We start from the raw sequence: 47,660 nt of genomic DNA on the forward strand, positions 1-47,660 counted from the left end.
CAGGCGAGCGACAGCACCGCGGTCGCCGCGCAGAACCAGGTGACGATGCTGGTCGGCACCGACGGGAAACGCCGCGACAACAACGAGTAGGCCGACCACAGGACGGCGCAGACGGCAGCCATGGCATAGCCGAAGGAATAGCGGGCGTCGAAGGCCAGCCCACCGCCCTTGGTGACGATCAGCACGGTGCCGGCAAGGCCGAGCAGCGCACCGACGACATGGTTCCAGGCCAGTTTTTCGCCCGGCATCAGCGCCGAGCCGAGCACGATCAGCAGCGGCCACAGATAGGCGATCAGGCTCGCCTCCACCGCCGGCGCATTGCGCAGCGCGGTGAAATAGAAAAAGTGATAGCCGAACAGGCCGGCAATGCCGATCAGCCACACCTGCGGCGGTATCTTCTGGCTCTTGTCGGGTGCCGGCATGAACAGCCGCGCAACCAGCCCGACGCCGGTGCCGATCGAGAAGGTGATCGCCGATAGCAAGAACGGCGGCACCTGGCCCGACGCATCGGTGAGCAGTGCGAGCAACGCCCACATGGCGACCGCCGAAAAGCCGATCAGTGTTGCGCGCCCCATTCTGTCTCCAGTGGCGCGCCAATTCCGCGCCTGGCTATTGTACGGCTTCGAAACGCCCGGCGCTGATGGTCAAGGTGCCGATCTGCGTGCCAACCGTGGCACGGATCGGCGCATATACGCCGGTTTGGCCGAGCGGTGCAAACGTCACCATCATGCGGCTTTTGTTCTTGAGATAGTTGAGCGCCTTGCGGCCCTTGCGATAACCCGCCACCGGCTCGAAGCCCATCTGGCAGGTGACGGTGTCGCCCTTGTAGCCCGGGACCGAGATCGTGCCTTTCGACGCGTAGGTCAACGTCAGGTCGGCACGCATCTCGCCGTCATAGAACTTCACCGTGCGGCCGCAGACCTGGTCGAGACTGTCGGCATGAATGACGGTGGCGGCCATAGGATCGAGCACCGATGCCAGGTCGCCGGCACCGAGCGATACCCAGTTCTTGGGGTCGCGTTTGCCTGGTGCCGGTACGACCTTCGTCGAAGTGACCCTGCCATTGGCAAAGCGGATATCGACCACCGATGCCTTCTTGCCGGAGGTGTAGTCGGCGCGGAATGCCTGCGGCACCATCTTTTTGCCCGCAATCGTGCCTTTGGACGAGATCGTGCCGCGCGTGTCGTCGAACAGCTTGGCGAGACCGGCCGCGGTGACACTGCCTTGGATCGCGTAGGCGCCGTTCTCATAGCGGCTGGAAAACGTTGATTTCGCTATCGAAAGACCAAGAAACGACACCGTGTACTCGCCCTTGAACGACTGCGGCGAGGCAGCAGACGCGGCGGACGGCAAAGCTATGGCAAGCATGGCAACAAGGGCATGTGGCGAACGAAGCATGGCGGGATCGGGTCCTTGATTTTCGGCCGGAGGCGGGCAACTCCGGTCTGGCATGTCCCTATGGAACCGCTTATAGGATGAATTCCGGCCTTAATATGAAAATGCCGGGCGCGCCGTGGGCAATGCAGGGGCTGGGCAAGCCGGAGCTTGACGCCTCGGCGAAATGCAACTATGGAACGCCAACTTTTTCCATAAGGCCGCCTGACCAGAACCGCGCGCCACCCGGCGTGGACTTGAGTGTTTGGCAGACCCCGAGAACTGAAGGTTAGAACCATGTCCCGCACCTGCGAACTCACTGCCAAGGCAGTCATGTCCGGCAACAATGTGAGCCACGCCAACAACAAGACCAAGCGTCGCTTCCTGCCGAACCTCGTCAATGTGACGCTGATTTCGGAAGCGCTGAACCAGAACGTGCGCCTGCGCATTTCGGCCAACGCGCTGCGTTCGGTCGAACATCGCGGCGGCCTCGACGCCTTCCTGGCCAAGGCAGACGTCAAGGAATTGTCGCAGCGCGCCCGTTTGCTGAAAAAGCAGATCGCCAAGAAGACCGCCGAACAGGCTGCCGCTTAAAACAGTTCAAAGGCGGGGGACGACCGCCCTGGCCAACCTCTTGTTGGCCTCTGGCCAACACTTGTTGGCCTGAGCATCGGATCGAAGCCGCAAGGTTTTGGCAATCCGGTGCCCACATACGAAGGCAAGCATCGCCCGCATGGGCATGGTGCTTGGCTGGTTCCATTACCCAGGATAAAAAAATGACTTCCTTCTCACGGTATTTGCCATTCGTGGCCGCCATGGCGCTCGTCGTCGTGGCATCGAACATTCTCGTGCAATTCCCGATGCAGGGCCAGATCGGCGGCCTCTCGCTGGCCGACGTGCTGACCTGGGGCGCCTTCACCTATCCTTTCTCGTTCCTGGTCACCGACCTCGCCAACCGCCGCTACGGACCCACTGTGGCGCGCCGGATCGTCTTTGTCGGCTTCATGACGGCGGTGATCTGCTCGATCCTTGTACCGCCCTTCCTGTTCCGCCATGGCCTGATCGAATTCGAGACCGCCGCCGACCGGCTGGTGCGTATCGCGGCCGCGTCCGGAGCGGCGTTCCTCAGCGCGCAACTGCTCGATGTCACCGTGTTCAACCGGCTGCGCCAGCAGAGCTGGTGGCGCGCGCCGATCATCGGCACGCTGGTCGGGTCGGTGTTCGACACCGCCGTGTTCTTCACCGTCGCGTTCTCGGCTGCCTTTGCCTTCGCCGGACCAAACGACGGCTTTGCGTTGGAAAGCGCACCTTTGATGGGCGTCTTCCATGTCGAGGCGATGCGCTGGATTTCCTGGGCGCTTGGTGATCTCTCGGTGAAACTGATCATCGCCGTCGTGGCGTTGATCCCCTACCGTCTGCTCGCCGCCCGCTGGAGCCAGCCGGCGGTTGCGGCTTAAGCCATGATCCCGAAAAGTGGGACCCGGTTTTCGGAAAAGATCATGGTCGGACAAAGATCATGATCCCGTGGGTCCAGCTCGATTCGGCGAAGACTCCCGACGGCGGACAAGAACTGCGCCTCAAGCGGCGCGGCACCGAATTCTCGATCATGCTGGGCACCAACGAACTGATGAATAGCCGCCTCAGCGGTTCCGAGGAAGCGCTGGCAAAACTGTCCTGCGAGCGGATTGCCGGCCAGAGCCGGCCCACAATCCTGATCGGTGGGCTTGGCATGGGTTTTACCTTGCGCGCCGCACTCACAGAATTGGCCAATGATGCCGGAATCGTCGTCGCCGAACTGGTGCCGGCCGTCGTCGCCTGGGCGCGCGGTCCGATGGCCGAAATCTTTGGCGGCTGTCTCGACGATCCTCGCGTCACAATCCAGGAAGCCGATGTCGGGCAGCTGATCCGGTTGCGGCCGGCGGCCTGGGACGCCATCCTGCTCGATGTCGACAACGGCCCGGAAGGCATCGTCCGCAAATCCAACGATGCGCTTTACAGCCTGCAGGGCCTGGGCGCTGCGCGCAGCGCCCTCAAGCCGGGCGGCGTGCTGGCGGTGTGGTCGCAAGGCCCGGACGGCGGCTTCACGCGGCGCCTGAAGCAGGCAGGCTTCGGGGTCGAAGAGGTCAGTACGCGCGCCAACGGTAAGCGCGGCGCGCGCCATGTCATCTGGATCGCCACCAGGACGTAAAGCCGGCGGGCTCAATCCTGGTGGAGAATGAATTCCAGATAGAGGTTGCGCTGCAGGATCGAGTGGTTGTCGTCGGAGATCAGCGACACCATCAGCGCGCCGTCGCCGCGGGTCCAGACGTCGAGCCCTTCCATATTGTCAATCTGGTAGCCCATATCGGCCTCCAGCAGCACCGGCCCGTCGGCGACCGCGCCCTTCTCGACGCTTTCGCCATAGATGCGCCGCAGCCGCATCTTGACGCCGCTGGCCATCGAGAAACTGCGCTCCAGAAGCAACAGATCGCCATCCAGCAGGAAGGCCCCGTCGGTGATGTCGAAATCGCCATTGCGTTTGACGGTGAAGATGCCCTTGTGCGGTCCTTCGATGATGGCGGCATAGATGTTGCCGGCCTTGTCCAGGCTCTTCTCGGAGACCACGACAAGGCCGCCCTCATGCTGGCCGTTGGCATTGGCGTGGGTGACGGTCTCGAAGCCGCGATTCTGACGCAGCTCGCGGGCCGGAACGGCGAAATCCAGCGGCTTGAAGGGTGCCTTCATGTCGTTGGAGTCGATCTTGAACTGGGCGACGCGGTGGCTGCGCTCGAAGCCGACGGTGGCGATGCCGTCCTTGACCGCGAGACCTTCCGCATCGACCTCCCATTTCCTGTCGATCGGCTGGCCGGTCTGGTCGACCATCTGCTGCATGCGGAAATTCTGGATGCCGGAGGGTCGCTTTTCCGCGTCGCGGACCACCGTGCCGAAGAACCAGAAGCCGGTGTCGGCAACGCCGATGAAGTCACCGCCGGCTTTCAGGAAGCGGAAGGCCGACAGCGCGCCGAAATCGCGTGTCGGCGAGGTCATCTCCAGCCCGCCGACGAATTCGAACGGGCCGAACTGCTTGCCGGCACGGCCAATGTGGAATTCGGTGATCGGGCGGGCCGAGATTTCGACCGGTTCGACAGAACTAGAGTCGGCCGAACCGGCTGCCGCCGAAGCCACGCCGGAAAGCAGGGCGACGGCGGCGAAAAGCGTCTGCTGAAAGCCGCCGCGCCTGGAAATCATCCGGCGCGCCGCATACCACCGCCGCGTCGCGTATCCTTCGCGCTTTCCTCGGCGAACAGCGAAGCCAACTGCTCGGTCATGGCGCCGGCCAGTTCCTCGGCATCGACGATGGTGACAGCCCGGCGGTAGTAGCGCGTGACGTCGTGGCCGATGCCGATGGCCAGCAGTTCCACCGGCGAACGCGTCTCGATCAGCTCGATGACGGCGCGCAGATGGCGCTCGAGATAATTGCCCGGATTGACCGACAGCGTCGAATCGTCGACCGGCGCCCCGTCCGAGATCATCATCAGGATCTTGCGCTGCTCGGGCCGGGCGATCAGCCGGTTGTGCGCCCACAGCAGCGCCTCGCCGTCGATATTTTCCTTGAGCAGGCCTTCGCGCATCATCAGGCCGAGATTGCGCCGTGCCCGCCGCCACGGATGGTCGGCGGACTTGTAGATGATGTGGCGCAGATCGTTGAGCCGGCCAGGATTCGGCGGCTTGCCGTCCTTCAGCCATTTCTCGCGCGCCTGCCCGCCCTTCCAGGCCCGCGTGGTGAAACCGAGGATCTCGACCGAGACGCCGCAACGCTCCAGCGTGCGGGCCAATATGTCGGCGCAGGTTGCCGCGACCGTGATCGGCCGGCCGCGCATCGAGCCGGAATTGTCGAGCACCAGCGTCACCACCGTGTCGCGAAATTTGGTGTCGCGCTCCTGCTTGAACGACAGCGGCTGCATCGGGTCGATGACGACCCGCACCAGCCTTGCCGGGTCGAGGTAACCCTCTTCAAGGTCGAAATCCCAGGAGCGGTTCTGTTGTGCCATCAGGCGACGCTGCAGCCGGTTGGCCAACCGCCCGACGACGCCGGACAGATTGGCCAGCTGCTTGTCGAGGAAGGCGCGCAGCCGGTCGAGCTCTTCTTCTTCGCACAGCTCCTCGGCCCCGACCGTCTCGTCGAAAGCCGTGGTGAAGACTTTGTAGTCGATTTCCTTCGGCAGATTGGTGAAGGGATTGTCGTTGCGGCGCGCCTCGCCGGGCGTTTCGGCATCGGCGTCGTCATCGTCGGACAGGTCGTCCGCGGTGGCGTCGGAGGCTTCGGTCTCGGCCGACTGTTCGTCATCGGCCGAAGCTTCGGCATCCTCGGACTGCGACTGCTCGGAGCCAGAATCCTCTTCGCCGCCCTCCTCGCTCTGCTCCTCGCCTTGCGGCTGGTTGTCGTCATTGTCCTCGGAATCTTCCGTCTCCTGGTCGTCGCCGAGTTCCTCGGCCATCTCCATGGAGGCGAGCATCTCGCGCACGACCCGGGCGAACGCCTGCTGGTCGCCGAGCTTGGCCGACAATCCGTCGAGGTCGGCCTTGGCCTTCTCCTCGACCCAGGGGCGCCAGAGTTCGACCAGCCGCTCGCCGCTTTTCGGGACCGGGCGGCCGGTCAGCTTCTCGCGCACCATCAGGGCAAGAGCTTCCTCGATCGGCGCGTCGGCCTTGTCCTTGATGTCGACGAGGTTGGCCTTGGCGTATTTGTCCTCCAGCATCGAGCCGATATTGTCGGCGACGCCCTGCATGGCGCGTGAGCCTATCGCCTCGACGCGGGCCTGTTCGACCGCGTCATAGATGGCGCGGGCCGCCTTGCCTTCCGGCGCCAGCTTGGTGTGGATGCGCACATCGTGGCAGGCGCGCTTCAGCGCCATGGAATCGCCGAGGCCGCGGGTGATCGCGATATCGGTCTTCGACGCCTTCTTCGGCAATTCCGGCAGACGCGCACGGCTGCCGGCGAGCGCCGGCCGGTCCTTGGCGAAGCCGACCTCCAGCTCCTTGTCGCCGGCGATGGCGCGCATGCAGACGGTGACGGCGCGCTTGAAGCTGTCGGCTTCAGAACCCGTCTTCGACTTGTTGCGCGTGTTGTCGCCCGGACCCGCCATCGAGACTCTGCTTAGCCCAGCACCACGTTGGCGGCGCTCTCGGGCAGATCCTCGCCAAAGGCGCGCTGGTAGAACTCGGCCACCACCGAGCGTTCCAGTTCATCGCACTTGTTGAGGAAGGTCAGCCGGAACGCCATGCCGATATTGCCGAATATCTCGGCATTCTCGGCCCAGGTGATCACGGTGCGCGGGCTCATCACGGTCGACAGATCGCCGTTGATGAAGGCCGAACGCGTCATGTCGGCGACGCGCACCATCTTGTTGACGATGTCCTTGCCCTTGCTGTCGCGATAGTGCTTGGCCTTGGCCAGCACGATGGCGACTTCATTGTCGTGCGGCAAATAGTTCAGCGTGGTGACGATCGACCAGCGGTCCATCTGCGCCTGGTTGATCTGCTGGGTGCCGTGATAGAGGCCAGTGGTGTCGCCGAGGCCGACCGTGTTGGCGGTCGAGAACAACCGGAAGGCCGGATGCGGGCGGATGACCCGGCTCTGGTCGAGCAGCGTCAGCCGGCCCGACGATTCCAGCACGCGCTGGATGACGAACATCACATCCGGACGGCCGGCATCGTACTCGTCGAAGCACAGAGCGACATTGTGCTGGTAGGCCCAGGGCAGGATGCCGTCGCGGAATTCGGTGATCTGCAGGCCATCCTTGACGACGATCGCGTCCTTGCCGACGAGATCGATACGGCTGACATGACTGTCGAGGTTGACGCGCACACAAGGCCAGTTAAGCCGGGCGGCAACCTGTTCGATATGGGTCGACTTGCCGGTGCCGTGATAGCCCGACACCATGACGCGGCGGTTGTAGGCAAAGCCCGCAAGGATCGCCATCGTCGTGTTCTTGTCGAAGAGATAGTCCGGGTCGATGTCGGGCACATGCTCCGATGTCACCGAATAGGCCGGTACCACCATCTTGGACTCGAAGCCGAATTTCTCCTTCACCGACACCGTCGTGTCGGGCAGGTTGGCGATGTCACGATCGACCTTGTTCATATCTCTCAACGTCTCCACGGGCGAAACGTCTGATTTCGCCGGCAATCGATTTTGTCCGGGGGCGGTCTTAGAGCCTTTTCCAACCTTATGAAAGTTGGAAAACGACACGAACCGTATGGCCGCTCAGCACAGGCCCGCCTGTTTGAGCACGCGATAGGCCTGCAGCACATCGCGGAACCGGTCTTCCGAACCTCTGTCGCCACCATTCGCATCCGGATGGTGCTGTTTCACCAGTTCCTTATAGCGCGCCTTGATCTCCTTGCCAGTCGCCTTTGTATCAAGGCAAAGCGTTTCCAGCGCCTTGGCCTCAAGCGGCTTGGCCTTGCGCTCGCGCGCCTCGCGCGGATCCTTCGGTCCCTTGAACAGGTCGAACGGGTCGCGCATGCGGTTATAGTAGCCGGCCCGGCCGGAACGCATCTGGGCCATATCGGGCGACGACCGCGTCGAGGCCCCGTTGGCGCCCATCTTCCAGGTCGGCCGGTGCCCGGTCATGGCTTCCTTCTGGAAGCGCGCGACCTCGGTGTCCGGCACGCCGGAAAAGTAGTTGAAGCCCTTGTTGTACTCGCGCACATGATCGAAGCAGAAATGGAAATACTCGCCCTCCTTCATGCGCCCGACCGGCGCACGATGGGTGCCCGCTTCCTTGCAGCCGTCCCACTGGCAGATCGGCGAGTGCGACTTCAGCTCCGCGTCCTTGTCGGGGCGGACGCGAATCTTCTCGAAATATTTGGGGTACGGCTTCATCTTACCCATTTATGGGGCGTTCGCAGATGCGAAACAAGAATTGACATTTTCGCGATCATCGCCCTAACCGCTGAATCGCGGCATAAAGCAGGCGAATGGCGGATTTTGTTGCACGGCGGCGGCCCCTCGCGAAACCGATTTTCGGTTTCCAGGCCGAGACGCCAGCGATATTTGGTGAAGGGAGATGGCGATGTCCATAGAGGCGACCATGGAAGACAAGCTCAATAAGGCATTTTCGCCGGACAGGCTGGTTATCATCAACGAGAGCCATCTCCATGCCGGTCACCACCATCACGGCTCCGACCACCACGGCACTTACGACGGCACCGGCGAGACGCATTTTCGCGTCCGCGTCGTCGCTTCCGCCTTTGCCGGCATGAGCCGCATCGACCGTCACCGCGCCGTCAATGAATTGCTTGCCGATGAATTGAAGGCCGGCGTGCACGCGCTGGCGATCGAACCGGCGGCTCCCGGCGAAAAGACCCGCTGGTAGCTCGGTTCCGCCTATCGTTTTTCGCCGCGCTCAGAGCACCGCTTCGATGAGGAACGGCCCGCGCCGTGACAGCGCGCTGTCCAGCAGCGCCTCGAAGCGCTCGCACGTATCGGCGCGGGCCGCCTCCACGCCCATGCCTTTGGCCAGCGACACCCAGTCGAGCGAGGGATAGTCGAGGTCGAGCATGCGCCTGGCGTTCTCGCCGATGGCGCCGACGCCGACATTCTTCATCTCGCCATGCAGGATCGCATAGGTTCGGTTGGAAAACACGATCGTCACCACGTCGAGCTTTTCCCGCGCCTGCGTCCACAATCCCTGCACCGTGTACATCCCGCTGCCATCGGCCTCTAGATTGATCACCTTGCGGTCCGGACAGGCGATTGCCGCCCCGGTCGCCATCGGGATGCCGCCGCCGATCGATCCGCCCGTGCCCATCATGTAGTCGTGCGGCGCTGCAAAGGCCGACAGCGCGAAGAAACGCCTGGCCGAGGTGACCGCTTCATCGCAAATGATCGCATCGGCCGGCAGTTTGCGCGCCACCGACAGCGCGATCGCATCTTCCGTCAGCTTGCCGCTCGGCGTTGCCTCGTCGGGAAAAGCGGCCGCGACGACCTGTCGTTTCGGCGGCTTGATGCCAAGTTCGTCGCGAAGCGCCTCCAGCGCCGCATGCAGATCTTCGCCATGGGCGGCCAGTGTCAGCACCTCGCAGCCTTCCCGAACGAGCCGTCCCGGTTTTCCCGGATAGGCGAAGAAGGCAACCGGCTCCTTCGCGCCGACCAGGATCAGAACATCGACATCCCTGAGCACAGCCATCGCCGCGTCGACCGGATAGGGGATGCGGGCCGGCGCGACACGCCCGCGCCCGCGTTGCATCCGTGCGATCAGAACCTCGCCGAACAGCCGGACGTCGCTGCCCGTCGAGATTTGCCCGGCGATGGCGAGCGCATCGGCGCGTGCGGCCTTTCCGCGAACGATCATGCCTGCCCGGCCCGGAGCGGCACGGATCGCCGCGGCGACCTTGCGCACGGCGTCCATATCGACGGCCGGCGCTGGCACCAGCTTCACCTTGCCGACCGAAACCGCGTCGACTTCGCCCCAGGCGGCATCCGCCGGCAGGATCATCGTCGCGACGCCGGGTGGTGTCAGCGAGGCGCGAAAGGCTGCTTCAGCTGCCGGCGCGATATCGGCCGGGCCCTTGACGCGGCCGACCCAGTTGGACATCGGCGCCGCAAGGCTTTCGATATCGCTGGTGAGCGGGGCATCGAGCGGCAGATGGTAAGAGGCGTGGTCGCCGACGATGTTGATCATCGGGCTGAAGGCACGCCGGGCATTGTGCATGTTGGCGAGTCCGTTGGCCAGGCCGGGACCGGTATGCAGCAGCGTCGCGGCCGGCCGATCGGTCATCCGCGCATAGCCATCGGCGGCCCCGGTCACCACGCCTTCGAACAGCCCGAGCACGCAACGCATTTTCGGCTTGCGGTCAAGTGCTGCAACGAAGTGCATTTCGGAGGTGCCGGGATTGGCGAAGCAGACCGTCACATCGTTGGCCAGAAGCACGTCACACAGGACATCGGCACCGTTCATGCAATTCCCTCCCGCTCACGATCGAAGAGCACTTGCACCCTGGCGCGCCCGCACAGCAATATCCCGCCGCCACTTTTGATCTGATCCAGTGCCGTAAAGATCAGCCAACCGTCGATTTCAGGAATGCCAGAGCGGCCGCGGTCAGCGCGTCGCCATCCTCGCCGAAATCCCGATTGATCGACATATGCGTGTAGGCGCTGCCGTCGAACAGCGTGACCTTGGTGCCCGTCGCGCGCAGGCGCTCGGCAAAGGCCTTGGAGTCCTCGCCGCGGCCAGGGGCGCGCGAATAGGCAATGAAAGTCGGCGGGTGCCTGCGGCCGTCGACATGGCTGGCCGGCGACAGTGCCGCCCATTGCGCGGGATCGGAAAAGACGCGGGCATAGGCCCGCACCATGCCGCCCTTCTTGGCAAGTGCTGCAAGATCATAGGCCCTGGTATCGTCGAGAATGAGCGCAGCTATGCCGGGCAACCCGCCGCGCATGCCGGTCAGCGCAATCAGATGGCAGCCGGCCGAATGGCCCATGCCGACGATGCGGTTGGGATCGCCGCCATGCCGGGCGATGTTGGCTCTGATGTAGGCGTAGGCCTTTTCGACGTCACCGGCCTGGGTGGCGACATCGGCCTGCGGCAACATGCGGTAATCGATGGAGACGAAGCAGAAGCCGTTGGCGAGCAGGAAGGCCGGTTTGGCGTCGACCTGACTGCGTTTGCCAAACTGCCAGGTGCCGCCATGAACGAAAAACACGACCGGCAGGCCCATTGCACCATCGGGCGCATAGATGTCGAGCTTGGCCGGCCCGTAGTCTAAGGTTTTTGGCGTGGGTCGGCGTGTTTCCGACGCGGCCGATGCTTCCAACGGCAGCATCGCCGCCACCGAGGCCATGATCAGGCTTCGTCGATCGATCATCACTGTCTCCTGACGAGGCAAGACTGCACGCGGCGGCCCCAGCCGTCCAGTCAGGGATTCGCCACACACCCGCTACCCGCGCTGAATACCGCTCCGCACCGAGCGCCTTGATCCCAGAGTGGCCTCAAAACCTCATGATCGTAGCCACCTCTTCACATGAAGGGAACAAACGGTACCCCCCGACAGTTGAATGCGAGGTGAGCCGAATGGAAGCCACAGCGGCTCCGAGGGCAAAAGCATCATGCGAGAGAACCAGTCTGACGTCTTCGATCTGTTTTCGGAAATTTACACCAACGCGGCACAGGAAGAGATCAGCATCCAGCAATATCTCCTTGCCTGCCGCGAGGACAAGTCGATGTATGCCTCAGCGCCTGAACGGATGGTCGAGGCGATCGGCGAGCCGAACCTGGTCGACACCAGCAAGGATGAGCGGCTCGGCCGCATATTCTCCAATCGAACCCTGAAAGTGTACCCCTCCTTTGCCGATTTCTATGGCATGGAGGACACAATCGAGCGCATCGCCGGCTATTTTCGCTATGCGTCGCAGGGGCTCGAGGAACGCAAGCAAATCCTCTATTTGCTCGGCCCGGTCGGCGGCGGCAAATCGTCCCTTGCCGAGCGGCTGAAGAAGTTGATGGAGCAGCGCCCGATCTACACGCTGAAGGTCGGCAACCAGGTCAGCCCGGTTTTCGAATCGCCGCTGGGCCTTTTCCATCCCGATCGCATGGGCGACCTGCTGGAGGATAAATACGGCATTGCCCGACGCCGGTTGAATGGGCTCATTTCGCCATGGGCGGCCAAGCGCCTCGATGAACTCTCCGGCGACATTTCCAAGTTCAGCGTCGTCAAGCTGATGCCTTCGCGACTGCGCCAGATCGGCATCGCCAAGACCGAGCCCGGCGACGAGAACAATCAGGACGTTTCGGCCCTGGTTGGCAAGGTAGATATCCGGCAATTGGAAAATTTCAGCCAATCCGATCCGGACGCCTATTCCTATAGTGGCGGACTGAACCGGACCACCCAGGGCCTGCTTGAATTCGTCGAAATGTTCAAAGCGCCTATCAAGGTCCTGCATCCGCTGCTGACCGCCACCCAGGAAGGCAGCTACAACGGCACCGAAAATTTCGGCGCCTTTCCCTATCAGGGGATCATCGTGGCTCATTCCAACGAGTCGGAATGGCTGCAGTTCAAGAACAACAAGAACAATGAGGCTTTTCTCGATCGCATCCTCGTGGTCAAGGTGCCGTATTGCCTGCGGATAACCGAAGAGCGGCAGATCTACGAGAAACTGCTGCGGGAGAGCGAATTGGCCGCCAGTCCCTGCGCTCCAGAGGTGCTGGACATCCTCAGCCGGTTTACCGTCTCGACCCGGTTGGCCGAGCACGACAATTCGCCGCTCTACACCAAGATGCGCGCCTATGATGGCGAGAACCTCAAGGAAGTCGACCCCAAGGCCAAGTCGGTTCAGGAATATCGGGACGCCGCGGGCGTCGACGAGGGCATGGCCGGCGTCAGCACGCGCTTTGCCTTCAAGATCCTGTCGCAGACCTTCAACTATGACACCGAAGAGGTGGCCGCCGACCCCGTGCATCTCATGTACATCCTGGAGGAGGCAATCAAGCGCGAACAGTTTCCGAAGGAGACGGAAGCCGCCTATCTGGAGTTCATCAAGTCCGAGCTGGCCGCGCGGTATGCCGAATTCATCGGCCATGAGATCCAGAAAGCCTATCTGGAATCGTACAGCGAGTACGGCCAGAACCTTTTCGACCGCTACATCGCCTACGCCGACGCCTGGATCGAAGACCAGGACTACAAGGATCCCGACACAGGCCAGATCCTCAACCGCGAGGTTTTGGACAACGAGCTTTCGCAGGTCGAGAAACCGGCCGGCATCGCCAATCCCAAGGACTTCCGCAACGAGGTGGTGAAATTCACGCTGCGCGCCCGTGCAAGAAACCATGGCCGCAACCCGGCGTGGACAAGTTACGAAAAGCTGCGGGAAGTCATCGAGAAACGCATGTTCGGCCAGGTCGAGGACCTCCTGCCGGTGATCAGTTTCGGCTCCAAGCAGGACAGCGTCACGGAAAAGCGGCACAATGAATTCGTGCAGCGGATGGTCGAGCGCGGCTACACCGAGCGGCAGGTTCGTCGCCTTGTGGACTGGTACATGCGGGTGAACAGGGCGGGTTAGAGAACCCGGATGGTTCCATGCCGATCTTCATCGACCGCCGCCTGAACCCGAAAGACAAGAGTCTCGGCAATCGCCAGCGCTTCCTCCGACGCGCGCGCGAGGAATTGAAGCGGAGCATACGCGACCAGATCCGCACCGGCAGGATTGCCGACGCGGATTCCGAGCACGCCGTGCGCATGCCCGAAAGAGGCACAAGCGAGCCGAGCTTCAACAACGCCCGCGACAGCGGCAAGCGCCAGCACATCTTGCCGGGCAACAGGCATTTCTCCGCTGGAGACCTGATCCCCAAGCCCGGCGGAGGCGGCGGGGGAGCATCGTCCCCGGGAAACAAGGCATCCGAGGACGACTTTCGTTTCGTACTGTCGCGCGAGGAAGTGCTCGATCTGTTCTTCGAGGATCTCGAGCTCCCGGACATGGTCAAGCTCAACCTCAAGGAGATCCTTGCCTTCAAGCCGCGCAGGGCCGGCTTCGCCGCCACCGGTTCGCCGACCAACATCAATGTTGGCCGGACGATGCGCAACAGCCACGGCCGCCGCATTGCGCTGAGGCGCCCCAAGCAGGTCGAACTGGATGCGATCCTCGAGGAAATCGCCTCGCTCGAGTCGGCGCCATCCAGCGTCGACGCGCGCCAGCGTATCGCGGCACTGCGCGAAGAGCTTGACCGGCTGGAACGACGCCGCCGCCGGATTGCCTATGTCGATCCGGTCGACATCCGCTTCAACCGCTTCGATTCCCGGCCGGTGCCGAACGCCAATGCCGTCATGTTCTGTCTGATGGACGTGTCCGGGTCCATGGGCGAGCGCGAGAAGGATCTGGCCAAGCGCTTCTTCGTGCTGCTGCACCTGTTCTTGAAACGACGCTACGACCGCATCGAGATTGTCTTCATCCGCCACACGCACCTGGCTCAGGAGGTCGACGAGGAGACATTTTTCTACAACACCCAAAGCGGCGGCACCGTCGTTTCCACCGCGCTGGAGGAAATGCACCGTATTATCGCCAGCCGTTACCCGGCCCACGACTGGAACATCTATGCCGCCCAGGCCTCGGACGGCGACAATTTCGCCGGCGATTCAGAGCGATGCATTTCGCTCCTCAACGGCGAGCTCATGCGGCTGTGCCAATATTTTGCCTATGTCGAGATCATCGACGAGCGTGAAGCCCATATTTTCGGCTCGACCGAAAACGGGACGTCGCTGTGGCGTGCCTATAACGCCATCGACCAGAAATGGCCGAACTTCCAGATGAGCCGCATCGCCACACCCGCCGATATCTACCCGGTCTTTCGCCAGCTCTTCGGCAGGCAGCCGGCCTCCCTCAAGAGAGCGTGAGGGTTCCCGATGGCCAGACAAGCGAGCAAATCCAGCCTGCTTTTCTCAGGGGCAGACTGGGATTTCAAAACATTGTCACGGGCCTTTGACGCGATCGAGGCACTTGCGGTCGAAGAGCTTCATCTGGACACCTATCCCGTTCAGATGGAGATCATCTCGTCGCAACAGATGCTCGACGCCTATTCGTCCATCGGCATGCCATTGATGTACCGTCACTGGTCCTTCGGCAAACATTTCCTCCACCAGGATCTGCTCTATCGCAAAGGCGGGCGAGGGCTTGCCTATGAACTGGTCATCAATTCCAATCCCTGCATCGTCTATCTGATGGAGGAAAACACCATGGCCCTGCAGGCCTTGGTGACGGCCCATGCAGCGCTCGGGCACAATCATTTCTTCAAGAACAATCAGCTGTTCAAACAGTGGACGGATGCGGGTGCGATCCTCGGCTACCTGGACTTCGCCAAGGGCTACATAGTCCGTTGCGAGGAGCGGCACGGCCTCGCCGCCGTCGAGGCTGTTCTCGATTCCGCTCACGCGCTGATGGATCAGGGCGTGTTTCGCTATCACCGGCCGCCGAGGCTGTCGTCGGAACGGCAACGCGAAGGAATTCGCGAGCGTCTCGAATACGAAGAGCGATCCTACAACGACTTGTGGCGTACGCTGCCGCCTTCGCAGCAGGAGACCAACGACAAGAGCAAGGACCCGGAGCGGAAGAAATCGCTCAACCTGCCTGAGGAAAACCTGCTCTATTTCCTGGAAAAGAACAGCCCGGTCCTGGAGCCCTGGCAGCGTGAGATCATCAGGATCGTCCGCGTCATCGCGCAATATTTTTACCCGCAACGGCAAACACAGGTGATGAACGAGGGCTGTGCCACTTTCGTGCACTATACGCTGATGAACATGCTGTTCGACCGCGGCCAGATCAGCGAAGGCGCCATGCTCGAAATCCTGCGCAATCATTCCAACGTGATCTTCCAGCCGGCCTTCGACGATCCGCGCTTTTCAGGCATCAACCCCTATGCTCTCGGCCTCGACATGATGCAGGACATTCAGCGCATCTCGACCAAACCCACGGCCGAGGACCGCGATTGGTTTCCCGACATCGCCGGCCAGGGCAACTGGCGCGAGGTCCTGCTTGACGCATGGGCCGATCATCGCGACGAATCCTTCATCCGCCAGTACCTCAGTCCGGCCTTGATCCGGAAATGGCGGTTTTTTGTGCTCGGCGACGCTGCCGACCAACCGCATTGTCAGGTCACCTCGATCCACGACGAGCGCGGCTACCGCAAGATACGCGACGCGCTCGCCAACAGTTACGATCTCGGCGCGAACCGGCCGGACATTCAGGTGGTGGATGTCGATCTGCTCGGCGACCGCCATTTGCGGCTGCAGCACAAGGTCAATGACGGCATCCTTCTCGAGGATGCCAGCCGCGACGCCACGCTTCGTCACATTCGCAGGCTTTGGGGCTATGAAGTCAGCCTGGCCGCCATAGATGCCGAGACCGGCGCGACGATCCACGAACGCTCGACCAGCCAGATCGCCGGATGACGTGCCCCGGCCTCCTGCGCGTATCAGGTGTCGCCAGCTGGCCTGATCCTCAGCCTTGCGATCCGGTTCTTGTCGCGTTTCATGACGACGAAGCGCTTGCCGTGGAACGTAAAAGCCTGCTTCTCCTCGGGGATCGATTGCGTCTCGTGGATGACGAGGCCGGCAATGGTGGTGGCCTCCTCATCCGGCAGGTTCCAGTCGAGAGCCCGGTTGAGGTCACGGATGGGCACCGTACCGTCGACGACGACGGAGCCGTCGGCCTCCTGCTTGACGCCCTGTATGTCGACATCATGCTCGTCGGCGATCTCGCCGACGATCTCCTCGATAATGTCCTCCAGCGTCACCAGCCCTTCGACCTCGCCATATTCGTCGACCACGACGGCGAAATGCGCCTTGCGGCGAAGGAAGGCGTTGAGCTGTTCCTGCAAGGTCGTGGTGTCGGGCACGAACCAGGGTTTCGAGGCGATCTTCATCACGTCGATCCGGGAGAAATCGTTGCCGACTTCGTTCAAGGCGCGCAGCAGATCCTTTGCATGCAGCACGCCGACGATGTTGTCGAGCGAGCCTTTCCACAGCGGCATGCGGGTGTGCGGGCTTTGCAAAATCTCGCGCACCACCGCTTCCGGCGCATTGTCCGCGTTGACCGAACGCATGTTGGTGCGGTGGACCATGACGTCGGAGACTTCCAGCTCGGCGAGATCGAACAGCCCGCCGACGCGGTCGCGATCCTCGCGCACCACCTGGCCGTCGCGGCGGAAATCGTCGACCGCACCGCGCAATTCGTCCTGGCTGGAACGCTGCGGCTCGATGCGCGAAAGCTCGTATCCGAACATGGCAAGCAGGCGCGTGCGCACGGCAACGAGCAGCACGATGAGGATGGCGAGGACGGCGACGACGATCCAGCCGGGCTCGTTGGTCATCTCGGCCGCATCTTCTGCTGGTCAGAATGGTTTTCTGTCAGAAACGACAGCACTTCCGATGCCGGAACATCTTTGGCAATGAAAGCCTGGCCGATGCCGCGCGTCAGGATGAAGGTCAGCGCGCCGCGTGACACCTTCTTGTCCTGGGTGATGAAGGCAAGCAGAGCCTCGGCGTCAGGCAATTCGCCCGGGATGTCGGCTATCCGCCAAGGCAGGCCGACGGCGCGCAGATGCGACTCGACGCGCGCGGCATCGTCGGGGCTGGCCAGATTGAGCCGTGACGAGAACCGGTAGGCCAGCGCCATGCCGATTGCGACGCCTTCGCCGTGGACGAGGCGGCTTCCGTCATATTGGGTGGCGGCTTCCAGCGCGTGGCCGAATGTGTGGCCGAGATTGAGCAACGCGCGGTCGCCGGTCTCGAATTCGTCGCGCGCAACCACATCGGCCTTGGCGCGGCAGGCTTCGGCAATAGCCTGCGCCCTCTCCGGCCCGCCGGCAAAAACCTGGACCCAATTCTTTTCCAGCCAGGCGAAAAATTCCGGCCGGTCAATGAGCCCGTATTTGGCGAGTTCGGCATAGCCGGCGCGGAATTCGCGGATCGGCAGCGTGTCGAGCACGCCGGTGTCGGCCAGCACCAGTTTCGGCTGATGGAAGACGCCGACAAGGTTCTTGCCGCGTGGGCTGTTGATGCCGGTCTTGCCGCCGACCGAGGAATCGACCTGAGCCAGCAGCGAGGTCGGGATCTGCACGAAATTCATGCCGCGCCGCACGATGCCGGCGGCAAAGCCGGCAAGGTCGCCAATAACGCCGCCGCCGAAGGCGATGACGATGTCGCCGCGCTCCAGTTTCGCAGCCAGCACACCGTCGACCACCTCTTCGAGACGGGCAAAACTCTTGGTCTTCTCGCCGGGCGGCAACGTGATCACGGCGGTCTGGATGCCGCCCGTTTCGAGGCTGGCCTGAAGGGCAGCGAGATGCGCTGCCGCGACATTGGCGTCGGTGACGACCGCGGCGCGCGTGCCCGGCAGCCGGCGCGCAATCTCCGCGCCCGCGCGGGCCAACAACCCCGAGCCGATCAGAATGTCATAGGTCCGATCGCCAAGGCCTACTTCGACGACAACGGGTGCATCGATGCTCACGATTCCACCTCGCCCGCCGCAGCCGCCTCATCGATGCCGAAATGCCGGCACAGCGCGTCCACCACCTCGGTCGCGATGACTTCCTTGCGGTCGTCGCGGGTCGGCACGGTGACGTCCGATGTCGCGTAGACCGGATAGCGCTCGCCCATCAGCCGCTTCAGCACGGCGCGCGGATCGGCACTTTTCAACAATGGCCGGTTCTGCTTCTTGGAGACGCGGTCCATCAGAAGATCGAGCTCGGCCTTCAGCCATACCGACACGCCCTGCGCTGCAATCGCCTCGCGCGTCTGCGCATTCATGAAGGCGCCGCCGCCGGTCGACAGCACCTGCGGGCCGTTTTCCAGCACGCGCAGGATGACGCGCTGCTCCAGCGCCCGGAATTCGGTCTCGCCATAGCGCTCGAACAGCTCCGGAACGGTCATGCGCGAGACGCTTTCGATCTCCTGGTCGCTGTCGATGAAGGGCAGCGCCAGCATCGTCGCCACCTTACGGCCGATCGCCGTCTTGCCGGCGCCCATCAGTCCGACGAAGACGACGGAACGGCTGCCCAGCCGGCCAAGCAACGCGGCGTGGGTCTCGTCTGGAGGATTTGCTGGCAGCGCGTTCATTGGATTGTTCGAAGGCCCTCTTTGCCGGCGTATCGACATGAAAAGCCCGTTTGCGTCAAGCGTGGCAAGTGCCTTGAACCCGATATGGACCGGCAGGGTCTGCATCAGAAGTTGCTAACAGGCCCCAGCTTCTTCCTTGAATTGGCCGGATTGGCGTCCCATAAGGGGACAGGGTTTGGAAACGCAGAACAAGAAGACGGGCGAAAATTGATGCCGACACTGTTTCGCTTTGTCGTGGTAACAGCGATTCTGGCTGGCATTGCCTATGGTACGATGTTCGCCCTGGTGATGTTCGTCGAGCCAAAGAAGGGGGAAATGAGCGTGCGCATCCCTCCGGAAAAGCTGAACCCCAAGAAAAGCTGAACCCGAAGAAAATTGAATGAACAGCGCCGCCCGCATCGAAGCCTTTCTGGAAATGATGAGCGCCGAGCGGGGCGCGGCCGAAAACACGCTTTCCTCCTACCGCCGCGACCTCGAGGACGCTTCTGGCGCGATCGATGGCGGGCTGGCCACTGCCGCCGCCGCCGATATCCGCGCCTATCTCGACGACATTGCCGCCCGCGGCTTTGCAGCCACCTCGCAGGCGCGCAAACTGTCGGCGATCCGCCAGTTCTTCAAATTCCTCTACGCCGAAGGCCTGCGCGGCGATGACCCGACCGGCACGCTGGACAGTCCGAAAAAGGGCCGCCCGCTGCCCAAGACGATGAGCGAGGCCGACACCGGCCGGCTGATCGACCGTGCGGCGCTTGAGGCCGGCGGTGTCTCGTCGGGCGATGGGGACAGTCTGGCGTCACTGCGCCTGCATGCGCTGGTCGAGGTGCTTTACGCCACCGGCCTGCGCGTTTCGGAGCTGGTCGGCCTGCCGGTGACGGTGGCGCAGCGCGACGACCGTTTCTTCATGGTGCGCGGCAAGGGCGACAAGGAGCGCATGGTGCCGCTCTCCGCCAAGGCGCGCACGGCGATGAAGACCTGGCTTGCCGCCCGCGCCAGGGTGCCCGCCTTTGCCGACAGTCCGTTCCTGTTTCCGGCCGCCTCCGACAGCGGCTATCTCTCGCGCCAGGTCTTCGCGCGTGACCTGAAGGGGCTGGCGGCAAGGGCCGGCATCGCCTCGGCGAAGATCTCGCCGCATGTACTGCGTCATGCTTTCGCCAGCCATCTCCTGCAGAACGGCGCCGATCTCAGGGTCGTGCAGCAATTGCTTGGCCATGCCGACATATCGACGACACAGATTTACACCCATGTGCTGGAAGAGCGGCTGGTGCGGCTGGTCAACGATCATCATCCGCTTGCCGACTAGGCCTCATATCGCTATGTGAGGACGACATTTCACCGCCCGGAGCCTTGGATTCAAGGGTCCGTCAGCCATTGCCTTCCGACGTATCGGTCCGCTCACGCATGTACAACTACCTCGATTTCGAAAAGCCGGTGCAGGACCTCGAGGGCAAGATCCTCGAGCTGAAGAAGCTTGCCGAGAACGGCGAGGCGGTCGATGTCGGCGACGAGATCAGCCGTCTCGAGAAGCGCTCCCGCGACGCGCTGCGCGACGCCTACAAGGCGCTGACGCCGTGGCAGAAGGTGCAGGTGGCGCGCCATCCCGACAGGCCGCATTGCGTCGACTATATCAAGGGCCTGTTCACCGATTTCACGCCGCTGGCCGGCGACCGCAATTTCGGTGAGGACCAGGCGATCGTCGGCGGTTTCGCCCGTTTCCGCGGCGAACCCATTGCCATCATCGGCCAGGAAAAAGGTTCCGACACAGCCAGCCGCCTGAAGCACAATTTCGGATCGGTTCGCCCGGAGGGCTACCGCAAGGCGGTACGGCTGATGGAACTGGCCGACCGCTTCAAGATCCCGCTGCTGACGCTGGTCGACACGGCTGGCGCCTATCCCGGTGTCAACGCTGAAGAGCGCGGCCAGGCGGAGGCTATCGCCCGTTCAACCTCGACCTGCCTCGGCCTGAAAGTACCGTCGATCTCGGTGGTTATCGGCGAAGGTGGTTCGGGCGGAGCCATTGCCATCGCCACCGCCAACCGCGTCTACATGCTCGAACACGCCATCTATTCGGTGATTTCGCCGGAAGGCGCCGCCTCTATCCTGTGGCGCGACACGACGCGATCGAAGGATGCGGCAACCAACATGAAGATCACCGCGCAGGACCTTCTGGAGCTGAAGATCATCGACGCCATTATCCCCGAGCCGCTCGGCGGCGCGCATCGCGGCGCCGAAACCGTGATCGGCGCGACCGGAGACCTCATCGCCAGGACGATGAAGGACTTTGCCGGCGCCAACACAGATTTCCGCGAGCAGCGCCGCGAAAAATACCTGGCCATGGGCCGCAGTCTCTGACCGCATGCAGCCTTGGCGGCCACAATGTGGCGGAGCGGAGCATTTTTGCCACAAAAATGCCGCTGCATTCGGCTCAATGAGACTGCCGCAGGAGGATGCGTCGGCACTTGCGGTAAGGAATTTGTTAGGGTTAACGGGCTTAGGGTCCGTCGATGCGCAGTGCAGCAGCCGGGGCAGGAAACGTCCTGGCGCCAGAGAAAAGACGATATCCGCAGCCATGTTTATCAAGCTTGCCCGCACCGGAATCCTGATCGCCGCCCTCGGCGTTGCCGGCTGCAACAATTCGTCGATGAAGGATTTCGCGCCGGAGGCCAACAAGCCGCTGCCCGACAAGATCCTCGCCGACATGAGAGCCAAGGGCATGGTCCGCACCTCGTCGGTGATGGCTCGTATCTTCAAGGAAGAAGGCAAGCTCGAGATCTGGAAGGCCAAGACCAACGGCCGCTACGACATGGTCGCCAGCTACGACATCTGCAAATGGTCGGGCAAGCTCGGGCCGAAATACACAGAAGGCGACCGCCAGGCGCCGGAAGGCTTCTACACGGTGCGCCCGGCGCAGATGAATCCGCGCTCGAACTACCATTTGTCCTTCAACATCGGCTATCCCAACGCCTATGACCGCGCCAATGGCCGTACCGGCTCCAATTTGATGGTGCACGGCGCCTGTTCGTCGTCGGGCTGCTATTCGATGACCGATGCGCAGATCGAGCAGATCTATGCCTTCGGCCGCGATGCTTTCCAGGGCGGCCAGACCGAGTTCCAGATCCAGGCGTTCCCGTTCCGCATGACTGCCGCCAACATGGCGCGCTACCGCAACGACCCCAATTACGACTTCTGGAAGATGCTGAAGGTCGGCTACGACAATTTCGAGATCACCAAGGTGCCGCCGAAGGTCGATGTCTGCGAGAAGCGCTACGTCTTCAACCAGGTTGCCGCCGACGGTCAGACATTCGACCCGACCGGCGCTTGCCCGGCGACCACGCAGCCTGATTCGCTGAAGAGCGCCTACAACTCCTACATGAGCACCTACGACGCGGCATTCAGCGGCGCGGTCAAGGCCAGCGTGCCGGCGCCCAAGCCGACCATCGCCGGTATCAAGGAAGCCAGCATCGTCTCCGACTGGTCCAAGCGCCGCGCACGCGGCGAACGCGTGCCGATCGATCCGCCGTCGCTCAACAATGACGGCTCGGTCACCGAGACGGCACGCATGGGCCGCATCGATTCGCCTGCCGGCCGCAAGATGGCCGCTCTTGACGCCGAAAAAGCTGCCAAGCAGAAGGCCGAGGAGCAGAGGCTGGCTGCCATAGAGGCGGCCAAGCAAGCCAAGGAAGCCGCCAAGGCTCAGGCCCTGGCTGAAAAGGAGGCCGAAAAGGCCGCCAAGGAAGCCCCTGTCGCCACCGCGACCATCGCGGCCCCTTCGGAAGCGGCACCGATGGCTGAGACGCAAGCGGCGAGTGCCGACGAGAGCCGCGTGACGAAGCTGAAGAACAAGCTGCTCGGCATGTTCGGCGGTTGATTTCGCCCGTGGATGATCGCGCCGCTATTTATGACCTCAAGGGGCTGAACTGCCCCTTGCCGGTGCTCAAGGCCAAGAAGCGCTTGGCCGGGATGCAACCGGGCAGCCGGCTGTGGCTCGAAACCACGGACCCGCTCGCCGTCATCGACATTCCGGCATTCTGTTCGGAGAGCGGCCACCAGTTGATTGAAACGGCGGCGGTCTCCGGCGGCCATCGCTTTCTGATCGAGCGCGGCGAACAGCAATCGTAGAGTTCAACGCCCGGCAATCGCCAGCGGGTTGTTTTCCAGCGCGGCGCGGTCGGGCGTGTCGATCGACGGCCGGTTGGTGAAGGCGGCGAACAGCCTGCGGATATAATCTTCGGGCATATCGAGCGTGATCAGCACCAGCCGCGTGCCGCGCTGGCCATCGGGCCAGGACGGCAATTGCACCGGCGGATGCAGGATCTTCTGCACGCCATGGATCACCAGCGGCCGCGACGGGTCTTCCCTGAGCTCGATAATTCCCTTCATGCGCAGCAGGCGCTCGCCATGCGTCGAGCGCAGCAGGTCGAGGAACATCTCGATCGCCGAAAACGGCACCGGGCCGTCATGCACCAGCGAATAGGAACGCACGCGCGAATCGTGGCGATGACCGTAGTCATGGCCATGTGCATGATCATGCCCATCATGATGGTGGTGGTCGTGATCGCGCGCCGCTTCCTCGCCCAGCCAGCGCCGCACATCGGCGGATTTGGTTGCCGGGTTGTAAAGGCCGCAGTCGAACAGCGCCGCCACGCCTGTCTCCGTGTCGCCGGCATCGAGCAGTTCGGCGCCCGGATTGATCTGCCGCAGGCGCGCCCGAAGCATTTCCAACTCATTGGGATCGGCGACCAGATCGGCTTTGCTGAGCACGATGCGATCGGCGACGGCAGCCTGCTTCACCGCCTCGACATGGGCGTCGAGCGTGGCGTTGCCGTTGACGGCATCGACCAGAGTGATGACGCCGTCGAGCCGGAAGGCCTGGATCAGCGCCGGATGCGCCATGATCGACTGCAGCACCGGCGCCGGGTCGGCAAGGCCGGTGGTCTCGACGATGACGCGGGCAAGCCGGGCAATGCGGCCGGTCTGCAGCCGGTCGACCAGATCGGCCAGCGTATCGACCAGTTCGCCGCGCACCGTGCAGCACAGGCAGCCGTCCGACAGCTGGATAATGCCGTCGGAAGACTGCTCGACCAGCAGATGGTCGATCGCCACCTCGCCGAACTCGTTGATGATCACCGCCGTGTCGGCCAGCGCCGGATCCTTGAGCAGCCGGTTGAGCAGCGTCGTCTTGCCGGCGCCGAGGAAGCCGGTCAGCACCGAGACGGGGATCGGGAAGCCGCTGCCCATTGGCTAGTTCGCAACCTTGACCGGCTGGTCGCCCTGCGCGGCGGAGCCGGCAATCTTCGGGCCGGTGCCGGCCGGTGCCGGCCTGTCGGGCCGCCAGCTCGGGATCGGCACATCGGCGTATTCCTGGGCGCCCTGGTCGAGGATGGCCTTCGGCGCTGGACCGGTGGCGCCGCCAAGGCCGACGGCAACCAGCGTCGGCACATGGTCGAGCTTTTTCTGATAGGGCGATTTCGGCGCATCCTTGGCGACGACCGGCGGTGCCTCCGACTGCTCCTGCGGCGTCTTCTTCTTGCAGACCTCGTCCTTCATGTCGTTGGGCGAGACCGTGTCGCCATAGGGCGCCAGCGTGGTGACGGTGGCCGAGCCGGCGGCAGGCGTGTCAAAACCTTGATCGAGCAGTTTTGCCGCGGTCTCGGCCCGTGTGACCGCCGATTTCTCGCCAAGCACCACCGCGACCAGCGTGCGCCCGTTGCGGGTCGCCGAACCGATCATGTTGAAGCCGGAGGGGCAGACAAAGCCGGTCTTCATGCCATCGGCGCCGGGATAACGGCCGATCAAGAGATTGTAGTTGGGGATCGCCTTCTTGCCGACGGCAAGGCCTTCGATCGAGAACCACGGGACATATTGCGGAAATTCGCGGCGGATCGCCATCACCAGCACGGCGAGGTCGCGCGCCGTCGTGTACTGATCCGGCGAATAGAGCCCGTTCGGATTGACGAAATGCGTGCCGTTCATGCCGAGCCGGGTCGCCTCGGCGTTCATCCGGTCGGCAAAGGCCGCCTGCGAACCGCCGACATTTTCGCCCACCGCCATGGCGATGTCGTTGGCCGATTTGACCAGCATCATCTTCAGCGCGTTGTCGAGCCGCATCACCGAGCCCGGCTTGAAGCCCATCTTGCTTGGTGGCTCGGCGGCGGAGTGCTTGGTCACCTTGATCGGCGAATCAAGCTGGACTTCGCCGGCGGCGATCGCCCGAAAGGTGACATAAGCGGTCATCAGCTTGCTCAGCGATGCCGGATACCAGCGCTTGAACGCATCCTGATGCTGCAGGATCTTGCCGCTGTTCAAGTCGAACACGACCACCGGATTGGCCAGCGCCGGCCCGGCCACGACCGACAGCGCGATTGTGCCAGCCGAGAATAGTTTGAGGAAATGCCTGTACCGCATGATCAAATCCGAAATCGCCTCTTGCCGTAGTCGCCCCTGGCTCCGTAAGATTTCGTTACGCGATCGCCAGCATATGGTCCGACCCTCAAAACCGGACCCCATTGTTGCGGTGCTATTTACTCTATGTGACGCCAAGATGGCAAAGTGCCTGGCGATCACAATTGCAAGGCAGCGGCCAATACCGCCTGTCCCAACAGCGAGATGGAACCATCATGCCAATCCTGAACCGTGCCGCCGAAATGCAGGACGAAGTTGCCGGCTGGCGCCAGCATCTGCACCAGACGCCAGAACTGAACTTCGACGTCTTCAAGACCGCCGCCTTCGTCACCGAGAAGCTGAAGGCCTTCGGTTGTGACGATGTGGTCACCGGCCTCGGCAAGACCGGCGTCGTCGGCGTCATCCGCGGCCGGCAGGGCGAAGGCCCGACCATCGGCCTGCGCGCCGACATGGACGCGCTGCCGCTCAACGAGATATCAGGCAAGCCCTACGCCTCGACCATTCCCGGCAAGATGCACGCCTGCGGCCATGACGGCCACACGGCGATGCTGCTTGGTGCCGCCAAATACCTCGCCGAGACGCGCAATTTCACCGGCTCGGTGGCGGTGATCTTCCAGCCGGCCGAAGAGGGCGGCGGCGGCGGCAACGAGATGGTCAAGGACGGCATGATGGAGCGTTTCGACATCTCCAGGGTGTTCGGCATGCACAACATGCCGGGCCTGCCTGTCGGGCAGTTCGCCATTCGCCCGGGCCCGATCATGGCGGCGACCGCCGAGTTCACCATCACCGTGCGCGGCAAGGGCGGCCACGCGGCGATGCCGCACGGCACGATCGACCCGATCGTCATCACCAGCCAGCTGGTCGGCGCCTTGCAGACCATCGCCTCGCGCAGCACCGACCCGGTCGAGGCCGTGGTGGTGTCGGTGACCAAGTTCCACGCCGGTGACGCCTACAACATCATCCCCGAAACCGCCGAAATCGCCGGCACCGTGCGCACCTTGCGCAAGGAAATCGCCAAGAAGTCCGAAGAGCGCATCCGCAGCATATGCGACGGCCTGGCGACCGCGTTCGGCGCCAGGATCGAGGTCGACTACCAGGCGAATTACCCCGTGACCTTCAACCACGCGGAAGAGACGGTGTTTGCCGGTGATGTCGCGATGAGTGTCGCCGGCGACGCCCATGTCCACCGCGGCATCCAGCCCGTGATGGGCGGCGAGGATTTTTCCTACATGCTCGAAGCCCGCCCCGGCGCCTTCATCTTCATCGGCAATGGCGACACCGCCGGTCTCCACAACCCGGCCTACGACTTCAACGACGAGGTCATCCCGCACGGCATGAGCTACTGGGTGAAACTGGCGGAAACCGCGCTGGCCGCCTGACGGCGGCAGCGCAAAGCCGGCCGAATTGCCATCGGCCGGCCTCTTGGCGAAACGATCCGAAGCGGCTATGTGTCTGGCCGCGTGGTCCCGTAGCTCAGTAGGATAGAGCGGCAGATTCCTAATCTGTAGGTCACAGGTTCGATTCCTGTCGGGATCACCACGCTTTTCAAAGACTTGGTGAGCCGCCATACTTCTTCGCGAAATTGGCCCGCTGGAGCGGATGAAACCATCACGCCCTCTTGCATTTGACAACAGTCGAGCTTCGGATGTGAAGGAGAACCCTCGCCTGCGCTGGCATTTCGGCATTCGTCTGTTGCATTGGCTGACCGTGATCGCGCTCGCGGCGCAAATCGCCATTGCCTTCGGGCCGATGGACGGGCCGGGTATGGCGACGATGAACTGGCTTCCGCTTCACATGTCGATCGGCGTGACGATCCTTGCCATCATCGTCCTCAGACTTTGCTGGCGCATCTTTACCCGCGCTCCTGTCAGGCAAGCCTCACGGCCCATGCGGTTTGCGACGGCTTTCTTCCATATGTTTCTCTACGTTGCGATTCTCGCCGTCCTGATAACGGGATGGCTGGGCTACCGGCCAATGCCTTTCATGCCTCCCGCGCGGCTTTTCGGAAACTTGCCTGTGCCGTTGGCGCCGTCCGTCAGCGCGCTTTCGGCAAGGGGATTCGCACTCATCCATGCAAAGCTGGTCTGGGTATTGCTTGGACTTGCCGGTGTTCACATCCTGGCTGCCCTGGTGCATTTCGTGCTGCTGCGCGATGGCGTCATGCGAAGCATGTTCTTCAGCCGGTCGAACACCGCATCGCGGGAATAGAAAATGCCGCTTGCGGATGAGGACGGCTGCTCATGCCGCCTAGCCTACGCGACAAGAGCGACGAACACGCCAAGGTTCAGGCGTGCCGCGCCTGCTCCGGGATGCGGCAGTGATACGGTCCTGCCGTGACAGCAACCGCACCGTTTTCCGCACGCGGGGTCGCCGATCCGCCTCAGCCAACCCTGACGACAAAATGCTTCGTCACCGGCTCGATGATCTTCCAGGTTCCCTTGAAATCCGCTTCCACCACGAAGGCATCGCCGGGGCCGACCTCGACCGGCGTGCCGCCGTCCGGCGTAATGATGATGCGGCCGGCGATCATGTGCACGAACTCATAGTCGGTATAGGTGGCGTGATAGGTGCCGGGCGTCGCGCGCCAGGTGCCCGACAACACCTTGCCGTCCTCGGTCGTGTGCTGGACGGCGGTTTGCATGGTCGGCTTGCCCTCGACGACGATCCAGCCAGCCAGATCGCCGGCGTCCGCGTGTTCGACGGTGCCGAATTTGAGGATTGTCTCGCGTGTCATGTGCTGGGCTCCGTTTGGTGGATTGCGTGGCGTTGTTTGCCTGGCCGGTCAGATAACCGATGCACCTGCCGCGAGCAATGCCGGCGCCATACGGCCGGCACCTTGGCTTACGGAGCATCAAACGAAAAACCCGCCTGTGCGGCGGGTCGCTGGCGCAAATCAGCACCATGGGCAAAAATGTACCATAGCTGAGGTCACCGAGTCAAGAAAAAATTCCTATCTCAGAAAAACTGGCGGCGCAAGCTGTCAGCACTGGCTGCCACGAGGCCTCTGTTAATCCGGGTTCGGAACCCTGCCCTCCGGCGCACGCCGCGTCCTTCGGCTCTCGACGGGCGGGTCAGGGTTTGTGCCGTGCCGAGACGAGTTCCGCCTTGCGCCTTGCCGTCTCCATTCCCAGACCGATGAAAGCACGCGCGTGCTTGGCCAGCGCCATGTTGTCCGTCCAGAGATTGCGCCAGATCGCGGTCTTCTTCGACAGGTTCTCATCGACGATTTCAGACGAGAAGGATTCGAAGCTGAGGTCGTCGCTGTAGCCGATAGCCGTCAGCGCATCGAAGATCGCGGCGAAATCGATATTGCCGGTGCCGAGGAAGCCGCGATGGCTCTCGCCGATATGGACATAGCCGATCTTGTCCGCGGCATGACGGATGGCCAGCCCGACATCGGCCTCCTCGATGTTCATGTGGAAGGTGTCGAGATGCAGGAAGATGTTGTCCGAGCCGGTGTCCTCGATGAAGGCCAGCCCTTGCGCGGCGGTGTTGAGCAGATTGCTTTCGAAGCGGTTGACGATCTCGAGGTTGAGCGTGACGCCGGCCGCCTTGGCTGTCTCGGCAACCTTGGCCAGCGTGCCGGCACTGCGCTGCCATTGATCGCGCGTCGGCGCCTCGACCTGCAATCCATGGCTGGTCGAGAGAATGCCGGCGACCTTCCGGCCGCCGAGATCGCGCGTCAGCGCTATGGTGTCGTTGAGGATTTCGACGCCGCGCGCGGCAATCGCCTTGTCGGCGCTCGAAATGTCGCCATCAACAGGCAATCCGATGCTGATCGCCACGCCGAGGCCAAGATCGGCGATGCGCCTGGCGAGCCCGCCGATGTCGACATTGGCGGGGTCGAGATAGGAGAATTCGATGAGGTCGAAGCCGGCCTCCCTGGTGTTGGCCAGCGTGCGCTCGAGATCAGCCTGTGCCGAGCTCGCCGACCAGACGAAAGAATGGATTCCAATGCGCGACATCATCGTCTCCGGTGCTGACAAGAGGTGCGGCCGGGTCATCCCGGCCGCACCGGCCTTGGGAGGATTTAGCGGGCTGCGGTCCAGCCCTTGTAGTCCTTCAGGTTCTCGGCCGTGATGAGCTTCGGGTCGAGCAGGACGGTCGGCTCCGCCGGCTTCTTGCCGGCCAGAAGTTCGGCCGCCATCGTCAGCGACTGGCCGGCCATCACATAGGGATCCTGCGAGGCCGAGGCCTTGATCATCGAGGTGCCGGAGGAGAGCTCCTTCTCGATATCGGGCGCGCCGTCGACGGCGGTGAAGATGAATTCCGAACGGTTGAGCTGCTTGGCCGCAAGCTGGGCGCCGATCGCCGTCGGGTCATTGATGGCAAACACCGCATCGATCTTGTCGAAGCGGGTGAGCAGCGACTGGAACACCTTCAGGCCGCCGTCGCGCGAGCCTTCGGCATTCTGGTCGTCAGAGAGGATCTTGATGTCGGGATGCTGCGCCAGCACGTTCTTGCAGCCCTTCACCCGCTCCAGGATCGAGGACGATGCCGGTCCGTTGAGGATGACGTAGTCGCCCTTGCCGCCGGTGTGGTCGACCAGGTATTGGCAGGCCTCTTCGCCGGCCTTGACGTTGTTGGTCATCACGGTCACGTCGGCGCCCGGCGCCGAAACGTCGAAGGCGGCAACGACGATACCCGCAGCCTGTGCCTTCTTCACCGCCGGCGCGATCGCCTTGGCGTCGACGGCATTGAGCATGATCACGTCGACACCGGCGGCGATGAACGAATCGACCTGCGAGACCTGCTTGTTGAGGTCATAGTCGGCCGACACCGAGGTCACCTCGACCTTTGGGTTGATCTTCTTGGCCGCGTCCTCGATGCCCTTGATGGTGGCGACGAAGAAGGGATTGCCGAGCAGGCCGACCGAGATGCCGACCTTATTGAGGTCCTTGGCCGAAGCAGGCGCGATGGCGAGCGACGCGAGTGCGACGCCGCAGAGCAGTTTGGCGATGGTCTTCATTGCTTTCCTCCGATTGCCCCGCGCCTCTCACGGTGCGTTACATGAAACCGGTCGTTGACGCCGGCGACTAAGGTCAATCACGTTCTTGCTCCTGCCTGGAGCCTGTAGCGGTCGAGGGCGACCGCCACGATGATGACCAATCCCTTGATGATGTACTGCCAGATGTCGGAGACACCGGCCAAGATGAGCCCATTGGAGAGCACCGCGATGATCAGGCCGCCGATCAGCGTACCCCAGATCGAGCCAACACCACCGACGAAGCTGGTGCCGCCGAGGATGACCGCGGCAATGGCGTCGAGTTCGTAGGACTGGCCCAACTGCAAGCCGTTGGCGGCGTAGAGCCGGGCCGCCGACATGGCGCCGCCAAGACCGGCCAGCAGGCCGGAAACGCCATAGACGAAGAGCAGCACCAGCGGCACCTTGATGCCGGTCAGCCGCGCCGCTTCGGCATTGCCGCCGACGGCATAGATCCAGGTGCCGAGCACGGTGCGCTTGTGCACCAGCCAGGACAGCACCACCACCGACAGCGCGATGATGACCAGCCAGGGAATGCCGAACAGCGAACCGTTGCCGATAAAATCGAACGGCAGGTCCGAGTTGAACACCGTGGTGTCCTGGCCGAGCAGGCGGGCAACACCGCGCACCGCGGTCAGCGAACCCAGCGTGACGATGAAGGGCGGCAGCTTGATGTAGGCGATGAGCAGCCCGTTGATGAGGCCGAAGCCGAGCCCGACCAGAATGGCCGCCGGCACGCCGAGCAAACCCCAATCCGGCACCAGCGACACCATCACCGCCACCATCGCCGATGCGGCGAGGATGGCGCCGACGGACAGGTCGATGCCGCCGGTCAGGATGACGAAGGTCATGCCGGCCGCCAGCACGATGTTGATCGACGACTGCTGGGTGACAATCAACAGGTTGGTCTCGGTCAGGAAGCGCGGGTTCAGGAACTGGAAGCCGGCCGCCAGCAGGATCAGCACCGGCAGCATGCCAAGGGCAGCGAAAGCCGTGCGCAACCGTCGGCTCGTGCCGGTGGCCTGGCCGCCTGCGCTGATCTCGGTCGCCTTGTCGGTCATTGCTGAGCCGCTCCCGTTGCAAGTTCCATGATTTTCTCCTGGCTTAGCGGTTCGCCTTGCGATGCCGTCACCTCGCCCGATATCGTGCCGTCGCGCATCACCAGCACGCGGTCCGCGACGCCGATCACCTCCGGCAGTTCGCTGGAGATCATCAGGATGGCGATGCCCTGCTTGGCGAGATTGTCGATCAGCCGGTAGATTTCCGATTTCGCCCCGACATCGACGCCGCGGGTCGGCTCGTCGAGGATGACGACCTTCGGCTCGGTTTCGAGCAGGCGGGCGAGCAGCACCTTCTGCTGGTTGCCGCCCGACAGCGAGCCGGCATTGGCCTGCACCGAACTGGTGCGGATGGAGAGACCGGCAACGGCCTTGGAAGCGCGCCTTTCGGCGGCCGCGAAGTCGCGCAAGCCGCCGGCGCGCGAATCCCGCGCCAGCACGCCCATGCTGATGTTGTCGGAAATCGACATGTCGAGGAACAGGCCGAGTTCCTTGCGGTCCTCGGTCAGATAGGCGATGCCGGCATCGAGCGCCTCGCCCGGCGAGCCGATGGTTACAGGTTTGCCGTCGAGTTCCAGCGTGCCTGACACGCGCCTGTCGGCGCCGAAGATCAGCCGCGCAAGCTCGGTACGGCCGGAACCGACCAGACCCGCCAGCGCCAGCACCTCGCCCTTGTGCAGGTCGAACGAACAGTCTTTCAGGAGACGGCCGTCGGACATGCCGCGCACCGAGAGCGCCACCGCGCGCTTTTCGTCCGGCGGCCGATGATCCTTCTTGTAGAAAGCCGACAGATCGCGGCCGACCATCATCGACACCAGGCGCGAGGCGCTGAGGTCGGCACGCTCGAGCGTGCCGACATAACCGCTGTCGCGCAGCACGCTGACGCGATCGGCAAGCTGGTAGACCTCTTCCATGCGGTGACTGATGTAGATGATGGCGATGCCTTGCGATTTCAGCGTCGCGATGACCTCGAACAGCCGGTCGGTCTCGCGCGAGGTCAGCGACGTCGTCGGCTCGTCCATGACGATGATGCGCGCATTGGTCGACAGCGCGCGGGCGATCTCGACCAATTGGCGCTCGCCGAGCGACAGGCTGGAGACCATGTCGCGGGCCGAAAAGGAGACGCCCAGACGCGCGATGATCTCCCTGGCGCGCCGGGTGCACTGGTCACGATCGACGATGCCGAAGCGTCGCGGCTCGTTGCCGAGGAAGATGTTCTGCGCCACCGTCAGATTGGGCGCCAGCGACAGCTCCTGATAGATCACCGCGACGCCGCTGGCGCGCGCCTTGATCGGATCGCCGGTCGCGGCCGGCATGCCGTCGATCAGGATCTCGCCACCGGCATCCGGCCGATAGGCGCCTGAAAGCACTTTCATCAATGTCGACTTGCCGGCGCCGTTCTCGCCCATCAAGGCGTGCAGCTCGCCGGCATGGACGCTCAGCGAGACATCGTGCAAGGCACGGATGGTGCCGAACGTCTTGGAGATGTGGCGCATCTCCAGCACCGGCTGGCGCACCGTCTCGGCCTTGGCAATCGCACTCATCGCGCGCCTCCCGCCACCGCACCAGCGACGCCCCGGTCCATGGTGGCGGCACGCCAATTGCCGCGATAGCCTGCCAACCCGGTGAAACGCGACGCGCGCACCGGCTCCGGAACTTCGGCGGCGAATTCGCGCCCAACGCTCTCGAAGGCGAGCGCCGCTGCACCGGTGGCACTGCCCTCCAGCGTGGCGCCCTGCAGGAAAGCCTGGTCGGGACGCAATTGCGCCAGCAGTCCGGCGAGCAGACCGCCCGTATTCAGCCCGCCATCGACGATCACCGTGTTGTTCGAATGGATGAGGTCGAGGCAGAGATCGACCATCAGCGCGACGTAGAGCAGCGCCGTAGCCGCGCGTTCCTCGACATTGGGCGCGCGCCCCGCCAGTCGGCCGGAATGCCCCGCCATCGGCCCGCCCGGCGCGAAGCTCGGCAGCGCCATGATGCCGGCATCGATCACCCGCTGCACCGCCGGGCCGGCGATCTCGCCTTGCCAGCCGGCGCTGATGGTTGCGAATTCACGCCCGCCCATGAAGCGGATGGTCGGCACTGGGCCGCCGCCGACATCGACATTGACCAGCATGTCGCGATCCCGGTCGAGCGCGTCGAGGGGACAGGACGGATTGAGCACGACGACCCAGGTGCCGGTAGAAACGACGGTGACCGGGCCAAGCTCCTGCCGGCGATAGGCATGCAGCGCCGCATTCGAGTCATGGACGCCGTTGTGGATGGCGATCGGGCTTGCCGCAGCGCCGAGGCGCTGCTCGCCGATAACGGTGCCGGCGCGCTCGAAGGCAGGCATCCGGTCACGCCAGCCCTGCGCGTCGACCAGCGAGGAAAAATCTTGGCGGCGCGGCGCCCACAAATGCGAATGGCAGCCGAGATAGGATACTTCCGAGACCGCCCGTCCGCCAAGGCGCCAGCTCCAATATTGCGGATAGCCGAGGATCGATTTCGACGCGGCGAACGCGTCGGGCTCGACCTCCTGCAGCCACAGCATGTGGCGGCCGTAGTTGAAGCCCAGCGGCAACCGCGGCGAGAAGGTCTCGGCAAAGCCCGGAATGCGGCGATCGATCCGCGCGGCAATCTCGGCCGGCGGCTCTTGCTCGTAATCGAGGATCGGATGCGTCAGCGCCGCCTCGTCGACCAAGGCAAAGGTGCAGCCATGGCCCGAGACCATGACCCCTTCCACTCCATGACCATCGACCGCATCGGCAACGGCGCTGAGCGCCCAATGGTGGAGCGCCGCCTCGTCGAGCACGCTGAAGCCGCCTTGGCGCACCCATTTCGGCTGGGTCCGGCGCTCGTCGACAATGCGCCCGTCCTGGCCGAAGACGAACAGCTTCGAATTGGTCTTGCCGAAATCGAGGACAGCCACCTTCACTGGATGGCTCCCGAGGCTATCCGCACCATGACGCCGGCGTCTTCCAGCATGCGCGCATCGGCATCGGAAAGACCGTCGTCGGTGACCAGCGTGCCGATGCGGGAAAGCGGGAGCGCGACATTGCGCGCGTGGATCGACAGTTTGCGGCTGTCGGCCAGCACCACGATCTGGTCGGCGCAGAGGCTGAGATCGACGATCGAGCGCACCAGCAGCGGGTGCGATTCCATCACGCCTTCCTGGCCAAGGCCTTGCGCGCCGAGAAAGAATTTGGAGGCGTAGAAGGGCACGGCCTGGGTGAGCGAATGAATGATGCCGGGTTCGCGATGCAGATCACCGCCCGCAACCGTCAGGCTGCAATGGCCGTGGTCGCTGAGATAGGCCGCCAGCGGCATCGAGTTGGTGTAGAGGCGGATGTTGCGCTCGGCGAGCTTGACCCCGAGATGGAAGCAGGTCGAGCCGCCATGCACGATGACGGCGTCGCCGTCACGCACCATGGTCGCCGCGAGAGCGGCGATCTGCCGCTTGGCCTCGACCGCAAGGTCGCGGTTCTCGTCATAGGGCCGGGCGTAGGCAACACCGGCCTGGGAAGCGCCGTCGAGCGCCGAGATGCCGCCATAGACCTTCCGCGCTTCGCCGGCTTCGTCGATCCTGTCGATATCGCGCCTGACCGTCGCGGCCGAAACGCCAAGCCGTTCCTGTAGCTCGCGCACCGAAGCGAACGGACGATCCCGCAGCAGTTCGACGATCTGACGCTGGCGGCCGGAGTCGCTCAATTCTTTCCTCCCGGATGCCATTTTCCATGGCAGTTGGCGCAACTTACTCAACATTAGCCGGATTGCAAGCGGGTTTTGATGATAGTAGATCACTATTGACGTAGATCACTCGTATCTGCGATATCAGCGCCAATTCGACCCCGGCAACGGGATTTCGCGCAGGACACGGCCGAGCCGTTGGAGGAAAAGCGCCATGGCGACCCAAGCTGACGCGCAGGAACTGGCGGCCTTGCGGGCGCTCTCGGCCAGCATCGGGCAGAGCCCGCATCTGACCCAGGCGGCAGGCGGCAACACCTCGCTGAAAGCCGGCGACACGCTGTGGATCAAGGCCTCCGGCACCTGGCTGAAGGACGCGCTGGTCGATGACATCATGGTGCCGGTGGCGATGGCGCCGTTGCTGAGAGCCGTCGAACAGCGCGATCGCGCCGCCGACCAGCCGCAAGGTTTCACCATTGCAGCGCTCAACCCGCGCGGCCTGCGGCCGTCGATCGAGACCACGGTGCACGCCCTGATGCCGCAGCGCGTGGTTCTTCACGTCCATTGCGTCGACACCATCTCGCTTGCCGTGCAGGCCGATGGCGAGGCCGAGGTCGCCAGGCGGCTCGATGGCATCGAATGGGCCTATGTGCCTTATTTCCGGCCAGGCCTGCCGCTTGCACGCGGCATTGCCGAAAAACTGCGGCCTGGCGTCGACGTGCTGATCCTTGGCAATCACGGGCTGGTCGTCGCCGCCGAAACTGTCGCCGGGGCGGAGCTTCTGCTGCGCCGTATCAGGTCTTTGCTGGCCCGGCCGGCGCGCGCGACCGCCGCACCCGACCTCAATGCCTTGGCGGCTCTTGCCGGCGACAGTGGCTACAGATTGCCGGCCGATGTCGAAGCGCATGCGGTTGCGCTCGACCCTGAGAGCCGCCGCATGGCGCAGGCCGGCAGCCTCTATCCGGACCACGTCATCTTCCTCGGCCAGGGCTCCATCGTGGCGAAACCGGGCGAGGCGGTGGCCGATGTCATTGCACGACTGGACACGTCGCCTGCGGCGATCCTGTTTCCCGGCGCAGGCGTGCTGATGCGCGGCGACGCCAGTGCCGGCGCCGATGCCATGCAACGCTGCCTCGCCGACGTGACGGCGCGCATCGACGTCGCCGCACGGCTGAACTATCTCACCGCTTCCGAGAATGACGAGCTGGTCAACTGGGACGCCGAGCAATATCGCCAGAAGCTCAACGCGGCTGGCGGCTAGCATGGACATGATGCCACTTGTCATCGGCATCGACCTAGGCACATCAGGTGCGCGCGCCGTCGCCATGCGCCCGGATTTTTCCATAGCCGGGCATTCGGCCGTTCCACTCGACAGGTTTGGCCGCGATGACCGAGCCCCCACGGCATGGTGGCAAGCGGTCAAGGCGGTGCTGACGGACCTGCTTTCCGGCATCGACCGCACGGCGGTCCGCGCCATCGCCATCGACGGCACCTCCGGCACGCTGCTGCCGGTCGACGCCGCCGGGCGGCCGCTGGCCGAACCGCTGATGTACAACGACAAGGTCGATGACGACGACATTCTGGCCGCGATCGACCGCACCGCGCCGGCTGCAAGTGCAGCGCACGGAGCGACATCCGGCCTCGCCAAGGCCCTGCGCTTCCAGCATCTGCCGGGCATTGGGGCGGTGCTGCATCAGGCCGACTGGATTGCCGGAAACTTCTCCGGCCGCTTCGACGTCAGCGACGAGAACAATGCCCTGAAGACAGGCTATGATGTCGAGGCCCGCCGCTGGCCGGAATGGATCGCCGCGACCGGAATGCGCGTGGAGTTGCTGCCGCGCGTGGTCGAGCCGGGCGAAGTCACCGGCGCCCTCACCGCGGAAGCCGGGGAACTGTTCGGCTTGCCGCGCGATGTGGCCGTCGTCGCCGGAACCACGGATGGCTGCGCCTCGTTCCTGGCGACCGGTGCTGCCGCGATCGGCGACGGCGTCACCGCGCTGGGATCCTCGCTGACCATCAAGATCCTGTCCGACCGGCCGATTTCGGCGCCGCGCTTCGGCATCTACAGCCACCGGCTCGGCAACGCCTGGCTGGCAGGCGGTGCGTCGAATTCCGGCGGCAAGGTGCTGGCTCAGCATTTTCCGCTCGCCCGTATCATCGAACTCAGCGCAAAAATCGACCCGGAGACCGACACCGGCCTCGATTACTATCCGCTTCCCGCCACGGGCGAACGATTTCCGATCGCCGATCCGGCGCTGCCGCCTCGCCTTGCACCCCGGCCGGCGGACGACGCCGATTATCTGAAAGCGATGTTCGAAGGCATCGCCGCGATCGAAGCGCTCGGCTATGACAGGCTTGCCGAACTCGGCGCGCCCGCGCTGATATCGGTCAGGAGCGTCGGAGGCGGGGCGGCGAACCCAGCCTGGACGGCAATCCGGCGGCGCAGGCTCGGCGTCGATTTCCTGCCCGCGCTTTCCGACGAGGCCGCCGCCGGCACGGCGCGGCTGGCGCTGATGGGTGCAAGCCGGGCAGGACTCCTATGAGCGCGAAAACGATCGAACGTCTCGACGGCATCGGGCCGCTGGCGGAGCGCTACGACGTGTTCCTGCTCGACCAGTTCGGCGTGCTGCATGACGGCACACGGCCCTATCCGGGCGCGGTGGCAGCGCTGTCGGCGCTGAAGCGCGCCGGCAAGACCGTGGTGCTGGTTTCGAACTCCGGCAGGCGGGCACGACCCAATGAAAGCCGGCTCATAAAACTCGGCTTCGAAGCGGGAAGCTGGGATCATTTCGTTTCTTCCGGCGAGGTGGCGTGGCGATCCTTCAGGGAGATGGCGACGTCGGGGAAGCTGCGCCCAGGGACAAAATGCCTGCTGATCAGCCGTGAAGCTGACCGCTCCGCGATCGAGGGCCTGCCTTTTGTGCTGACCGGGTCCGGCGATGAGGCCGAACTGGTGCTGATCGCGGCCAGCGAGGGTGACCGCTTTGACCTCGAGCATTATCGCAGGCTGTTCGCGCCGGCTGCAGAGCGGCGGGTGCCGTGTTTCTGCACCAATCCCGACATCATCATGCTGACGGCCGTTGGCCCTCGCTTCGGCGCCGGCCGTCTGGCCGATCTCTATGAAAGCCTGGGCGGCAGCGTTACCCGAATCGGCAAGCCCGACAAGGCGATTTTCGACGCCGCGCTGGCGCTGGCCGGCGAGCCGGACCGTGGCACCGTGGTCTGTGTCGGCGACAGCGTCGAACACGATATATCGGGGGGAAACAGCACCGGCATCGCCACCGCGCTGGTGCTGAGCGGAATACTGGCGGACACACCGGATCTCGCCGCTGTTTTCGACGAACAGCAGGCCTGGCCGGACTACATCACGGAGAGCTTCAGCTTCCGCTGACCGCTTCCAGCATGCGCCGCGCGCTCTCCTCGTCGGTGATCAGGATGGTTGGGGCGATGAGGGTCATGGCGCCGAGCAGCGCTTCGGTTTTCTCCTCGCCACCGGAGGTGAGGATACGGATCGGCGCCTTGCGCAGACGATCGACATCCACCGACATCACGTGGCTGTTGACGGGATGGTCGACCAGATCGCCGTTGCGGTCGAAGAAATGGAACAGGAGGTCACCCACGGCGCCACGCGCAAGCAGGGCCTCCCGATCCGCCTCCTTGAGGAAGCCGCCACGAGAGAAGGTGGTGGCCGAGGCGATCCCGCCGACGCTCAGCAGAACGGCATCGAGCACGTCGGCCATCTCGAAAATCTCCTGCAGGCCGCAGCGCTCGATCAGTGCGATCTTGGTCTCGACGCTGTCGACGACGGCTGGTGTCGGCATCAGATAGCCGTCGCCCTGGAATATCTGAGCGAAGCGCCAGGCGAACTCGGCTGGGTTGACCCGGCGCACGACGCCGACACCGCCAAGCAGCGAAATCACCTTGAAATCGGTGAGCGACTTGGCGCTGATGAAGGGCAGGCTCGAGAACAGCGTCTGCCCCCAGCCGACGCCGACCCGCATCCCGGACTTCATCGTGTCCGACAGGAAACTGCCGGTCTTGGCGCTGATCGCTGGTATCGGATCGGCATCGGGTGCCGAAAGCGGCGCCACCAGCGCCTGCTGCAGCCCGAACGTCTTCTCCAGCGCGCGCTCAAGCCGCACAATTTCCGACAATTCGCTCTCGATGGTGATCTTCACTTCGTTCCGCGCCCGGGCATCCGCCAGCATGCGCACGATGGTGACGCGACCGACGCCGAGCACGTCGGCGATCTCGTTCTGCGTCATCTGTTCGACGAAATACATCCAGGCGGCGCGAATCCTGAGGCGATCCGTCCGGCTTTCGCTGGCGACCTGCTCGGTTGCCTCGCCTCGACCGTCTTCGCTTTCGCCCTGTCGTCGTCTGCCCAAGTCTGTCTCTCCCCCTGCGGCGACGGACGAGCGCGCCGCCGCCGATTCTGCATGCTGGTCTAGTATCGCCTATTGATCTACCAATCGATAGGAGCAATGTAGAGAGTGGCGGCTGCCCCGGTTGGCGGCTATCCGCAGCAAATTTCAAGGCGATCCGCGATGCTCCGACAAATCTCCGAGGATGTCCGCGTCAATCTGAAGGACCGGCTGCGGGAAGTCCGCGAAATCATCCGCCAGAGCCGCCATGACGGCAGCGGCAATACCAGCATCCTGCGCGAAGCAACCAGCCATCTGCCGCCGTTTCCAGGCAAGGGCATCGAAGGCCTGCTCAGCCATGCCGCGAGTGCCGTCGACGAAGCGCTGTCGATCGCTGAAGCTTTCGTCCCGCATGAGCGCCCGATCAAGGTGGACGGCACCACGGTGAAGGGCCTCGGCACCTATTTCCCGGTCGGCAACGAGGATCGCCAACTGGGCGCCGAGCGCCTGTTTCGGCGCGATATGTATTATCTGACCAAGGCGGTGCTTGCCGGTCTGAACATCGACAGTGCCCGCATCCACGAAGCCGATTTCGCGGCCGTCCATGCCACGATGCGCAAGCGGCATGGCGATCTGCTGGCCGCGTTGGCCGCGCCAGGTGCCGGACTGCAGGCAATCGCGGCCACCTGTTCGGCGCTGCTGGTCGAGTGCCTCGGCCAGCGTCCGGTCCGCTTTGCCGAAACGGTGTCCGAAACGCCGGCGGTGGTGGGCAGCAGCGCACTTGACGTAAGCTGCCTGGCACCGCTCGCTTTGGCCTGCGGCCTGGCGACCGCCGGCAGGGACGGCGCGCCGGAGCCGGATATGCTGGAGATCGCGATCCTGGCGGCGGATATCCGCCACGACCGCATCGTTCAGGCCTGCGCCAAGGCAAACCCGATCGCTGAACTGACACCGGTGTTCGCCACCTTGCTTGCCCATCTGCCGTAGTTGGCCGGCCTGGGCTAGCCTTCAGCGGCCATGGCCATGATCGCTTTCTTGGCGCGCTGGATGGAAGCCGGGCTCATCGAGAGTTCGGTCAGCCCCATCTTCACGAAGGTCGCAATGAGATCGGGACGGCCGGCCGCCTCACCGCACATGCCGACCATGATACCGGCGGCGACGCCGGCTTTTGCCGTCATTTCGATCGCCGACATGACGGCCGGATTGGTGACATCGTTGAGCTTGGCGACCGTCGGATTGAGCCGGTCGGCGGCCATGATGTACTGGGTCAGATCGTTGGTGCCGATCGAGAAGAAAGCAACCTCCTTGGCCAGCGCCGGGGCGATGAGCACGGCGGCCGGGGTTTCGATCATGACGCCGAGATCGAATGACGCGTGCGGCACGCCTTCGGCTTTCAGCTCGACCGTGCATTCGTCAATCAGCACGCGCGTCTGCCTGACCTCCGAGATGTCGGACACCATCGGCAGCATCACCTTGATGTTGCCGTGCACGGCGGCCCGCAGCAGCGCCCGCAGTTGGCGCTTGAAGATGTCGGGCCGGTCGAGACACATGCGGATGCCGCGCCAGCCGAGAAAGGGGTTTTCCTCGTCGGGAAATTCGATGCCGGCAATCGGCTTGTCACCGCCGATGTCGAGCGTGCGCACAATGACCGGATACGGCGCAAAAGCCTTGGCCAGCGCCGCATAGGTCTCGGCCTGCATGTCTTCCGAGGGCAGATGCATGTGGCGCATGAACAAAAGCTCGGTGCGGAACAGGCCGATGCCCATGGCACCAGCCTCTTGCGCCGCTTCGATTTCCTCAAGTGAGCCGATATTGGCCGCGACCTCGATGATCCTGCCGTCGGCAAGCTTCGGCGTCACCGTCTTGAAGATGGTCAGTCCGGCGCGCTCCTTTGCCGCCGCTTCGACGCGGCCGGCGAAATCGGCACGGGTCGCCTCGTCGGGGTCGATGATCACATGGCCGGCATTGCCGTCGAGCGCGACGTCTCGCGCGGTGCGCAAGGCATTGACCTGGCCGCCGAGGCCGAGCACTGCCGGAATGCCGTGCGAGCGCGCGATGATGGCGATGTGCGAGGTGGCGCCGCCATGGCCGCACACCACGCCGCCGATACGCTTCAGCGGCGCGCGTGCCAGATCCCAGGCGCCGATGTCATCGGCAATCAGGATAGCCCCTTCGGGTATGTTTTCGAGGCTGACATCGTCTTGGCCCAGCAACACGAGGCAGATCTGCCGCCCGACCGCATGAACGTCATCCGCCCGCGCGTTGAGATAGTGATCGTCGACCGCGCTGAATTCGGCGGCAATGGTGGAGGCGGCGGTGATGACGGCGGAGACCGCGTCATTGCCGCCCTTGATCAGGCCCTCGGCCTCACCAGTCAGGCTATCGTCGGCGGCGATATCCCTGAGCGCGGCGACGATGCCGCGGTCTCCAGCCGACAAGCTGTCCTGCGCCAACGCATTATCCATACGGGCCTGGACCGCGCCGACGGCCGTGCGGAACCTGTCGATCTCGCCTTCTATCTCCTCGGCCCGCAACACGCGGCCCTGTCCGGCGATATCGGGTGGAAAATGCGCAAAGGCCGGGCCGATGGCGAAACCTTCGCTGGCGGCCACGCCACGCAGGCGGTTTGCCCCGTCAGGTGCCGCCGGCACGGATCCGGGCGCGGGTGCCGCTTCCTGCCCGGCATCGTTCGCCGGGCTCTGCGCCTCCGCTTCATCATCGAGGCCGGCCCGCGGATTCTCGAGATAGCCGATCAGCGCCTCGAGTGCCTCGATGGCATCGGCGCCATTCGCCCGCACCGTGACTTCCTGGTTCTCCTTGACCGCCAGCAGCATCAGCTTGACCGAACTCTTGGCGCTGACCGCCTTGCCGTCCTTGACCAGTTCGACGTCGGATTCGAAGCCCTTGGCGAGCTTCACGAACCGCGTCGCGGGACGGGCGTGCAAACCTTCATGCACTCTGACGATGGTCGAGCGTTCCATGGCAATTACTCTGGTTTTGGGCGCCGCTCCCAACATAGGCGTCGGCGCGAATGCTGTCAGGCGGCGATGGTGATGATCGCGCCGGTCTTCAGGGCGGCCACGAGCGCTTGTGGGTCGACTTGCGACGCACAGATCTCGCCCGGCCTCTCGGCCTCGGTAGCGCCGTTGAACGAAATGACGACATGACCCATTTCCAGCACCTTGCTCCACGCGCTGGAGCCGACCGCTGTGATAACAGCGGCAACCGGGCCGAGGGTGATCGAAGCGCCCTTGGCGGGCGCTCCGTCACTTGGTCCCTGCTCCGCCTTGTGGAGCACCGAAACCTCGGCAAGCTCCGGCGGCGAGCCATCCGCAAACAGGATGACCACGCCCCCTTCGGCAAGGTCCGCCACTTCGGGGCCGATGGCAGTGACCCGTGTTCTCAGCAGAACCGTCATATGGCGAACCTCATTTTCTCAACTTTCCCTAGAGCGGTGAACCGCTCTATCTCTTTGTTTTGACGCAATTTCCAAGGGAAAGCATTGTGCGCTTTTCCCGGAATTGCCTTAGAACACGATCAGGCTGACGACCCAGGCGATCAGCACCGAGACCGGACCCATGATCTGGCGGCTGATGAGCACCGCCGGAACGCCGATTTCGATCGTCTTCGGCTTGGCCTCACCGAGCGCCAGGCCGACGGGGACGAAGTCGCAGCCCACCTGGGTATTGTAGGCAAACAGCGCCGGCAGTGCCATTGCCGGCGAAATCGTGCCGTTGGCAATCTGCGGGCCGATAATGGCAACGCCGATGACCTGCGCGATAACAGCGCCCGGCCCGAGAATGGGCGACAGGAACGGCAGGCCGCAGATCGCCGAGATGATCAGCAGGCCGACGATGTTGTTGGCCAGCGGACCCATCGGCTGCGCCAGCACATCGCCGATGCCGGTATACAGGATCAGACCGATGAGCATGGTCACGAAGGCCATGAACGGCAGCACGTTGCGGATGACCTGGTCGATGGTGCGGCGGCCGGCATTGAAGAAGATGCCGACGATACGTCCCATGACCCGGCCGATCGTGCTGATGAGGCCGATCAGCCCACCCTCGCTTGGCAGCGGCTGTGGTGCCGCGGCCGCATTGTTGCTTGAACTCATCGCTGCTGCTCCCCCTGCAGTCGTGACCGTTTCGGATCCGTCCGCCATTGTGATGTTGGCCGGCTTCACGCCCGAAACGTAGATGTCCTCGGTGATGAACTGGGCCAGCGGCCCCGATTGACCGACCGGCGTCAGATTGACGGTCGGGATGCGCTTGCGCGGATAGACGCCGCATCGTGCGGTGCCGCCGCAATCGACGACCACCACCGCCATCTCGCTTTCGATCGGCGGCGCCCTGAAGCCGTCGACGGCTTCGCCACCGGTCATGTCGGCAATAAGCTGCGCCACCGGGTGAATGCCACCACCGGTGACGGAAACCACCTTGCTGCGCTGTTCGGTCGGCTCGATCACGAGCGGGCCACCCCAACCGGTCTTGCCCCGGGAGATGCGTACGGCTTTGTATGTCTTGGCCATGATGTCCTCCCCGCCCTTACAGCTCGACGCCCTGGCGGCGTGCCATGATAGCGGTGATGCGTTCGGTCAGCATGCCCTTGAGCAGGATGACGACGAGACCGACGATGGCGTACCAGATCGCCACCTTGACGTGGTAGCCGGCGACGACGACGCCCTTCTTTTCCAGCTCCAGCAGCGCGACGAGAATGCCGCCCCAGACGAAATACTCGCCGGGATTGATGTGCGGGAACAGGCCGAGCGGCGGGTGCACATAGGACACGGCCGCGTCATAGAAGGCCGGCTTGTGCTTTTCTTCCAGGAACGATCCGAACGTATAGGCCATCGGATTGGTGAGGAAGAACACGGCCAGCAGCGGCAACAGCGTGTAGCGCGTCAGCGCGATCCGGCCGGCGCCGCGCGCCAGGCCATGCACGCGCTCTTCGCCGACCAGTTCGGTGACGGCGTAGAAGGCCGTCATCAGCACCACCAGCGTCGGGATGATGCCGGTGACGAAGCCGGCGAAGACCTCGCCGCCCTTCTGGAAGATGCCGATGAAGTACTTGCCGATGGCGGTCAGCCAGCCGAGCTGCTCTTCCTGCTGGACGTCCTTCAGCTTTTCCTTGAACTGATCGACGGTGATCGGTCCGCTGTCCGCTTGTGCGAGGACAACGAGATGGTCGGAGGCATGCTCGACTGCGAGCTTGCCATGCAATGCGGCATCCGAGACCATGGCACCTGCGACATGCAGATTGTGCACGGCCATGTCGGCATGCTGCGCCAACAACGAAAATACAGACATTTCTCCTCCTTATGCCACCCGCCGGTTGATCCCAGTCGGTGCGCGGCGTCCTCTATCCCTTTGATTTAGAGCCAGAAATCCTCCGGCCCTAAGCCCTTGCTATGTTCAAGCCGGACAGGCCCGGCTTCTTCCCCGGCTCCGACCGTGTCTTGTCGATCTGCTCGATCGCCCGTTTCACGGCCTCGGCCACACCGGGTTCCCCCTCCCCCATGATTGCAGGGTTGGACCGGAGTTTATCGAGGGGAACACCCTCGAATTCTTCATGTCTTTTGAATTTGGTGAAGACGGAACGGCCGCTCATCACCATCAGGCGGCGCACGACCAGATCAGGCGTCACCACGACGAGCGCGATGGTGCCCTTGGCCAACCGGCCGCGAAAATTGCCGGCTCCGACGAAGCCATCCTTGTACTGGTCGGTGACGCCCCTGAAGACATCCGAATAGTGCCGCATCTGCAGCCAGACGCCGAGCGACTGCAGCGCCCACACGATAACCAGCAGAAGCAGTCCCCACTGCCAAATCGCCATTCGGTTCTCCTCCCGAAGCCTCAGTTGAACCGCACCTTGGACCGGCGCGTGACAACAGCAAAGTGAGAACATTTGTTTCCGAGAATGTCAATATGTATGATATTGGCCTCGGCTGCGGTCATCTACAAGGGCGCTGACCGATTTCGGCCGTGGCGCTGTTGTGCTAGGCTGACCGGGAAACAGGATACGAGGAACATGGAGCTGCCCTTCAGGGACGAGCTGGCCTTGATGCCGGATCTTCGCCATCGGCTGCGGCAGCTGCGCTGGTTCCGCGCCACCTTTCGCGGCAGCGCCAAGGTGGTCTCGGACACGTTCGGCGTGCGCTTCGAGATCGACGAGGCCAAGCTCACCAGAGCCTTTCTCGACTGGGTCGAGATCATGGAAGCGCAGAAGCGCTTCGCCGCGATCGACCGCGCCGACTTCATCGTCTTTGCCGCCGGCCTCGTGCTGCGCGAGTTGATAAAACAGGCGCCGGCAAAAGAAATATCCGGCCTCACCCAACTGATCGAGACGGAAACGAACGCCGGCACGCTGGAAATCGTCCGCTTCTGGCCGGAGGGTTTCCTCTACACCAACTACTGCGTCTCGGTGATTTCGGCGATCCACGAGCAGGAATTCGGCACGGCACCCGGCATCGACAAATGCGCCGACGATTTGCGCACATGGTGGTCCTATCGCGAGAATGTGACCGAGATGCCGGCCTATGCGGTGGCTTTCCTCGACCGCTTTCTCGGCGCCGAACCGAACTGGATCACCCCAGATCGCGCGCAGTCCCGGCAAGCCATGCAACGGGCGCTCGGGTCTTCCCGCGCGAGCGATGCGTTGCGCCAGCTTTGAGCCCACTCTTCGCGCCCTCAAAAACGCACCCGCTATTGAACATTTGACTTTTTGCCGATAGCGATGTGCGAAAACTGACTCGAGAGGGAAACGCGTGGCGCAACCAAGGCCTATTATTTTCGATTGCGACGGCGTTCTTGTCGATAGCGAGCCTCTGGCCGCCCGCGCCTACGAGCGCGTCTACGAAAAGCACGGCATGCCCGGCGTCAACACCAGCATCATCGCCCAATGCATCGGCATGAAGCAGTCCGATATCATCGCCAGGATCAAGGATTTGACCGGGCACCAGTTTCCGGCGGCGGCGGACGGCGACATCTGGGCCGAGACCAAGGTGCTGTTCTCGCAGGAATTGAAGCCGACACCGGGAATCGCTGCGTTCCTCGAGACGCTTGCGGGCGACCGCTGCGTTGCCTCGTCCTCCTCCGTCGAGCGCATAAACCACAGCCTTGCTGTGACCGGGCTGGCGCGTTTCTTCGGCGATGCGATCTACAGCTCCTCGATGGTCAAGAACGGCAAGCCCGCGCCGGACATCTTCCTCTTCGCGGCGGACAAAATCGGCGCCAATCCCATTGACTGCATCGTCATCGAGGACTCGCCCTTCGGCATTCAGGGCGCGGTCGCCGCCGGCATGACCGCGATCGGCTACACCGGTGGCGGCCATACCTATGCCGAGCACGCTGCGCGGCTGACGGCTGCCGGTGCCGATTTCGTCTGCGCCGACTGGCAAGAAGTTAGCCGGCAATTGTCCGGGCTTGGCGTGCCGGCCTAATTCAGCGGATACTTGGCGAATCCACGACTGGCCCATTCGCCAGGCGGGACCAATGACCCCACACGGAAATTGAAGGATAGGACCCTCGTCGCATCGGGGTCGACTTCACACCGGAAGTTTAGATTGTACCAGGTATTTCTGGTGCTGAAGGCCGCCTGAGCAGGATTGAGGACATTGCCTTTGTCCAGCGTAATGGTTGGCACCCATTTGACCGTATAGTCCGCACTTTGCAGTTCCCGGCTGAGGACATTGCCGCAAAGGGTGGCCACGCGCTGACCGCGCGGCACATTCTCCATGGAGCTTGTAGCGAACGCATTACCGGTGGCCCCTTGCGAGTAAAGCTTTCTGACGCCCGGAAGGCCGGAATAGATCGGTGATCCTGCAACGTCGTTGTTGGTGGGATTTGACCTTCCAGCATTCCCGATCGGCGCTTTGAAAGCTCTTGCGGGTTTGAACGTCATTGTCTTGGCAGGCTTGGTTTTGGGCTTTGCCTTTCCAGTCGAGGCTGGAGGCGCCGGCTTGTCACCGGTCTCAGCCGCCAATGGCTTTGGCGTCACGACGGCGTGCTTTTCGGCGGGTTGCGGTGCGAGTTCTTGTTTGTCCGGCTGCTGTTTGTCAGTGTCCTCGGTCGCCTGCTTCTCCTCGCTTTGCGCGGGCTTTTCGTCCGGCGCAACGGTGGCTGGCTTCTCGTCAGACTTGCTGGGCTCTGCCTTCTGCTGTGGCGTTGCAGCCGGGGCGGGCTGGGTCGGCGCGGGTGTCGGTGCTACAGGCGGCTTCGGCGCCTCATC

The 47,660-nt window shown here is 63.5% G+C and carries 47 protein-coding genes and 1 tRNA gene (1 of these 48 only partly in view); 21 read left to right on the plus strand and 27 right to left on the minus strand.

Annotated features, from left to right (window positions below):
- Positions 1-575, minus strand: partial view of an EamA family transporter gene (locus EOA19_RS20790; RefSeq protein WP_128304674.1) — the 5' portion only. It extends 424 nt beyond the left edge of the window; the window shows 575 of its 999 coding nt (coding positions 1-575); the start codon lies at positions 573-575; the stop codon falls past the left edge of the window.
- Between the two features lie 34 nt (positions 576-609).
- Positions 610-1,398 carry a DUF3108 domain-containing protein gene (locus EOA19_RS20795; protein WP_128304675.1) on the minus strand — a complete coding sequence of 263 codons (789 nt, stop codon included), beginning with the start codon at positions 1,396-1,398 and terminating at the stop codon, positions 610-612.
- A 273-nt stretch (positions 1,399-1,671) separates the two neighbouring features.
- Here EOA19_RS20795 and rpmB point away from each other — a divergent pair, with 273 nt between their 5' ends.
- From rpmB to EOA19_RS20810, 3 genes are all read left to right on the plus strand, one after another.
- On the plus strand, positions 1,672-1,968 hold the full coding sequence (rpmB, locus tag EOA19_RS20800) for a 50S ribosomal protein L28 (RefSeq protein ID WP_013529373.1): 297 nt from the start codon (positions 1,672-1,674) through the stop codon (positions 1,966-1,968).
- Between the two features lie 182 nt (positions 1,969-2,150).
- Entirely contained in the window at positions 2,151-2,831 is a 681-nt protein-coding gene (locus EOA19_RS20805; RefSeq protein WP_023811077.1) for a queuosine precursor transporter, read from the plus strand.
- A 59-nt stretch (positions 2,832-2,890) separates the two neighbouring features.
- Entirely contained in the window at positions 2,891-3,562 is a 672-nt protein-coding gene (locus EOA19_RS20810) for a hypothetical protein (RefSeq protein WP_023811076.1), read from the plus strand.
- Between the two features lie 11 nt (positions 3,563-3,573).
- On the opposite strand, the gene EOA19_RS20815 is transcribed toward EOA19_RS20810, so the two are convergent.
- The 4 genes from EOA19_RS20815 to EOA19_RS20830 all read right to left on the minus strand — a co-directional run bounded on the left by EOA19_RS20815 (position 3,574) and on the right by EOA19_RS20830 (position 8,251).
- A complete protein-coding gene (locus EOA19_RS20815) occupies positions 3,574-4,602 on the minus strand; it encodes an esterase-like activity of phytase family protein (RefSeq protein ID WP_128304676.1) in 1,029 nt (342 codons plus the stop codon).
- Positions 4,599-6,500: a cobaltochelatase subunit CobT gene (gene cobT / locus EOA19_RS20820; RefSeq protein WP_013529369.1), complete on the minus strand. Its 1,902-nt coding sequence runs from the start codon at positions 6,498-6,500 to the stop codon at positions 4,599-4,601. Before cobT ends, EOA19_RS20815 begins: the two co-directional genes overlap by 4 nt.
- A gap of 11 nt (positions 6,501-6,511) precedes the next feature.
- The gene (cobS, locus tag EOA19_RS20825; RefSeq protein ID WP_023811073.1) at positions 6,512-7,498 is read right to left on the minus strand and encodes a cobaltochelatase subunit CobS; all 987 of its coding nucleotides are present in this window, start codon (positions 7,496-7,498) and stop codon (positions 6,512-6,514) included.
- A gap of 123 nt (positions 7,499-7,621) precedes the next feature.
- A complete protein-coding gene (locus tag EOA19_RS20830; protein WP_128304677.1) occupies positions 7,622-8,251 on the minus strand; it encodes a J domain-containing protein in 630 nt (209 codons plus the stop codon).
- Between the two features lie 181 nt (positions 8,252-8,432).
- Here EOA19_RS20830 and EOA19_RS20835 point away from each other — a divergent pair, with 181 nt between their 5' ends.
- Positions 8,433-8,735, plus strand: a complete 303-nt coding sequence (locus EOA19_RS20835) for a BolA family transcriptional regulator (protein WP_128304678.1) — start codon at positions 8,433-8,435, stop codon at positions 8,733-8,735.
- A 30-nt stretch (positions 8,736-8,765) separates the two neighbouring features.
- On the opposite strand, the gene EOA19_RS20840 is transcribed toward EOA19_RS20835, so the two are convergent.
- Positions 8,766-10,319, minus strand: a complete 1,554-nt coding sequence (locus EOA19_RS20840) for an acetolactate synthase large subunit (RefSeq protein WP_128304679.1) — start codon at positions 10,317-10,319, stop codon at positions 8,766-8,768.
- A gap of 100 nt (positions 10,320-10,419) precedes the next feature.
- A complete protein-coding gene (locus tag EOA19_RS20845; RefSeq protein WP_128304680.1) occupies positions 10,420-11,226 on the minus strand; it encodes an alpha/beta hydrolase in 807 nt (268 codons plus the stop codon).
- Between the two features lie 241 nt (positions 11,227-11,467).
- Between EOA19_RS20845 and EOA19_RS20850 the strand changes: the two genes are divergently transcribed.
- From EOA19_RS20850 to EOA19_RS20860, 3 genes are read left to right on the plus strand one after another with little or no spacing between them, the layout of a single operon-like run.
- On the plus strand, positions 11,468-13,417 hold the full coding sequence (locus EOA19_RS20850; protein ID WP_013529362.1) for a PrkA family serine protein kinase: 1,950 nt from the start codon (positions 11,468-11,470) through the stop codon (positions 13,415-13,417).
- A 17-nt stretch (positions 13,418-13,434) separates the two neighbouring features.
- On the plus strand, positions 13,435-14,745 hold the full coding sequence (locus EOA19_RS20855) for a YeaH/YhbH family protein (RefSeq protein WP_127295998.1): 1,311 nt from the start codon (positions 13,435-13,437) through the stop codon (positions 14,743-14,745).
- Between the two features lie 9 nt (positions 14,746-14,754).
- Complete coding sequence (locus tag EOA19_RS20860; protein WP_128304681.1) at positions 14,755-16,296, plus strand: SpoVR family protein; 1,542 nt, start codon at positions 14,755-14,757, stop codon at positions 16,294-16,296.
- A 23-nt stretch (positions 16,297-16,319) separates the two neighbouring features.
- Here the strand turns inward: EOA19_RS20860 and EOA19_RS20865 are convergent, their stop codons facing one another.
- From EOA19_RS20865 to EOA19_RS20875, 3 genes are read right to left on the minus strand one after another with little or no spacing between them, the layout of a single operon-like run.
- The gene (locus EOA19_RS20865; RefSeq protein WP_128304682.1) at positions 16,320-17,216 is read right to left on the minus strand and encodes an HlyC/CorC family transporter; all 897 of its coding nucleotides are present in this window, start codon (positions 17,214-17,216) and stop codon (positions 16,320-16,322) included.
- Positions 17,213-18,355 (minus strand): 3-dehydroquinate synthase, encoded by a 1,143-nt coding sequence (aroB, locus tag EOA19_RS20870; RefSeq protein WP_128304683.1) that lies wholly within the window; start codon positions 18,353-18,355, stop codon positions 17,213-17,215. Before aroB ends, EOA19_RS20865 begins: the two co-directional genes overlap by 4 nt.
- Complete coding sequence (locus EOA19_RS20875; protein ID WP_128304684.1) at positions 18,352-18,963, minus strand: shikimate kinase; 612 nt, start codon at positions 18,961-18,963, stop codon at positions 18,352-18,354. The genes aroB and EOA19_RS20875 overlap by 4 nt, the downstream gene beginning before the upstream one ends.
- A gap of 210 nt (positions 18,964-19,173) precedes the next feature.
- Here EOA19_RS20875 and EOA19_RS20880 point away from each other — a divergent pair, with 210 nt between their 5' ends.
- The 5 genes from EOA19_RS20880 (at position 19,174) to EOA19_RS20900 (ending at position 23,076) form a co-directional block, all read left to right on the plus strand.
- On the plus strand, positions 19,174-19,326 hold the full coding sequence (locus EOA19_RS20880) for a hypothetical protein (protein WP_013529356.1): 153 nt from the start codon (positions 19,174-19,176) through the stop codon (positions 19,324-19,326).
- Positions 19,327-19,342: 16 nt separating this feature from the next.
- Entirely contained in the window at positions 19,343-20,260 is a 918-nt protein-coding gene (locus EOA19_RS20885) for a site-specific tyrosine recombinase XerD (protein ID WP_128304685.1), read from the plus strand.
- Positions 20,261-20,358: 98 nt separating this feature from the next.
- Entirely contained in the window at positions 20,359-21,309 is a 951-nt protein-coding gene (locus tag EOA19_RS20890) for an acetyl-CoA carboxylase carboxyltransferase subunit alpha (RefSeq protein WP_023811063.1), read from the plus strand.
- A gap of 217 nt (positions 21,310-21,526) precedes the next feature.
- Complete coding sequence (locus EOA19_RS20895) at positions 21,527-22,825, plus strand: murein L,D-transpeptidase family protein (RefSeq protein ID WP_127295953.1); 1,299 nt, start codon at positions 21,527-21,529, stop codon at positions 22,823-22,825.
- Between the two features lie 8 nt (positions 22,826-22,833).
- Positions 22,834-23,076: a sulfurtransferase TusA family protein gene (locus EOA19_RS20900; RefSeq protein ID WP_023811061.1), complete on the plus strand. Its 243-nt coding sequence runs from the start codon at positions 22,834-22,836 to the stop codon at positions 23,074-23,076.
- 3 nt (positions 23,077-23,079) lie between these two features.
- Here EOA19_RS20900 and EOA19_RS20905 read toward each other — a convergent pair whose 3' ends face one another.
- Positions 23,080-24,195, minus strand: a complete 1,116-nt coding sequence (locus EOA19_RS20905; RefSeq protein WP_128304686.1) for a GTP-binding protein — start codon at positions 24,193-24,195, stop codon at positions 23,080-23,082.
- Between the two features lie 3 nt (positions 24,196-24,198).
- Complete coding sequence (locus EOA19_RS20910) at positions 24,199-25,362, minus strand: D-alanyl-D-alanine carboxypeptidase family protein (RefSeq protein WP_128304687.1); 1,164 nt, start codon at positions 25,360-25,362, stop codon at positions 24,199-24,201.
- A gap of 212 nt (positions 25,363-25,574) precedes the next feature.
- On the opposite strand from EOA19_RS20910, the gene EOA19_RS20915 reads away from it, so the two are divergent.
- The 3 genes from EOA19_RS20915 (at position 25,575) to EOA19_RS20925 (ending at position 27,567) form a co-directional block, all read left to right on the plus strand.
- The gene (locus tag EOA19_RS20915) at positions 25,575-26,738 is read left to right on the plus strand and encodes a M20 aminoacylase family protein (RefSeq protein ID WP_128304688.1); all 1,164 of its coding nucleotides are present in this window, start codon (positions 25,575-25,577) and stop codon (positions 26,736-26,738) included.
- Positions 26,739-26,821: 83 nt separating this feature from the next.
- Positions 26,822-26,898 (plus strand) — tRNA-Arg (locus EOA19_RS20920).
- Between the two features lie 108 nt (positions 26,899-27,006).
- On the plus strand, positions 27,007-27,567 hold the full coding sequence (locus tag EOA19_RS20925) for a cytochrome b (protein WP_245486236.1): 561 nt from the start codon (positions 27,007-27,009) through the stop codon (positions 27,565-27,567).
- A 172-nt stretch (positions 27,568-27,739) separates the two neighbouring features.
- On the opposite strand, the gene EOA19_RS20930 is transcribed toward EOA19_RS20925, so the two are convergent.
- The 7 genes from EOA19_RS20930 to EOA19_RS20960 form a co-directional block, all read right to left on the minus strand.
- Positions 27,740-28,093, minus strand: coding sequence for a cupin domain-containing protein (locus tag EOA19_RS20930; protein WP_127266678.1), 354 nt, complete (start codon positions 28,091-28,093; stop codon positions 27,740-27,742).
- A 337-nt stretch (positions 28,094-28,430) separates the two neighbouring features.
- The gene (locus EOA19_RS20935) at positions 28,431-29,324 is read right to left on the minus strand and encodes a sugar phosphate isomerase/epimerase (RefSeq protein ID WP_128304689.1); all 894 of its coding nucleotides are present in this window, start codon (positions 29,322-29,324) and stop codon (positions 28,431-28,433) included.
- Positions 29,325-29,389: 65 nt separating this feature from the next.
- Positions 29,390-30,328, minus strand: coding sequence for an ABC transporter substrate-binding protein (locus EOA19_RS20940; protein WP_027038073.1), 939 nt, complete (start codon positions 30,326-30,328; stop codon positions 29,390-29,392).
- A 77-nt stretch (positions 30,329-30,405) separates the two neighbouring features.
- Entirely contained in the window at positions 30,406-31,404 is a 999-nt protein-coding gene (locus EOA19_RS20945; protein ID WP_128304690.1) for a ribose ABC transporter permease, read from the minus strand.
- Positions 31,401-32,945, minus strand: a complete 1,545-nt coding sequence (locus EOA19_RS20950; protein ID WP_128304691.1) for a sugar ABC transporter ATP-binding protein — start codon at positions 32,943-32,945, stop codon at positions 31,401-31,403. The genes EOA19_RS20945 and EOA19_RS20950 overlap by 4 nt, the downstream gene beginning before the upstream one ends.
- Positions 32,942-34,321, minus strand: a complete 1,380-nt coding sequence (locus EOA19_RS20955; protein WP_128304692.1) for a carbohydrate kinase — start codon at positions 34,319-34,321, stop codon at positions 32,942-32,944. Before EOA19_RS20955 ends, EOA19_RS20950 begins: the two co-directional genes overlap by 4 nt.
- Positions 34,318-35,094, minus strand: coding sequence for a DeoR/GlpR family DNA-binding transcription regulator (locus EOA19_RS20960; protein ID WP_127266683.1), 777 nt, complete (start codon positions 35,092-35,094; stop codon positions 34,318-34,320). Before EOA19_RS20960 ends, EOA19_RS20955 begins: the two co-directional genes overlap by 4 nt.
- 193 nt (positions 35,095-35,287) lie before the next feature.
- Here EOA19_RS20960 and EOA19_RS20965 point away from each other — a divergent pair, with 193 nt between their 5' ends.
- From EOA19_RS20965 to EOA19_RS20975, 3 genes are read left to right on the plus strand one after another with little or no spacing between them, the layout of a single operon-like run.
- Complete coding sequence (locus EOA19_RS20965) at positions 35,288-36,331, plus strand: class II aldolase/adducin family protein (RefSeq protein WP_128304693.1); 1,044 nt, start codon at positions 35,288-35,290, stop codon at positions 36,329-36,331.
- A gap of 7 nt (positions 36,332-36,338) precedes the next feature.
- Entirely contained in the window at positions 36,339-37,613 is a 1,275-nt protein-coding gene (locus EOA19_RS20970; RefSeq protein ID WP_164892983.1) for an FGGY-family carbohydrate kinase, read from the plus strand.
- Positions 37,610-38,461 (plus strand): TIGR01459 family HAD-type hydrolase, encoded by an 852-nt coding sequence (locus tag EOA19_RS20975; protein WP_128304695.1) that lies wholly within the window; start codon positions 37,610-37,612, stop codon positions 38,459-38,461. Before EOA19_RS20970 ends, EOA19_RS20975 begins: the two co-directional genes overlap by 4 nt.
- On the opposite strand, the gene EOA19_RS20980 is transcribed toward EOA19_RS20975, so the two are convergent.
- Entirely contained in the window at positions 38,448-39,458 is a 1,011-nt protein-coding gene (locus tag EOA19_RS20980) for a sugar-binding transcriptional regulator (protein ID WP_023811047.1), read from the minus strand. The two genes, EOA19_RS20975 and EOA19_RS20980, sit on opposite strands and share 14 nt — an antisense overlap.
- 159 nt (positions 39,459-39,617) lie before the next feature.
- Here EOA19_RS20980 and EOA19_RS20985 point away from each other — a divergent pair, with 159 nt between their 5' ends.
- Positions 39,618-40,421 carry a hypothetical protein gene (locus EOA19_RS20985; protein ID WP_128304696.1) on the plus strand — a complete coding sequence of 268 codons (804 nt, stop codon included), beginning with the start codon at positions 39,618-39,620 and terminating at the stop codon, positions 40,419-40,421.
- 14 nt (positions 40,422-40,435) lie between these two features.
- On the opposite strand, the gene ptsP is transcribed toward EOA19_RS20985, so the two are convergent.
- The 5 genes from ptsP to EOA19_RS21010 form a co-directional block, all read right to left on the minus strand.
- Entirely contained in the window at positions 40,436-42,415 is a 1,980-nt protein-coding gene (gene ptsP, locus EOA19_RS20990) for a phosphoenolpyruvate--protein phosphotransferase (RefSeq protein ID WP_128304697.1), read from the minus strand.
- Between the two features lie 56 nt (positions 42,416-42,471).
- Positions 42,472-42,852: a PTS glucitol/sorbitol transporter subunit IIA gene (locus EOA19_RS20995; protein ID WP_013529330.1), complete on the minus strand. Its 381-nt coding sequence runs from the start codon at positions 42,850-42,852 to the stop codon at positions 42,472-42,474.
- Positions 42,853-42,960: 108 nt separating this feature from the next.
- Positions 42,961-43,962, minus strand: coding sequence for a PTS glucitol/sorbitol transporter subunit IIB (locus EOA19_RS21000; protein WP_023811043.1), 1,002 nt, complete (start codon positions 43,960-43,962; stop codon positions 42,961-42,963).
- A gap of 16 nt (positions 43,963-43,978) precedes the next feature.
- On the minus strand, positions 43,979-44,740 hold the full coding sequence (locus EOA19_RS21005) for a PTS glucitol/sorbitol transporter subunit IIC (RefSeq protein WP_013529328.1): 762 nt from the start codon (positions 44,738-44,740) through the stop codon (positions 43,979-43,981).
- A gap of 88 nt (positions 44,741-44,828) precedes the next feature.
- Entirely contained in the window at positions 44,829-45,266 is a 438-nt protein-coding gene (locus EOA19_RS21010) for a transcriptional regulator GutM (RefSeq protein WP_023811041.1), read from the minus strand.
- A 195-nt stretch (positions 45,267-45,461) separates the two neighbouring features.
- On the opposite strand from EOA19_RS21010, the gene EOA19_RS21015 reads away from it, so the two are divergent.
- Both EOA19_RS21015 and EOA19_RS21020 read left to right on the plus strand, forming a co-directional pair.
- A complete protein-coding gene (locus EOA19_RS21015; RefSeq protein WP_023811040.1) occupies positions 45,462-46,103 on the plus strand; it encodes a hypothetical protein in 642 nt (213 codons plus the stop codon).
- 94 nt (positions 46,104-46,197) lie between these two features.
- Entirely contained in the window at positions 46,198-46,872 is a 675-nt protein-coding gene (locus EOA19_RS21020) for an HAD family phosphatase (RefSeq protein ID WP_128304698.1), read from the plus strand.
- Here EOA19_RS21020 and EOA19_RS21025 read toward each other — a convergent pair.
- Positions 46,869-47,660 (minus strand): DUF930 domain-containing protein (locus tag EOA19_RS21025; protein ID WP_128304699.1); only part of this gene is annotated, 792 nt, incomplete at its 5' end. The two genes, EOA19_RS21020 and EOA19_RS21025, sit on opposite strands and share 4 nt — an antisense overlap.

The sequence above is a fragment of the Mesorhizobium sp. M7A.F.Ca.US.010.02.1.1 genome (genome assembly GCF_004023085.1).
Taxonomy (GTDB): Bacteria; Pseudomonadota; Alphaproteobacteria; order Rhizobiales; family Rhizobiaceae; genus Mesorhizobium.

What these genes read in the sequence shown, in the direction of transcription:
- EOA19_RS20945 (WP_128304690.1), bottom strand. Translation starts at nt 31,404, where the DNA reads ATGACCGACAAGGCGACCGAGATCAGCGCAGGCGGCCAGGCCACCGGC.
- EOA19_RS20850 (WP_013529362.1), top strand. Translation starts at nt 11,468, where the DNA reads ATGCGAGAGAACCAGTCTGACGTCTTCGATCTGTTTTCGGAAATTTAC.
- EOA19_RS20995 (WP_013529330.1), bottom strand. Translation starts at nt 42,852, where the DNA reads ATGACGGTTCTGCTGAGAACACGGGTCACTGCCATCGGCCCCGAAGTG.
- EOA19_RS21000 (WP_023811043.1), bottom strand. Translation starts at nt 43,962, where the DNA reads ATGGCCAAGACATACAAAGCCGTACGCATCTCCCGGGGCAAGACCGGT.
- EOA19_RS20930 (WP_127266678.1), bottom strand. Translation starts at nt 28,093, where the DNA reads ATGACACGCGAGACAATCCTCAAATTCGGCACCGTCGAACACGCGGAC.
- EOA19_RS20815 (WP_128304676.1), bottom strand. Translation starts at nt 4,602, where the DNA reads ATGATTTCCAGGCGCGGCGGCTTTCAGCAGACGCTTTTCGCCGCCGTC.
- EOA19_RS20915 (WP_128304688.1), top strand. Translation starts at nt 25,575, where the DNA reads ATGCCAATCCTGAACCGTGCCGCCGAAATGCAGGACGAAGTTGCCGGC.
- ptsP (WP_128304697.1), bottom strand. Translation starts at nt 42,415, where the DNA reads ATGGAACGCTCGACCATCGTCAGAGTGCATGAAGGTTTGCACGCCCGT.
- EOA19_RS21005 (WP_013529328.1), bottom strand. Translation starts at nt 44,740, where the DNA reads ATGTCTGTATTTTCGTTGTTGGCGCAGCATGCCGACATGGCCGTGCAC.
- EOA19_RS20965 (WP_128304693.1), top strand. Translation starts at nt 35,288, where the DNA reads ATGGCGACCCAAGCTGACGCGCAGGAACTGGCGGCCTTGCGGGCGCTC.
- EOA19_RS20935 (WP_128304689.1), bottom strand. Translation starts at nt 29,324, where the DNA reads ATGTCGCGCATTGGAATCCATTCTTTCGTCTGGTCGGCGAGCTCGGCA.
- cobT (WP_013529369.1), bottom strand. Translation starts at nt 6,500, where the DNA reads ATGGCGGGTCCGGGCGACAACACGCGCAACAAGTCGAAGACGGGTTCT.
- EOA19_RS20895 (WP_127295953.1), top strand. Translation starts at nt 21,527, where the DNA reads ATGTTTATCAAGCTTGCCCGCACCGGAATCCTGATCGCCGCCCTCGGC.
- EOA19_RS20835 (WP_128304678.1), top strand. Translation starts at nt 8,433, where the DNA reads ATGTCCATAGAGGCGACCATGGAAGACAAGCTCAATAAGGCATTTTCG.
- EOA19_RS20890 (WP_023811063.1), top strand. Translation starts at nt 20,359, where the DNA reads ATGTACAACTACCTCGATTTCGAAAAGCCGGTGCAGGACCTCGAGGGC.
- EOA19_RS20885 (WP_128304685.1), top strand. Translation starts at nt 19,343, where the DNA reads ATGAACAGCGCCGCCCGCATCGAAGCCTTTCTGGAAATGATGAGCGCC.
- EOA19_RS20855 (WP_127295998.1), top strand. Translation starts at nt 13,435, where the DNA reads ATGCCGATCTTCATCGACCGCCGCCTGAACCCGAAAGACAAGAGTCTC.
- EOA19_RS20875 (WP_128304684.1), bottom strand. Translation starts at nt 18,963, where the DNA reads ATGAACGCGCTGCCAGCAAATCCTCCAGACGAGACCCACGCCGCGTTG.
- EOA19_RS20810 (WP_023811076.1), top strand. Translation starts at nt 2,891, where the DNA reads ATGATCCCGTGGGTCCAGCTCGATTCGGCGAAGACTCCCGACGGCGGA.
- EOA19_RS20880 (WP_013529356.1), top strand. Translation starts at nt 19,174, where the DNA reads ATGCCGACACTGTTTCGCTTTGTCGTGGTAACAGCGATTCTGGCTGGC.
- EOA19_RS20860 (WP_128304681.1), top strand. Translation starts at nt 14,755, where the DNA reads ATGGCCAGACAAGCGAGCAAATCCAGCCTGCTTTTCTCAGGGGCAGAC.
- EOA19_RS20950 (WP_128304691.1), bottom strand. Translation starts at nt 32,945, where the DNA reads ATGAGTGCGATTGCCAAGGCCGAGACGGTGCGCCAGCCGGTGCTGGAG.
- cobS (WP_023811073.1), bottom strand. Translation starts at nt 7,498, where the DNA reads ATGAACAAGGTCGATCGTGACATCGCCAACCTGCCCGACACGACGGTG.
- EOA19_RS20975 (WP_128304695.1), top strand. Translation starts at nt 37,610, where the DNA reads ATGAGCGCGAAAACGATCGAACGTCTCGACGGCATCGGGCCGCTGGCG.
- EOA19_RS20845 (WP_128304680.1), bottom strand. Translation starts at nt 11,226, where the DNA reads ATGATCGATCGACGAAGCCTGATCATGGCCTCGGTGGCGGCGATGCTG.
- EOA19_RS21010 (WP_023811041.1), bottom strand. Translation starts at nt 45,266, where the DNA reads ATGGCGATTTGGCAGTGGGGACTGCTTCTGCTGGTTATCGTGTGGGCG.
- rpmB (WP_013529373.1), top strand. Translation starts at nt 1,672, where the DNA reads ATGTCCCGCACCTGCGAACTCACTGCCAAGGCAGTCATGTCCGGCAAC.
- EOA19_RS20865 (WP_128304682.1), bottom strand. Translation starts at nt 17,216, where the DNA reads ATGACCAACGAGCCCGGCTGGATCGTCGTCGCCGTCCTCGCCATCCTC.
- EOA19_RS20905 (WP_128304686.1), bottom strand. Translation starts at nt 24,195, where the DNA reads ATGGGCAGCGGCTTCCCGATCCCCGTCTCGGTGCTGACCGGCTTCCTC.
- EOA19_RS20795 (WP_128304675.1), bottom strand. Translation starts at nt 1,398, where the DNA reads ATGCTTCGTTCGCCACATGCCCTTGTTGCCATGCTTGCCATAGCTTTG.
- EOA19_RS20805 (WP_023811077.1), top strand. Translation starts at nt 2,151, where the DNA reads ATGACTTCCTTCTCACGGTATTTGCCATTCGTGGCCGCCATGGCGCTC.
- EOA19_RS20985 (WP_128304696.1), top strand. Translation starts at nt 39,618, where the DNA reads ATGCTCCGACAAATCTCCGAGGATGTCCGCGTCAATCTGAAGGACCGG.
- EOA19_RS20830 (WP_128304677.1), bottom strand. Translation starts at nt 8,251, where the DNA reads ATGGGTAAGATGAAGCCGTACCCCAAATATTTCGAGAAGATTCGCGTC.
- EOA19_RS20940 (WP_027038073.1), bottom strand. Translation starts at nt 30,328, where the DNA reads ATGAAGACCATCGCCAAACTGCTCTGCGGCGTCGCACTCGCGTCGCTC.
- EOA19_RS20910 (WP_128304687.1), bottom strand. Translation starts at nt 25,362, where the DNA reads ATGCGGTACAGGCATTTCCTCAAACTATTCTCGGCTGGCACAATCGCG.
- EOA19_RS20840 (WP_128304679.1), bottom strand. Translation starts at nt 10,319, where the DNA reads ATGAACGGTGCCGATGTCCTGTGTGACGTGCTTCTGGCCAACGATGTG.
- EOA19_RS20970 (WP_164892983.1), top strand. Translation starts at nt 36,339, where the DNA reads ATGATGCCACTTGTCATCGGCATCGACCTAGGCACATCAGGTGCGCGC.
- EOA19_RS21015 (WP_023811040.1), top strand. Translation starts at nt 45,462, where the DNA reads ATGGAGCTGCCCTTCAGGGACGAGCTGGCCTTGATGCCGGATCTTCGC.